General features: G+C 43.4%; 58 protein-coding genes, 1 pseudogene, 2 riboswitches and 1 other annotated feature (2 of these 62 running past the window's edge). Of the genes and pseudogenes, 10 read left to right on the top strand and 49 right to left on the bottom strand.

Annotated elements, in window-relative coordinates; genetic code table 11:
• The 9 genes from B5G11_RS07670 to B5G11_RS07630 form a co-directional block, all read right to left on the bottom strand.
• Positions 1–371: the 5' portion of a HAMP domain-containing sensor histidine kinase gene (locus B5G11_RS07670; RefSeq protein ID WP_087252743.1), read on the bottom strand. 595 nt of this gene lie to the left of the window's left edge; only the first 371 of its 966 coding nucleotides appear in the window; the start codon lies at positions 369–371; its stop codon lies off the left edge, out of view.
• Positions 356–1,027 carry a response regulator transcription factor gene (locus B5G11_RS07665; RefSeq protein WP_087252742.1) on the bottom strand — a complete coding sequence of 224 codons (672 nt, stop codon included), beginning with the start codon at positions 1,025–1,027 and terminating at the stop codon, positions 356–358. The genes B5G11_RS07670 and B5G11_RS07665 overlap by 16 nt, the downstream gene beginning before the upstream one ends.
• Positions 1,028–1,124: 97 nt before the next feature.
• Positions 1,125–1,919 (bottom strand): hypothetical protein, encoded by a 795-nt coding sequence (locus B5G11_RS07660; RefSeq protein ID WP_087252741.1) that lies wholly within the window; start codon positions 1,917–1,919, stop codon positions 1,125–1,127.
• A gap of 566 nt (positions 1,920–2,485) precedes the next feature.
• The gene (locus B5G11_RS16315) at positions 2,486–2,662 is read right to left on the bottom strand and encodes a hypothetical protein (RefSeq protein WP_158099234.1); all 177 of its coding nucleotides are present in this window, start codon (positions 2,660–2,662) and stop codon (positions 2,486–2,488) included.
• Positions 2,663–2,684: 22 nt separating this feature from the next.
• On the bottom strand, positions 2,685–3,008 hold the full coding sequence (locus B5G11_RS16705; RefSeq protein ID WP_087252739.1) for a Sec23/Sec24 zinc finger-containing protein: 324 nt from the start codon (positions 3,006–3,008) through the stop codon (positions 2,685–2,687).
• Positions 3,009–3,066: 58 nt separating this feature from the next.
• Positions 3,067–3,270: a hypothetical protein gene (locus B5G11_RS07645; protein ID WP_087252738.1), complete on the bottom strand. Its 204-nt coding sequence runs from the start codon at positions 3,268–3,270 to the stop codon at positions 3,067–3,069.
• 86 nt (positions 3,271–3,356) lie between these two features.
• Positions 3,357–4,214 carry a hypothetical protein gene (locus tag B5G11_RS07640; protein ID WP_087252737.1) on the bottom strand — a complete coding sequence of 286 codons (858 nt, stop codon included), beginning with the start codon at positions 4,212–4,214 and terminating at the stop codon, positions 3,357–3,359.
• Positions 4,215–4,229: 15 nt separating this feature from the next.
• Positions 4,230–5,057, bottom strand: a complete 828-nt coding sequence (locus tag B5G11_RS07635; protein ID WP_087252736.1) for a hypothetical protein — start codon at positions 5,055–5,057, stop codon at positions 4,230–4,232.
• 91 nt (positions 5,058–5,148) lie between these two features.
• The gene (locus B5G11_RS07630; protein ID WP_087252735.1) at positions 5,149–5,460 is read right to left on the bottom strand and encodes a hypothetical protein; all 312 of its coding nucleotides are present in this window, start codon (positions 5,458–5,460) and stop codon (positions 5,149–5,151) included.
• A 118-nt stretch (positions 5,461–5,578) separates the two neighbouring features.
• Between B5G11_RS07630 and B5G11_RS07625 the strand changes: the two genes are divergently transcribed.
• Positions 5,579–5,815: a helix-turn-helix transcriptional regulator gene (locus B5G11_RS07625; RefSeq protein WP_076779142.1), complete on the top strand. Its 237-nt coding sequence runs from the start codon at positions 5,579–5,581 to the stop codon at positions 5,813–5,815.
• Positions 5,816–6,187: 372 nt separating this feature from the next.
• On the opposite strand, the gene B5G11_RS07620 is transcribed toward B5G11_RS07625, so the two are convergent.
• From B5G11_RS07620 to B5G11_RS07605, 4 genes are all read right to left on the bottom strand, one after another.
• The gene (locus B5G11_RS07620) at positions 6,188–7,729 is read right to left on the bottom strand and encodes a MobA/MobL family protein (protein ID WP_087252734.1); all 1,542 of its coding nucleotides are present in this window, start codon (positions 7,727–7,729) and stop codon (positions 6,188–6,190) included.
• A 335-nt stretch (positions 7,730–8,064) separates the two neighbouring features.
• Positions 8,065–9,360 (bottom strand): virulence-associated E family protein, encoded by a 1,296-nt coding sequence (locus B5G11_RS07615; RefSeq protein ID WP_087252757.1) that lies wholly within the window; start codon positions 9,358–9,360, stop codon positions 8,065–8,067.
• A gap of 1 nt (position 9,361) precedes the next feature.
• Positions 9,362–9,985, bottom strand: coding sequence for a CHC2 zinc finger domain-containing protein (locus B5G11_RS07610; protein ID WP_087252733.1), 624 nt, complete (start codon positions 9,983–9,985; stop codon positions 9,362–9,364).
• 109 nt (positions 9,986–10,094) lie between these two features.
• Positions 10,095–10,343 (bottom strand): hypothetical protein, encoded by a 249-nt coding sequence (locus B5G11_RS07605; RefSeq protein WP_070087366.1) that lies wholly within the window; start codon positions 10,341–10,343, stop codon positions 10,095–10,097.
• Positions 10,344–10,551: 208 nt separating this feature from the next.
• On the opposite strand from B5G11_RS07605, the gene B5G11_RS07600 reads away from it, so the two are divergent.
• Together B5G11_RS07600 and B5G11_RS07595 are read left to right on the top strand one after the other, a co-directional pair.
• Positions 10,552–11,142, top strand: a complete 591-nt coding sequence (locus B5G11_RS07600) for a helix-turn-helix transcriptional regulator (RefSeq protein WP_242958975.1) — start codon at positions 10,552–10,554, stop codon at positions 11,140–11,142.
• A 29-nt stretch (positions 11,143–11,171) separates the two neighbouring features.
• Entirely contained in the window at positions 11,172–12,233 is a 1,062-nt protein-coding gene (locus B5G11_RS07595; RefSeq protein WP_070087364.1) for a site-specific integrase, read from the top strand.
• 185 nt (positions 12,234–12,418) lie between these two features.
• Here B5G11_RS07595 and rpsI read toward each other — a convergent pair whose 3' ends face one another.
• The gene (gene rpsI, locus B5G11_RS07590; protein ID WP_087168484.1) at positions 12,419–12,811 is read right to left on the bottom strand and encodes a 30S ribosomal protein S9; all 393 of its coding nucleotides are present in this window, start codon (positions 12,809–12,811) and stop codon (positions 12,419–12,421) included.
• 26 nt (positions 12,812–12,837) lie between these two features.
• The gene (rplM, locus tag B5G11_RS07585; protein ID WP_087168485.1) at positions 12,838–13,266 is read right to left on the bottom strand and encodes a 50S ribosomal protein L13; all 429 of its coding nucleotides are present in this window, start codon (positions 13,264–13,266) and stop codon (positions 12,838–12,840) included.
• A 303-nt stretch (positions 13,267–13,569) separates the two neighbouring features.
• On the opposite strand from rplM, the pseudogene B5G11_RS16700 reads away from it, so the two are divergent.
• Positions 13,570–14,769, top strand: a pseudogene (locus B5G11_RS16700) (alpha-amylase family glycosyl hydrolase); the annotation flags it as partial.
• 54 nt (positions 14,770–14,823) lie between these two features.
• Positions 14,824–15,609 (top strand): Maf family protein, encoded by a 786-nt coding sequence (locus B5G11_RS16695; protein ID WP_343215486.1) that lies wholly within the window; start codon positions 14,824–14,826, stop codon positions 15,607–15,609.
• Between the two features lie 132 nt (positions 15,610–15,741).
• Here the strand turns inward: B5G11_RS16695 and treC are convergent, their stop codons facing one another.
• A complete protein-coding gene (gene treC / locus B5G11_RS07575) occupies positions 15,742–17,409 on the bottom strand; it encodes an alpha,alpha-phosphotrehalase (RefSeq protein ID WP_242958973.1) in 1,668 nt (555 codons plus the stop codon).
• A 15-nt stretch (positions 17,410–17,424) separates the two neighbouring features.
• On the bottom strand, positions 17,425–19,404 hold the full coding sequence (treP, locus tag B5G11_RS07570) for a PTS system trehalose-specific EIIBC component (protein WP_087168486.1): 1,980 nt from the start codon (positions 19,402–19,404) through the stop codon (positions 17,425–17,427).
• A 164-nt stretch (positions 19,405–19,568) separates the two neighbouring features.
• Between treP and treR the strand changes: the two genes are divergently transcribed.
• Positions 19,569–20,294, top strand: coding sequence for a trehalose operon repressor (gene treR / locus B5G11_RS07565; RefSeq protein ID WP_087168487.1), 726 nt, complete (start codon positions 19,569–19,571; stop codon positions 20,292–20,294).
• Positions 20,295–20,367: 73 nt separating this feature from the next.
• On the opposite strand, the gene B5G11_RS16690 is transcribed toward treR, so the two are convergent.
• From B5G11_RS16690 to nadA, 10 genes are all read right to left on the bottom strand, one after another.
• Complete coding sequence (locus B5G11_RS16690) at positions 20,368–21,810, bottom strand: polysaccharide deacetylase family protein (RefSeq protein ID WP_087168488.1); 1,443 nt, start codon at positions 21,808–21,810, stop codon at positions 20,368–20,370.
• A 434-nt stretch (positions 21,811–22,244) separates the two neighbouring features.
• Positions 22,245–22,994: an ABC transporter ATP-binding protein gene (locus B5G11_RS07555; protein WP_087168489.1), complete on the bottom strand. Its 750-nt coding sequence runs from the start codon at positions 22,992–22,994 to the stop codon at positions 22,245–22,247.
• Between the two features lie 12 nt (positions 22,995–23,006).
• The gene (locus B5G11_RS07550; protein ID WP_087252730.1) at positions 23,007–24,008 is read right to left on the bottom strand and encodes an ABC transporter substrate-binding protein; all 1,002 of its coding nucleotides are present in this window, start codon (positions 24,006–24,008) and stop codon (positions 23,007–23,009) included.
• Positions 24,009–24,782 carry an ABC transporter permease gene (locus tag B5G11_RS07545; protein WP_087252729.1) on the bottom strand — a complete coding sequence of 258 codons (774 nt, stop codon included), beginning with the start codon at positions 24,780–24,782 and terminating at the stop codon, positions 24,009–24,011.
• Positions 24,751–25,047: a thiamine-binding protein gene (locus B5G11_RS07540; RefSeq protein ID WP_087168492.1), complete on the bottom strand. Its 297-nt coding sequence runs from the start codon at positions 25,045–25,047 to the stop codon at positions 24,751–24,753. Before B5G11_RS07540 ends, B5G11_RS07545 begins: the two co-directional genes overlap by 32 nt.
• Positions 25,048–25,182: 135 nt before the next feature.
• A riboswitch (TPP riboswitch) is annotated at positions 25,183–25,296 on the bottom strand.
• A gap of 104 nt (positions 25,297–25,400) precedes the next feature.
• Positions 25,401–25,907, bottom strand: coding sequence for a flavin reductase family protein (locus B5G11_RS07535; protein WP_087252728.1), 507 nt, complete (start codon positions 25,905–25,907; stop codon positions 25,401–25,403).
• Between the two features lie 46 nt (positions 25,908–25,953).
• Complete coding sequence (locus B5G11_RS07530) at positions 25,954–26,496, bottom strand: transcription repressor NadR (protein WP_087252727.1); 543 nt, start codon at positions 26,494–26,496, stop codon at positions 25,954–25,956.
• A gap of 30 nt (positions 26,497–26,526) precedes the next feature.
• On the bottom strand, positions 26,527–27,381 hold the full coding sequence (gene nadC / locus B5G11_RS07525) for a carboxylating nicotinate-nucleotide diphosphorylase (RefSeq protein WP_087252726.1): 855 nt from the start codon (positions 27,379–27,381) through the stop codon (positions 26,527–26,529).
• Positions 27,378–28,685 carry an L-aspartate oxidase gene (locus B5G11_RS07520; RefSeq protein ID WP_087252725.1) on the bottom strand — a complete coding sequence of 436 codons (1,308 nt, stop codon included), beginning with the start codon at positions 28,683–28,685 and terminating at the stop codon, positions 27,378–27,380. Before B5G11_RS07520 ends, nadC begins: the two co-directional genes overlap by 4 nt.
• Positions 28,686–28,701: 16 nt before the next feature.
• The gene (nadA, locus tag B5G11_RS07515; protein WP_087252724.1) at positions 28,702–29,610 is read right to left on the bottom strand and encodes a quinolinate synthase NadA; all 909 of its coding nucleotides are present in this window, start codon (positions 29,608–29,610) and stop codon (positions 28,702–28,704) included.
• 265 nt (positions 29,611–29,875) lie between these two features.
• On the opposite strand from nadA, the gene B5G11_RS07510 reads away from it, so the two are divergent.
• The gene (locus B5G11_RS07510) at positions 29,876–30,388 is read left to right on the top strand and encodes a GrpB family protein (protein WP_087168498.1); all 513 of its coding nucleotides are present in this window, start codon (positions 29,876–29,878) and stop codon (positions 30,386–30,388) included.
• Between the two features lie 62 nt (positions 30,389–30,450).
• On the opposite strand, the gene B5G11_RS07505 is transcribed toward B5G11_RS07510, so the two are convergent.
• From B5G11_RS07505 to B5G11_RS07480, 6 genes are all read right to left on the bottom strand, one after another.
• On the bottom strand, positions 30,451–31,206 hold the full coding sequence (locus B5G11_RS07505) for a ZIP family metal transporter (protein ID WP_087252723.1): 756 nt from the start codon (positions 31,204–31,206) through the stop codon (positions 30,451–30,453).
• A gap of 1 nt (position 31,207) precedes the next feature.
• Entirely contained in the window at positions 31,208–32,428 is a 1,221-nt protein-coding gene (tyrS, locus tag B5G11_RS07500) for a tyrosine--tRNA ligase (RefSeq protein ID WP_087252722.1), read from the bottom strand.
• 65 nt (positions 32,429–32,493) lie between these two features.
• A complete protein-coding gene (locus tag B5G11_RS07495; protein ID WP_087252721.1) occupies positions 32,494–33,600 on the bottom strand; it encodes an NUDIX domain-containing protein in 1,107 nt (368 codons plus the stop codon).
• A gap of 69 nt (positions 33,601–33,669) precedes the next feature.
• Positions 33,670–33,931, bottom strand: a binding site (T-box leader).
• A gap of 62 nt (positions 33,932–33,993) precedes the next feature.
• The gene (locus B5G11_RS07490) at positions 33,994–34,788 is read right to left on the bottom strand and encodes a creatininase family protein (protein ID WP_087168502.1); all 795 of its coding nucleotides are present in this window, start codon (positions 34,786–34,788) and stop codon (positions 33,994–33,996) included.
• Entirely contained in the window at positions 34,778–35,401 is a 624-nt protein-coding gene (locus tag B5G11_RS07485; RefSeq protein WP_087252720.1) for an ECF transporter S component, read from the bottom strand. The genes B5G11_RS07490 and B5G11_RS07485 overlap by 11 nt, the downstream gene beginning before the upstream one ends.
• Before the next feature lie 92 nt (positions 35,402–35,493).
• Positions 35,494–35,612, bottom strand: a riboswitch (FMN riboswitch).
• 59 nt (positions 35,613–35,671) lie between these two features.
• Positions 35,672–36,490: a MurR/RpiR family transcriptional regulator gene (locus B5G11_RS07480; RefSeq protein WP_087168504.1), complete on the bottom strand. Its 819-nt coding sequence runs from the start codon at positions 36,488–36,490 to the stop codon at positions 35,672–35,674.
• 154 nt (positions 36,491–36,644) lie between these two features.
• On the opposite strand from B5G11_RS07480, the gene B5G11_RS07475 reads away from it, so the two are divergent.
• The 3 genes from B5G11_RS07475 to B5G11_RS07465 all read left to right on the top strand — a co-directional run bounded on the left by B5G11_RS07475 (position 36,645) and on the right by B5G11_RS07465 (position 40,638).
• Positions 36,645–38,432: an aminopeptidase P family N-terminal domain-containing protein gene (locus B5G11_RS07475; RefSeq protein ID WP_087252719.1), complete on the top strand. Its 1,788-nt coding sequence runs from the start codon at positions 36,645–36,647 to the stop codon at positions 38,430–38,432.
• Between the two features lie 92 nt (positions 38,433–38,524).
• Entirely contained in the window at positions 38,525–39,409 is an 885-nt protein-coding gene (locus B5G11_RS07470; protein ID WP_087168506.1) for a zinc dependent phospholipase C family protein, read from the top strand.
• The gene (locus B5G11_RS07465; RefSeq protein WP_087252718.1) at positions 39,406–40,638 is read left to right on the top strand and encodes an MFS transporter; all 1,233 of its coding nucleotides are present in this window, start codon (positions 39,406–39,408) and stop codon (positions 40,636–40,638) included. Before B5G11_RS07470 ends, B5G11_RS07465 begins: the two co-directional genes overlap by 4 nt.
• Positions 40,639–40,718: 80 nt before the next feature.
• On the opposite strand, the gene B5G11_RS07460 is transcribed toward B5G11_RS07465, so the two are convergent.
• The 16 genes from B5G11_RS07460 to B5G11_RS07390 form a co-directional block, all read right to left on the bottom strand.
• Positions 40,719–42,338 carry a phosphotransferase gene (locus B5G11_RS07460; RefSeq protein ID WP_087252717.1) on the bottom strand — a complete coding sequence of 540 codons (1,620 nt, stop codon included), beginning with the start codon at positions 42,336–42,338 and terminating at the stop codon, positions 40,719–40,721.
• A gap of 412 nt (positions 42,339–42,750) precedes the next feature.
• Positions 42,751–43,908, bottom strand: coding sequence for an ATP-binding protein (locus B5G11_RS07455; protein ID WP_242958971.1), 1,158 nt, complete (start codon positions 43,906–43,908; stop codon positions 42,751–42,753).
• Between the two features lie 459 nt (positions 43,909–44,367).
• Positions 44,368–45,546: a UDP-N-acetylglucosamine 2-epimerase (non-hydrolyzing) gene (wecB, locus tag B5G11_RS07450; protein ID WP_087252715.1), complete on the bottom strand. Its 1,179-nt coding sequence runs from the start codon at positions 45,544–45,546 to the stop codon at positions 44,368–44,370.
• A 13-nt stretch (positions 45,547–45,559) separates the two neighbouring features.
• Positions 45,560–45,829, bottom strand: coding sequence for a hypothetical protein (locus B5G11_RS07445; protein ID WP_087252714.1), 270 nt, complete (start codon positions 45,827–45,829; stop codon positions 45,560–45,562).
• A 1-nt stretch (position 45,830) separates the two neighbouring features.
• A complete protein-coding gene (locus B5G11_RS16305; RefSeq protein ID WP_158099232.1) occupies positions 45,831–46,004 on the bottom strand; it encodes a hypothetical protein in 174 nt (57 codons plus the stop codon).
• Positions 46,005–46,107: 103 nt separating this feature from the next.
• Entirely contained in the window at positions 46,108–47,304 is a 1,197-nt protein-coding gene (locus B5G11_RS07440) for a capsular polysaccharide biosynthesis protein CapF (RefSeq protein WP_087252713.1), read from the bottom strand.
• Positions 47,304–48,350, bottom strand: a complete 1,047-nt coding sequence (locus B5G11_RS07435; RefSeq protein ID WP_087252712.1) for a polysaccharide biosynthesis protein — start codon at positions 48,348–48,350, stop codon at positions 47,304–47,306. Before B5G11_RS07435 ends, B5G11_RS07440 begins: the two co-directional genes overlap by 1 nt.
• 23 nt (positions 48,351–48,373) lie before the next feature.
• Complete coding sequence (locus B5G11_RS07430) at positions 48,374–49,678, bottom strand: flippase (protein ID WP_087252711.1); 1,305 nt, start codon at positions 49,676–49,678, stop codon at positions 48,374–48,376.
• Between the two features lie 20 nt (positions 49,679–49,698).
• The gene (locus B5G11_RS07425; RefSeq protein ID WP_087252710.1) at positions 49,699–50,895 is read right to left on the bottom strand and encodes a glycosyltransferase; all 1,197 of its coding nucleotides are present in this window, start codon (positions 50,893–50,895) and stop codon (positions 49,699–49,701) included.
• 9 nt (positions 50,896–50,904) lie between these two features.
• A complete protein-coding gene (locus B5G11_RS07420) occupies positions 50,905–52,110 on the bottom strand; it encodes a hypothetical protein (protein ID WP_087252709.1) in 1,206 nt (401 codons plus the stop codon).
• On the bottom strand, positions 52,091–53,335 hold the full coding sequence (locus B5G11_RS07415; RefSeq protein ID WP_087252708.1) for a glycosyltransferase: 1,245 nt from the start codon (positions 53,333–53,335) through the stop codon (positions 52,091–52,093). Before B5G11_RS07415 ends, B5G11_RS07420 begins: the two co-directional genes overlap by 20 nt.
• Before the next feature lie 16 nt (positions 53,336–53,351).
• Positions 53,352–54,542: a glycosyltransferase gene (locus B5G11_RS07410; protein WP_087252755.1), complete on the bottom strand. Its 1,191-nt coding sequence runs from the start codon at positions 54,540–54,542 to the stop codon at positions 53,352–53,354.
• Positions 54,543–54,667: 125 nt separating this feature from the next.
• Positions 54,668–55,882: a glycosyltransferase family 4 protein gene (locus B5G11_RS07405; RefSeq protein ID WP_087252707.1), complete on the bottom strand. Its 1,215-nt coding sequence runs from the start codon at positions 55,880–55,882 to the stop codon at positions 54,668–54,670.
• A gap of 1 nt (position 55,883) precedes the next feature.
• On the bottom strand, positions 55,884–56,777 hold the full coding sequence (locus tag B5G11_RS07400; RefSeq protein WP_087252706.1) for an NAD-dependent epimerase/dehydratase family protein: 894 nt from the start codon (positions 56,775–56,777) through the stop codon (positions 55,884–55,886).
• Positions 56,778–57,401: a sugar transferase gene (locus B5G11_RS07395; RefSeq protein WP_087252705.1), complete on the bottom strand. Its 624-nt coding sequence runs from the start codon at positions 57,399–57,401 to the stop codon at positions 56,778–56,780.
• Between the two features lie 40 nt (positions 57,402–57,441).
• Positions 57,442–57,671, bottom strand: partial view of a hypothetical protein gene (locus B5G11_RS07390; protein WP_087252704.1) — the 3' portion only. Its footprint extends 334 nt past the window's final position; only the last 230 of its 564 coding nucleotides appear in the window; the start codon falls outside the window, past its right edge; it ends in the stop codon at positions 57,442–57,444.

Below are 57,671 nucleotides of genomic sequence, written 5' to 3'. Positions count from 1 at the left end.
TCTTCCTGACGGTCCGGCTGCGTCTCTTCCCGCAGAAGCGAAAGGTATGCCTTCATATTAGAAAGCGGGGTTCGCGTCTGATGGGAAATATCGGAAATCAGGCTTTTCAGTTCTTCCCTGCTTGCCCGGTTTTCTTCCTCTTTCTGCTTCCAGATCCGCCCAATCTGGTTCATTCTGACACTGCATTTTCCAAACAAGGTATCTTCCACTTCTTCTGTCGTATCCGGCTCTCTCCCCGACAGAAGGGCATCCATATTTAGTTCCAGCTTCCCTTCAAAAGTCAGTACGACCTTCGTTAATTTGACATATTTAAGCCCAAGAACAAGCGAAACCGCTATCATCAGGCCTGCCAGTATTATGCTCCAATCCATTGATATCCCATCCCGTATACATTTGAAATATATTTGTGCTCTTCATCTTCGATTTTCCCTCGCAGCCTGTTAATGTTGACTGCCAGCGCATGCTTGTCGACAAACTGATTTCCACCGTCCCACAACCGTTCCAGCAGCACATCATAGGTGAGCAGCTGCTTTCGGTTCATCAAAAACTGGCGCAAAAGCCGGAATTCTGTCGGTGTCAGAAGACATTCCGCCTCTCCCGTTAAGACTTTTGCCCCGTCGATATCCACTTTCAGCCATCCATCATCATACTCTTTCGAATCAGCCGGAGTCATATGTTTCAGAATAATATCAATTTTTTTCAACAGAATTTTCATGGAAAACGGCTTCGTCACATAATCCACGGCTCCCATGTCATATCCGGCCAGGGCGTCCTCCTCCAGATCTCTGGCAGTCAGAAACATCACCGGAGTTTTTTTCTCATTATTTACCCAGTCGCAGAAAGAAAATCCGTCCCCGTCCGGCAGATTGACATCCAGAATGATCAGCTGGAGTTCTTCCTTCCGGCAGATCTCTTTGGCACTTTCCACGGATGACGCTGAAAAAACGCGATATCCCTCTTTTTCCAACACCAGGCAGATGGCATGATTCAAATCAAAATCATCTTCTACAATCAATAATGTCTGCATCCTTTTCCCTCCCATCTTTCTTGTTCCATCGTATCATATTTTGGTAGTTTTGGCTTTCTTCAAGGGAAAAATCACAGGATTGTGATTGTTTTGTAGTTTAGATGAGATATCTGGCGACGAGCTCTTCGATTCGTTTTGTATTCAGGATTGTTTTCCCCGTCTCAAATGTGAGGATCAGTCTTTCGCCCGGGAAAATGTCATTTTCTTCGTATGCGTTGATTTTTCTGACCGCATTTTCAGCGTATTCCGGGCTGTCCATTTTCCCATCATGCTCCCAGTAAATTTCCTTTCCGGTCTTTTTAGACAGGAATGTAAAATCGGGATAAACAGTGCCAAAACCATTGAGATAGAGCGGACACTCATATTTATACGGAATTCCTTTTCTGTAGAAATAATCGGCCAGAATCTTCTCTGATTTCGACCGCACCCTCTCCCCTTTGTCAGTCATGATTACAGGTGTACCCTCACGGAATTCTTTCCGCTTATATTCTCCGGATTCCCATTCTTGTATCTGCTGATCCCATGATGGCTCCACCGGACAAATCAATTTTCTTCTTTCAGGATGTTCCTTCATGAATAGGTTTTCTATTTCATCATCCTCATAATCTTTTGTGATCCTTTTTAGCTGGCCCAGTCTCTTCTCGGCAAGTTTCAACACTTTTTCATCATATGCTTTCTGAGCAAGTTTTTGCGGCAGTTCCTCATCGGCTTTCGGAATATATGCTCCATTTCTCTTTTCTCCCGGCATGCAGTGATAATATTGAATCCACCCCCTGCTTTTAGACAGGCGTAAGGATCCCGGCGGAGCATCTTTTACCTGTTTCCTCGTTTTGGAAAGAATCTTTTCTAATCTGTCCTGTTCCTTCAGCAGCATTTCTTTGATACCTGTCATATCATTTCCCCTTCCATTTCTGCATAGTATCGTTTGAATCACGACAATGCTGTCTTATTTTAGAAACCGTACGGTTAATACAAACTATTTTGCTGAACTAGCTGTAGTCCAAATCGCGCCATACGGTTGTAATTTCATTTTTGTCAAATACAACTGTAGCTTTTTACTCTAAATCATACGGTTAAAAATAGATATTTATCTCATGGAGCCGAATTCGTTTCCGATTGCCACGGACAAGATAAAAAATTTCATATATATAACCGTACAAGCAGTTTCATTTGGAATTGTTTTGGCTGATTTTTGCCTTTGAATATGTTCGAATACTAAGATTTGCTTTGTGATTTGTTTTAGAAAAATCCCGGAAGCCGAGACTTCCGGGATAAAAATTCTTCTGATATTCTTCGTAAACGTGAGATTAACGTTTGGGTAACCGAAAATGGCGGAAATACGGGGATTCATCCGGGATTTGTTGCAGATGCGTTGCAAACCGTAGAAGACTGAATGCGATTGAGGACACCTCTCTTATTAGTTTCTTTCAACCCGTTTCATTCTTCACAAATCCCTTGTTACCGGTTTAACACTTTAGAAATAATATCTCCAAAAATTCCTATTGATGCTTTCCTATCAGCCAATGCCTCTGCTAGAGTGTATTCTCCATAAACTCGCTCAACATCTTCTTCCTGCCACACGTCACCTATTTCTTCCATCTCTTCAATAAATTCTTCAACATCTCTTTTATCCATATATAATTATCGCTCCTATTCTTTACCAAACATTATCCTTGGTAATGTCATTAACATATCCACATTCTGTACATGTCCATTCATTATCATATGGATTAAAATTCAATTGATCGTTTAAATATGCACCGCACTCATCACAGTACCAGTCAATCTCTAATGTTTTTTCAACATTCCCATGTTTATCTAACTGCAACTGGTCGCCATGAATTTCGTATCCACACGAAGAACAAACCCAAAGCGCTTCATCTTCATCCCAGTAGGCGCATGCATTACATACCGGGCATTTAACTCCATCAGAATAATCCTTATTAGACAAAGCATCCAATAAACTTTCAAAAAAGCTCATTTTTCACCCCTACGCTTTCTCTTTTATTTTCTAAATACAACGATAATCACATAACCTATTAATCATCAAATATTTTGCAACTTGTTTTACACTGAGGATATGGACCTCCACATGCCGCACAACCTTCTGGAACATAATTTTCATCAATATCATATGCATATTCTGAATAGTCACAATCTGTACATTCATAATAGCATACACCTTCATCCCAATCTTCAGTTATAATGATATCTCCACCGCATTCTGGACACACATCTGGCATACCACTTTCCTCCTTATACTTAGAACATATCTTTCCAAAGCAACATGTAATCTTTGGATTTTATAAAAATAATATTGATTATAAAGCTAATACCCAATTTCCTTTAATGCTTTAGCAATTTGATCCTGATTAAAACCGTAATACTGCATCATCTCTGTTATTTGGTTTTCCGATTCTCCAACGCCATTCTCTTTTGCGTAAAGAATAGCCTGATAGTCCCAATCAACATCTATATGATCCACAGCAAACGTGGCATCTTCTATCGAATATCCATCAAATCCAACCAACACATCATTGATTAAAAAATCACGTCCGCAATGCCAATTTTGTATTTCTTGATACGCTTTTAGAACCGCATTTCTCTGACTGGTTGAAAGTTCTACCGTATATTCTTTCGATTCTAATTCTTTGTTGCAAACAGTACATTTTTTAATCTGCTTTCCAGGAGTTATAATTGCTTGTGCTGAAATACTATAATCTTCTTTTACTTCCCATTCTCCCGGAGTATGTTCTACTTTATCAATAGTTTCCACTATAGTCTTCTGGCATCGTGAACAAACAGCTTCTTTTTCTCCTTGTTCACTACATGTGGCTTCTTTTACTACTGTATACTCTTCTAAAACATGTCCTAAAGCTTCCCCTTGCGTTTTACCACATACGCTACATATTTTAGGCATTTCACAAGTAGCTTCTTCCCATTTGTGTCCTAAGGCTGTCCCTTTCGCCTCCTCGCAAGCACTACATATTTGCGGTTCTTCACATGTCGCTTCTGTCCATTTATGCCCTAATGGTTCGCCTTCCGTTTTGCCACATATACTACACGTTTTAGCCGTAGTACAAGTGGCATTGTCCCATCTATGATAACACATATAAAACAGAATGCCTGAGATGCCAGCTACTATTATTACTAAAACAACAGCGATGGTTATTTTCTTTTTATTCATTTCATCTCCCAGTCCTTATTGTGCAGGAACATCAATCATATAATTTGTAAACATCAAATCATAATTATCACTATATGCATCCGGTAATATAAACTGGAAAGCAACTCCCTGTTCGATTGCCGGGAAAATGAGCGTTCCTGAAGAACTTGTTCCAGCCATAACTTCATAAGACAACTCTGAAAGTTCAGGGCTGTTATAAAGTGTCTGACTCATAGTATCCTGATCCATTTGTTTTCCATCTATAAGTAACTTGGCCGAATATGTTCCACATGAAAAATTGTAATCTGTTCCATTATTAATCGTAACATACACTCTTGTTTCATCTTCAGCATATTCCACTTTATCTACCGTTACTACTATTCCATTTTGATCTTGACTAACCGCAGGACTTATTTCCGCTATTGTAGGAACAACAATCTCCATATAAGATCCTTTTGTTACTGTTGCATCAACAATAAGCGGACACTCAACACTGCCACCAAAAGTATTTTCTCCAGAAAATGTTCCATCAATCTTACCGTCAACCCAAACATAATCCTGATTCTGAATTCCATCTGCTGCATCAGTATGAGCAATAAAATTTTGTGTATAATTTTCAACGTCATGCCATGCTTGAATTGCCGTGGTCTCACCGTCTGTTTCCGGTGCATCCAGTAATTGCCCGCTTAATTTTACATATTTGCCGGCATATTCTTCTGGATTTGTAAAAAGACTATCGATTTCTGATTCCTCAAGATAAACAATTTCTTCAGGTTCTTCTTGTTTTTCTCCTCCGCCACATCCAGTCAATACACTAGCCCCCATCGCAAACAAAAGTGCCGAAACTAATAATTTCTTTTTCATATACTTACATCCTCCTTCTATATTTGCCTTTTTGCAAATTCTAATTCTTATTATTATCTTATCATATCAGATAGCCAATTTATAGTAACACTTATACTATTTTCTTTTCCGGTGTTATCTTTCTTTCTATATTCCTAACCATATCCACCATCAGCAATATTCCTGCTTGCAGTCCAATCTCCATATACACGCTGGCCGTCTCGCTGCTGAGTTCATTACACAGATCCAGCAATTCTGAAGTCGGGTTTTCATCATACTTTCCCACAGTCTTTTCAAATCTCATATAAATCTCATCCAGCCGTTCCTCATAACTCCTGTCATCTTCATCCGGTCCCAGGCCAAACAGAAGATAATCCGCAACTCCCCTGATTGTTGCTCTCTCAAATATTTTATCTACATGCATGTTCTGCCCATCCTTTCTCTATTACGAAACATTTCTCTATTACGAAACATTATAATCTCAATACTGCATACAATCAATATATATTTCTTTATTACGAATTTTCAGGAGTTATACAGATATGCAGAAACTCAGACCGGATATGGATATCGGCCATAATATCCAACGATTAAGAAAAGCTTCAAATATGACGCAGGATCAGGTAATCGCCCGCCTTCAGCTCATGGGAATTGAAATATCCAAAAGCACCTATGCCAAAATTGAAACCAACCGAATGAATATCAAAATCAGCGAGCTTGTTGCGCTCAGCAAAATTTTTGACTCGGAAATTTCTGAATTTTTCAGCGGACTGATTTAAACGATTTGACATCCTCATCTTACTTTGCTAATATAAGTATAGAAATAGGCACTACCGATAAGCGGTTAGTCCAAAAATGAATTAGTTACAAAAAAGTAACCGCACACTTTGGCTGAGGGGCGGTTACTTTTTTGTGTGATCTATATACGCTATCAAGATCGTAACGACAATACCAAGTATCATCAAAACGATGGAGAGCATTTCGAAATCACTCATAAGTTCGCCCTCCTTTCCAAGATTTCTCTTTGCAGAGATTTCTATGTAATCAGAGGGTTCAGTCCCTCTGTCGAAGGACTAACCGCCTACCGTTCTCTGGCAGTGCCTGATTTGATTTTATCAGAACATCCGTTCTATTTCAACTGCTATTTTTCTTTACAGACAATCTCTGTCATATCCCCGTTTCTTTGTTCGCTGTCTCCTTTCCATCTCTCTTTTCTTTTTATCCAGCTGCTCCAATACACTTTGCCGCTCTGCCCTCTGTTCCGGCTTATTACTTCGGATCACCAGATACTGTTTTTCCGGAACACTTTTCTGATCCCATTCTTTCTGCCTGTTACGGATTTTATCCAGTTCCTTCGTTGCAGATGTATATGCTTTTTTCACTGCCAGTGCATTTTCATATCCATGCAGTCCAGGTATTCCGGCGAGTGTAGCCTTCGCTTTTTTCAGTTCCTGCTGTTTTCCAGCAATCTTCTGATCCAGCTCCTTCTTTTCTTTTCCGTGAAACCATTTCCCGTCAATATCCTGCCGTTCTTTCTCCAGCCGGATCAGAACTTTCTCGACAGCATAGATCCTCTGCTCTGCTTTCTTCATCTTCTGCAGAATGTTATCCAGCCTCATTACTTCTGCTTCCTGCGCTGCTGAAGATGGTCTTTTCCCTTTTGCAATCTCCGGCAGCGGCGCCGGCGTCACATCAAATTTCAGGTCACGGTGAAATATTGGCTGTCCATTCTCGTCATATTCTGCATTCCGGAGTTCTTTGATATACTGGATAAAGCCCCGTAGCTTTCCAATCGCCTTTTGCAGGATCGTCCGGAAAATCTCCGGTTTCCACCCTGACCTTCGGATGGATTCTGCCGCCGGATCTGTGAGCTCTTTTTTCTTTGCAAAGCGCAGTTCCTCTTCGGTCACGCCTTCCACTACTGCCCGGTCTACCATGTTGTTCCACTCTTGCCGGAGATAATTATCGATCCGTATCTCCTCTGCTTTCGGATTGTTCTTCCCGATTTTTCTGGTTGGCAGATACGGACTGTTCTTATCAAACACCTTCAGTTTCTCCGCCGGATCCTGCACCAGTCCATTGATCAGATCCGTATAGAAATATTTCATATCCTCTGTAAATTTTTTCGACTTAAATTCCGGATTCTTCGGCTGGAAGAAATGCTTTTCGTAAACCTCTCCTTTTTTGATGATCCTGCAGCCGGAACGGATTTCTCCATTTTCATCCAGGATTTCTTTCTTCGTCCGGACATGTTTCCCTGTTTCATCGTAAAACATATTCCTTAAAGCGATCTTCTCCACCGGCTCATCATAAGCTTTTCTCTCTGAAAAAATAAGATGGATATGAAGATTGGTTTTCCGTTTATTGTGGTGAAGGGCGCTTGCCACAGCCACGCCGTACCGTTCCACAAATTTCGCAGTAAAATATTTCAGCAGCGTGTCATGATCATAATGGATCAGGCCAGGCGGCAGCATGATGATCAGTTCCCTGGCCTCAATACATTTTCCTTCCGTTCCGCTTCTGGCAAAATCCGCCTGATTCTCCTTTGACAGATACTGCCAGAATTTCGGATCCGCACTGGTATAGGCAGCATACAGATTTTCCTGCCGCTTTGGATCCGAGATATAACGTACCCTGCCCCGGACGTGAGGCAGTTTGACCGTCTGGATAAAACAATTCTTTCCATTTGCCATACATCTCCTTTCCGGCGGTGGTACGTCAGAAATGAACCGGTCTTTCGGTTCTGAGCCGCCCTGCGGGGCGTCCCGGCCCGACGCAGTCGCGAAATACACAGAGTGCAGATCTTCAGATCTGCGCGATGGGTGTATTTCGCTCTCAAGCGCCGAGGGCTTGGTTTCCGGCGTATCCGCCTGTTATTTTATGCCCGTATCCGGGCTGTTTCCTTTTCTCTGGTTTTTAACTTTCAAAGTTTTTTTCATCCTGTTTACAGGTTCTTGTTTACAGATTTCTCATTTTTGTGTAAACAAACTTTTGTAAACAAGGCTCAAAACATTTTAAAAGTTATCTTTTATTCAAAGGGCAGCTCTGTATTTTCATCTATATTTATAAAGCCGTCCCCGTCTTTTTTCGGATGGATCCGTTTCCAGGAACGCTGAGTTCCAAGGCTTCCCGGGAACCGGTGTGTCCCGTGTTTTTCCCATCCAATGATCTCATTATCCATCAGGTCGCCAATCTCTTTGGACTGCCATTTCGGCACCATCCCTTCATGGTGGAACACTTCCTGATAAATGATGGTAGAACATACATAGTCTTCCTCATACCGGTCCAGGAACGCCTGGATCATGCCCGTCTGGGTATCTTCCGGCATAAACTCTTTCTGGAGTGCTTTCACATAATCTTCCATATCCGGCGAGAATGTGAGAGAAAAATCTCCTCTTCGATAGATCTCCATAGCTTCCGCCCATGCCTGCAGGATGTATTCCCTGGACTCTTTCTCATTACTGTAAATGGTCGTTTCCGCTTTTTCCGGGCATACTCTGACCGGTCCGAACCGGCGGTTTCCTGTCCTGTCAAAGGGCAGGAATGCAAGATCATTGGAAGTTCCGCAGAATACACACTGCCGGTACCGGTCTTCTGCCCGCCTCTCATAAGGGATCCGATAGGTGTCCTTCTGCCTGCTCAGGAATGATTTTGTTTCCTCAATACTCCTGGCATTGGCCACCGCATTCATTTCTGACATTTCCACGATCCAGTGTCCCTGTAGATATTCATAAACCCGCTTATCATCCAGCCGTTTCACATCATCGGTAAACCACTCATCCCGGATCGCCAGATATTTGAAAAATGTAGATTTCCCGGTTCCCTGTCCACCTACCAGACAGAGCATGATATCATATTTCTTCCCCGGGTCATACAGACGGCTGATGGCCGCAAGCATATGCATTTTCATGATCTCACCGGAATACTCCGGATCAGACGCCCCGAAGAAATGGGTAAGCATGTTGCGGATCCTCGGCGTTCCGTCCCAGGTCAGACTTTCCAGCAGATCAATAATGGGATGGAAGCTGTTATCGTTTGCCACGATATCCACCGCCTTGGCAATCACCCTGTCACTGGTCAGTCCGTAATTCTTTTCCAGATAAAGGGACAGATTGTTCATATCCGTATCCGTCATCTGGACGCCCCGGCGTTTCCAGGGAACCTTTTTCATAATATCGATCTGACAGGTCATTTCATTTCTGCAAATTGCTCCCTGCAGATACGGATCATGTTCCAGCGCATATTTACAGTTCTGGATGGACTGACGGATCTTTCCTTTCTCTGTCACGTCCAGGTTCTCCCGTATCTCCCCCTGGGTCAGCATTTCATCCTCTGCAATACGCTCTAATTTCCGCATAGACTCTTCGCTGATATCGTTCCACATGCTGCTCAATCTCCGCCACCTCCTTCCGTTTACAGATAAAGAATTCTACAATTTCTTCTCCGCTTCCGGTCAGAAGAATATCCAGATAATCATTGATCTTCCTCTCGTTTTCCAACGCCTCCAGAAATTGTTCCTGCTCAAAGGCGTCCGGTTCCGATCCGTAGAACCGTTTCCAGAACCGGATCCATGACAGATAGTCGGTCAGGACTTTTACCGCATGCCGGTGCCAGTCTGTCATCTTCTTTTTAACAGAAACCGGATTCCTGTCTCTGTATTTTTTTCGTCCTTCCCGACACTTCTCTGCTGTTACCGGCAGCTGAAAATCTGCGATCAGTTTGCTGGCCGCTTCGTAAGGCGACAGACCGAACAGGCCGGCAGTCAGCCCGATCACATCCCCTTTTGCTCCGCAGGCAAAACAGTAATAATTAGTATCAATTTTCATGCTGGGATGATGATCGTCATGAAACGGACAGCATGCCATCTGGTTCCTGCCGACCCGGATCCCGTACTGCTCCGCCGCCTGCCTTGCGGTAACGTATGATTTTACTTCCTGAAATATATTCACTTATAACCTCCTCTGCTGAAATTTTTCATTGTATCTCGCAGAGGTATTTGCTATACTTGAGTTGCTAGGTCAGAGTGTAGCAATACCTCTGGAGAATTTGCCCGTGTGATCATGCATGGGCTTTTTCTTTTGTCACATCCCGGAAGTATCCGGTTTCTTCCCAGACTTTACGGTCCGGACAGTAATAACTGAATTCGCTGGCGTCTCCCACCTTCATGGCCACTCCAAACTTGACGACACCCTGCTGGATGGCAAGTCGGACGTAATGGGGATCTTTTCCCATTGCCCGGGCGATCTCTTTGATCGGAACATTTCTTCCTGTAAACGGCGGCAGCTCCACATACATTTTCTTTTCCATTCTCTTCACCTCCTTCCGGATTCCATACCCGTATTTTTAGTGCATTTTTCATTTCATTATTTCCTTTCTATACACATGAACCGCACTATCAGTTCGCATTTTATTATACGCATTAAAATTGCGTGCGTCAAGATATATTTCTAAAAATCCGCACTTGTAATTCGCATTTTAATGTGATAAGATGGACGAAAGAGAGGTGAATTCAATCATGAAACATGATACGAAACAGATCGGACTGAGAATCCGGACTGCCCGAAAGCAAAAAGGTATGAATCAGACGCAGCTGGCAGCCGCACTTGGCAAATCCCTCCGCACAATCCAGAAATACGAAAGCGGAGAGATTGAAGTGTCGCTCGCCATGATCAACGAGCTTGCCGGGGTACTGGACACCACTTCTACTTATCTGACCGGCTATGACACGCAGGAGAAGCCGCTGACCAATATGGCAGACGTCATGCAGTTTCTCTTCCAGCTGGATCAGATCCGGGAGCTTGGCTTCCGGATTGATGTGAAGCGTCCGCCGGAACACGACTGCTGGGAGTGCTCCATTACCTTCAACGGCAAAGACCTGTCGTCCTCTGAAAATGCAGATATGTGTTTATTCCTGGAAGAATTCAGGGAAAACAGAGAGGAATATGCTGCATATGGCCATTCTGCCAGTTCCTATCAGGACTGGAAAGACAAGACACTGGCCTACTATGCAGCTGTCTCGTTATCCGAAGCGGAAACGGAAGAACTGACAGAGGAAGAGCGCATCAGCCGCCGGAATGCCTTTTTAAAGGAGCAGTTCAGATCATAAGTCCTTCAAAAGAAAGGAGCAATGACTGAATGAAATTACCAAACGGCTACGGAAGTGTAGTGAAATTATCCGGAAAACGGAGAAAACCATATATGGTCCGCAAGACAACAGGATATCGGATCGATCCCGTAAAAGAAAAGAAGATTGCAGAATATATTATCATCGGCTATGCCCGGACGAAATCCGAAGGGCTGGAGATGCTGGCTGATTATAATCATAATCCTTATGATACGAAAGCCGCGAAAATGACTTTTTCCGAGGTGTACGAGGAATGGTCGAAGAAGAAATATCCGACCGTATCTGAAAGCAATGTAAAAGGATACACAGCCTCCTACAAGGCCTGTACCCTCCTTTACCACCGGGTTTTCAAAGACCTGAAACTGGCAGATCTTCAGCAGGTGATCGATACCTGCGGCAAAAATTATCCGACACTGAAGAAAGTAAAGATCCTGTTTAACCAGCTGTACGGATTTGCCCTGAAGAATGATATCTGCAACAAAGATTATTCCACCTACGTGGATATCGCACAGTACAAAGACCGGAACCCGAACAAACACAGCAGGAACAAATTTCCCAGGGAAGAGATCGACAGGATCTGGACCATGCAGGATGATAAATATTACCAGATTGTCCTCATGCTGCTCTATAACGGCACCCGGATTTCCGAATTCCTGTCCCTGAAAAAAGTAAATGTGCACCTGGATGAACAGTATTTTGATGTGATCGACAGCAAAACAGAAAACGGTATCCGGAAAGTGCCCATTGCCGACAAGCTGCTCCCGTTCTACCGGAACTGGTACAACTCCTGCCCGGAATGTGAATATCTTCTCCATACAGAAGACGGAAAACCGTTCAAGTACCGCAACTACTTCGACAGTTACTGGACACCCCTGATGGAGCAGATCGGTATCCAGCGGACACCGCACTGCACCCGCCACACCTGTATCTCCATGCTGTCCGAAGCCGGTGTGCAGGAAACGGTCATCAAGAAAATTGTGGGGCATTCCGGAGCCATGACACTGACTGAAAAGGTCTACACCCATCTGGATGTACGGATCCTGATTGACGCCATAAACAGGACTCTTGAGTAAAGATATTTTTGTTGCAAACGTGTTACAAACGCGCTGCTAATCCGGTGATTTTCACCCGGTTTTCCCCCGTTCCACCGCGTTTCCAGGGCGAAAAGAAAAACCCCGGAAACGTGATGTTTCCAGGGTTTGCCTGCAATTTCAATAACTCTTCGGTTATCTCTTGGGTAATCCCGATTAACGCTTGCTTAACGTTTGGAGAACTGTGGTGCTCTACGAGCTGCTTTGAGACCGTATTTCTTACGTTCTTTCATACGTGGATCACGTGTAAGGAATCCGTTTGCTTTTAATACTGGTCTGTATTCAGCGTCTGCCTCAAGTAATGCTCTTGAGATACCATGACGGATTGCACCAGCCTGTCCTGTATATCCGCCTCCGTGTACGTTTACTAAAACGTCAAATTTATCTGCTGTTTCTGTAGCAACGAGCGGCTGACGAACTACTACTTTTAATGTTTCAAGTCCGAAATACTCGTCGATATCTCTTTTATTGATTGTGATTTTACCTGTTCCCGGTACTAAATATACTCTTGCGATGGATTTTTTTCTTCTTCCTGTTCCATAGAATTTTGCACTAGCCACTGTAATTTCCTCCTCTCAACCTTTCCTTAAAATGTCAGCACTTCTGGTTTCTGAGCTGCATGAGCATGTTCTGGTCCAGCGTACACGTGAAGTTTCTTGATCATTGCTCTTCCTAAAGGTCCCTTCGGAAGCATTCCCTTAACAGCAAGCTCAATTACCTTTTCCGGTTTCTTTGCCATCATTTCTTTCAGAGTAGTCTCTTTCATTCCGCCAACATATTCGGAGTGGTTGTAGTAGATCTTCTGATCCATCTTCTTACCTGTTACTTTAACTTTGTCAGCGTTGATTACGATAACGTAATCTCCTGTATCTACGTGCGGTGTATAAACCGGTTTGTTTTTTCCTCTTAAAACATTTGCAATTCCAGAGCAAAGACGACCTAATGTCTGTCCTTCTGCATCAACTACATACCATTTTCTTTCAATCTTATCTGGATTAGCCATATAAGTCTTCATTGGTTGACCTCCTGTTTACAATCTCTATTTTCTTCTATAAACTCATGTATCTATTGGGAAATCAGTCCGCTCCGGGGCTTTGGTGCAAACTGTTTTCTTCTCACGCCATACTGCTTTATTATATTATGCTGCCTCTTCTGTGTCAACCTTTTTTTCACTTTTTTTCTTGATTTTTCGGCAGTTTCAGGTCCCGTTTTCTTTTCTGCGCAGGGACCCGTTGAATCTTATTTTTTGTCGTGCTAAACTGATACTATTCTTTTTCAAATAGAATAGCACAAACTAACAGAAATGAGGAGGCTTTTTATGTGGGCTTATCATAGTATTTTTTATCAGATCTATCCAATCGGGTTCTGCGGTGCACCGGTGCACAACGATGGCCAGACCGTTCCCCGTATCCGCAAACTGCTCGACTGGACAGATTATCTTTCGGATCTTGGAGTGGACTCTATTCTTCTGAATCCGATTTTTGAGTCCGATAATCATGGATATGATACAAGAGATTTCCGTAAACTTGACTGCCGGCTTGGCACCAACGATGATTTTGTCGAAGTCTGCCAGGCGCTCCACAGCCACGGAATCCGTGTGGTACTGGACGGAGTATTCAACCATGTCGGCCGCGGTTTCTGGGCATTTCGCGATGTTCAGGAAAAGAAATGGGATTCTCCTTATAAAGACTGGTTCTATATTAATTTTGACGGGGACAGCGGATATCATGACGGCTTCTGGTACGAAGGCTGGGAAGGGCACTACGAACTGGTCAAACTGAATCTTCAAAATCCTGCCGTTGTGGACTATCTTCTGGACTGCATCAAATACTGGATTGACACCTTCGACATCGATGGGCTGCGCCTGGACGTGGCTTACAGCCTGGATCACAATTTTATGCGGCGGCTCCGGAGCTTTGTTTCCGGCATCAAACCGGATTTTGCCTTGATCGGCGAAGTTTTATTCGGAGACTACAATCAGATCGTCAACGATGACATGCTGCACAGCTGCACCAATTATGAATGTTACAAAGGACTTTTTTCCAGTTTCAATGATATGAATCTGTTTGAGATTGCCCATTCTCTGAATCGGCAGTTCGGCCCGGAACAATGGTGTATTTACCGAGGCAAGCATCTCATGACCTTTGTGGACAACCACGATGTCACGCGAATTGCCAGCATTTTGAAACAGAAAGAACATCTGTATCCGGTCTACGGCACGCTGATGACTATGCCGGGAATTCCATGTATCTATTATGGAAGTGAGTGGGGCGAGGAAGGCGTGAAAGCGCCGGACAATGATTACGCACTCCGTCCTTGCTTTGACGCTCCAAAACCAAACGAACTGACTTCCTATATTAAAAAGCTGATTTCGTTCCGCCAGAAAAGCGATGCACTCTGCAACGGTTCCTATCGAAATGTAATGATTACCAACCGCCAGCTTATTTTCGAGCGCAGGACTGACCGGGAACAGATTTTTGTTGCCATCAATGCTGAAGGAACCGAATTTACAGCAAATCACGGCGAACTGCAGGGCGAGGTCCGCGATCTTGCAGCAGACACACGCTTTACAATGAACGGACAGCTGACCATGAAGCCATACAGCGTACAGATTCTCGTATTTGATCCGGATTCCCACCCGGAATACGATACAGTAACTCAGAAAGAAGCGGAACAAAAAGGGGAAGAAAGAAACATCGAATGTAAAACCGCTGAATCTTATGCTTCTTCCGATTGCACAGCGCAAAACACAACGCTGTCCCTTGCCGACCTTACCGTCGTCCTCGGATCCGCATCCCCAAGACGCACCGAGCTTCTGACCCAGGCCGGAATCCCGCATGTGGTCTGTCCTTCCTCCTGCGAAGAGCACATCACCAGCTCCCGCCCGGAAGACGTTGTGCAGGAACTTGCAGAACAAAAAGCCCAGAACGTCTACACAGACCGGCTTGCCTCCCATCCAGGAGAACCATTTCTTGTGATCGGCTCCGATACGGTCGTATCAAACAACGGAAAGATTCTCGGAAAACCATCCGGCGAAGAAGAAGCACGACACATGATCCAGTCTCTGCAGGATCATACCCATCAAGTCTACACCGGCGTCAGCCTTATCTTCCATGACGGTGCAGACACAAAGACAAATACCTTCTTTGAAAAAAGCGATGTGGACGTCTATCCAATGACAAACACTGAAATTGCTTCCTATCTCGCCACCGGCGAACCATACGATAAAGCCGGCGCATACGGAATCCAGGGCGCATTCGCCATCTACGTCCGCGGCATACACGGAGACTACAACACCATCGTCGGCCTCCCGATCGCACGGATCTATCAAGAACTCAAAAAATGGATACGGTTTTAAATTTTGACTATTATCGGGGACGTGTTCCGGTGCACCGGAACACGTCCCCGATGAACGTAAAACCTCCGCCAGCCCAGTAATTCCAAGGGCTGGCGGAGGTTTGTTGATTTTTTCACAGGTACACGACGTGGGCTATTTTTTGTACCAGATCATGCTTTCGTACGGGCGTAGTGTCCATTTTCCTGTTTCCGGCATGGCTGCATCTTTGTAGTTTCCGAGGATGCACTGGTATCCTGTGAGATCCATATCTGTCTTCCATTCGGTTTCTTTTCCGTAGAAGTTATTAACGACGATCATATTTTCGTTCTGATAGTGTCGTTTATAGGCGAATACTGACGGATGTTCCTGGGCGAGTGGTGTAATGTCGCCATAAGCTACTACGTCCAGTTCTTTCCGAATCCGGATCAGTTTCTGGTAGTAGTGGAAGATGGAGTCTTCATCTTCCAGCTGCTGTTTTGCATTAATTTCTGTGTAATTTGGTGTGACGCCGATCCATGGTTCTGTGGTTCCGTCAGTAAATCCGGCGTTTGGTGTATCATCCCACTGCATCGGTGTGCGTCCGTTATCCCTGGAATGAACCTGTATGATGCGGAATGCATCGGATGCCGAAAGGCCTTTATCCTGCAGGATGCGGTAGTGGTTGATGCTTTCTACGTCCCGGTATTGGGTGATATCGGTGAATTTGGCGTTGGTCATTCCGATTTCTTCTCCCTGGTACACGTATGGGGTTCCGCGGAGCATATGGATGATGGTTCCGAGCATTTTGGCGGATTCTTTCCAGTACCGGCCTTCGTCTCCGAAGCGGGATACGACTCTTGGCTGATCGTGATTACACCAGAAGACCGCATTCCATGCGTTATGCTGTTCCATTCCGGTCTGCCAGTCGAAGAGGATCTGTTTTAACTTTCCGAAATCGGCCGGTACGAGAACCCATTTTTCATTTCCCATAAAATCAACTTTTAGATGGTGGAAGCTGAATACCATGGAGAGTTCTCCGGTATCGGCCCCTGCGTACCGGAAGCAGTTTTCCATGGAAGTGCTGGACATTTCCCCAACAGTGATGATCTCCGTATCGGTTCCGAAAGTCATGTCATGGAGTTCTTTCAGGTATTTATGGATGTTTGGTCCATCTGTGTAAAATCTTCTTCCGTCTCCTTCGTAATCATCCTCAAAACGGTCTTTGCTGATCAGATTGACCACGTCAAAGCGGAATCCTTTGACTCCTTTTCTCATCCAGAAGAGGACTACCTTCTGGACTTCTTTTCGTACATTTTCGTTGTCCCAGTTGAGATCAGGCTGTGTTACATCGAACAGATGCAGGTAGTATTCATCAAACTTTTCTACATATTCCCATGCGCTTCCGCCGAATTTACTTTCCCAGTTGGTCGGTGGTTCCCCGTTTTCTTTCCCTTTTTTGAAGAAGAAGAAGTCTTTGTAATACGGATCTCCCTCCATTGCTTTTTGGAACCATTCATGGCGGCTGGATACGTGGTTGAATACCATATCAAACATCAGACGGATCCCTCGCTTGTCCGCTTTGCGGATCAGTTCTTCTACATCTTCCATCGTGCCGTAACGTGGATCGATATTGTAGTAATCTTCCACATCGTATCCATTATCGTTCTGCGGTGATACGAAGAACGGTGTCATCCAGATGTAATCGACTCCAAGTTCCTGAATGTAGTCCAGCTTCCGGATGACTCCTCTCAAATCCCCGAGGCCGTCTCCGTTGCTGTCATAAAATGATTTCGGATAAATCTGATATACCGTACTTTTCCTGAAATCTGTCGTTTTCATCATACTTTCCCTTCCTTTTTATTCAAACGAGATCACTGTTGTCTTTCCTGCCTCTGCCGTCTGTCCCGGCTTCATCTGAATATTCTTTGCACTTCCTTCTCCTGTCACAATCAGCATGGTGGTTGTTGGATGTCCTGCCGCCTTGATCTTCTCCGGATCAAACTGGATCAGCGGTGTGCCGCATTTGACATGATCTCCCTGAGCTACAAGAAGTTTGAATCCGTCTCCTCCCATGTCTACCGTATCGATGCCTACATGGATCAGAATCTCCATACCATTTGCAAGTGTCAGGCCGCATGCGTGTCCGGTCTCGGCCATTACGATGCTGACTTCCGCATCTGCCGGAGCTACCACTGTCGTGTCGGTCGGTTCAATAGCAACACCGTCTCCCATGATTTTCTGTGAAAACACATTGTCATCTACTTCTTCAATCGGAATCACGTTTCCGCTTAAAATTGCTTTGATTTCTGTAACCGGTTCTGACGGTGTTTCTTCTTTTGCTTCTGTTTCCAGAACCGCTTCTGCTTCCGGGGCTTCTGCCAAAACTTTTTCCCGAGCTTCTTTTTCCACGAGACCTCTGTCTTCTGCTGAAAGTTTCTTCATTCCTACGAAGAATGTCAGCAGGAACGGTACTACGATTGCTTCTGCCATGGCAAGCAGGAAAATCAGATAGAATTCCGGCTTGATGGAGATAATGCCCGGAAGTCCGCCGACACCGATACTCAGCGCCTGAACTCCGCATCCTACGGAGATCATAGCCGCAATTGCGGAACCGATCATACCGCAGATCAGCGGGAATCCGTATTTTAAGTTGACACCGAAGAGGGCCGGTTCTGTAACTCCGAGATAACAGGAGATACATGCCGGAACATTGACCTGCTGTGCCCTTTCATTTTTCTTCTGAATAATGGACATGGCCAGTACACTGGATCCCTGGGCGATGTTGGAAAGTGCGATCATCGGCCAGAGAATCGTGCCGTCATACGTGTTGACAAGCTGTGTATCGATAGCGTTTGTCATGTGGTGAAGTCCCGTCATGACAATCGGTGCGTACAGCAGTCCGAACAGCCCTGCAAACAGCCATCCGAAATTGGACATCAGGCCGCCGTAAACGACATCTGCGATGGCATTCCCGATTGTCCAGCCGATCGGTCCTACTACAGTGTGGGCAATAATTACTGCCGGAACGAGAGAACAGAACGGTACAACAATCATACTGATGACTTCCGGACAATGTTTCTTAAAAAACTTTTCCAGATAAACAAGTACAAAGCCTGCCATCATGGCCGCAATGACCTGTCCCTGGTAACCAATCATCTCTACCTTTGCGAATCCGAAATCCCATACCGGAATCTCACTTGCCGGAGTGTCCGCTACGCTGAATCCATTTAACAGCTGGGAAGATACCAGAGTAAGTCCAAGGATAATACCAAGGATCTGTGTCGTACCCATCTTCTTTGTGATGGACCACACAATACCAACCGGCAGCAGATGGAAAACGGCTTCGCCGATCAGCCACAGAAAGTTGTAAGTTCCTTCCCAGAACTGATACATATCCGCAAGACTCTTTGTTCCATTTTCAAAAAAATTGATCTCTCCGATAATATTCCGGAATCCGAGAATCAAACCTCCGCAGATCAGGGCCGGGATCAGCGGGGCAAAGATCTCGCCAAGCGCTCCCATAATCTTCTGCACCACATTCTGATTTGTCTTGGCCGCCGCTTTTGCCGCTTCCTTGCTGACTCCTTCGATGCCTGCGTAGGAAGTGAACTCGTTGTAAAATACGGACACATCATTTCCTATAATTACCTGATACTGCCCTGCCTGTGTGAATGTTCCTTTTACTGCCGGAATCTCTTCAATGGCCTTCTCATCCGCTTTCTTCGGATCCACGAGTACGAAACGCATTCTCGTCATACAATGGGAAACAGCCTGGATGTTTTCTTTGCCGCCGATCAGCTTTAAGAGCTGCTTCACGTCATTTTCGTATTTCGCCATGGTTCTCTCTCCTTTTCTTTTTATTACGAACTTGTTTGAACAACTTGAATGTAGCATACTTGTTTAAACATGTCAATCGTTTTTTTATAACTCTCTCTTGATTTCTGCATCTCTTCTCTTTATACTGTAACTAAGATGTTTAAACAAGAAAGGAAGTGCTCCATTTGCCAAAAGCGAAATACGATATGATTTACCATGACCTGAAACAGAAAATTGAAGACGAGACCTATCCTTATCAGGAGCTTCTCCCTTCTGAGCACATTCTTGTCAAAACATACGGCTGTTCCCGCAACACTGTCCGCCGTGCCCTGGCCGAACTGACTTCTGACGGATATGTTCAACCCATGCACGGGAAAGGTGTCCGCAACATTTTTCAGCCTGTGGAACAGGCTGCCTTTACAGTGGGCGGGATTGAATCCTTTCAGGAATCCGCTCTCCGGAACAACAAAGTTCCTTTCACACGGATTCTTCAGTTTTCCGAGCTTTCCGCCGATAAAAAAATCGCCAAAAAAACAGGATTTGCTTTCGGGACACCGCTTTACTACATACAGAGGCTGCGTTATCTGGATGGAATTCCTCTGATCCTTGACCACAATTATTTCAATGCCGAACAAATAAAAGGTCTGACCCCGGAGATTGCCCGTCATTCCGTCTATGCTTATCTGGAAAATGAACTTGGAATGACCATCGCAACAAGCAAGCGTACCATGACTGTGGAACATATGACTCAGGTGGATGAAACCTATCTGGATCTGAAAGACTATAACTGTCTTGCCGTTATTACCAATCAGACCTATGATGACAACGGTATTCAGTTTGAATACACGCAGTCGCGGCACCGCCCGGATTATTTCCAGTTCCAGGATGTTGCGGCAAGAAAGAAAAAATAAAGCCATCCGGATTTCCTTGTTTCCGGATGGCTTTGTCCTCTGGCTTTGCTTTTGATACATTTCTTACTTTTATTCAGTTATTCACATGATGATGCGGAGCATAGGAATCTATCGTCAGACCCTTGAACGCATATCCAAGTTTACGGTAATGTTCAATAATTTTCGGGAGCGCTTTTACTGTCGTATCCTTTGCATCAGTATCATGCATCAGGATATTGATATGCTTTGCGCAGGATGATGTTGCTTCCGCGACAAGCTTTTCTTCCGGGACATTATTTCCGCTGGCATCCGTAGAATCACAGTTCCAGTCAAAATACTGATATCCTTTTTCCTGAACCGCTTTTGTCAGTCTCGTCATCAGCCCCGGTACATACTTTTTACTGATGGTATTACTTGAACCTCCCGGGAACCGGATCAGGCAGGACTTCTCTCCGGTGACATTTTCCACCATATCGGATATTTCCTGAAGATCTTTAAAATAATTTTCTTCCGATGCGTAGACTGAAGCATAGTCATGCGTATATGTATGAAGACCGATGGAATGTCCCTTCTCATAAGCAAGACGGATCAGATCATTCTTTTTCTGATTATTTCCGGTAACAAAGAAAGTTCCTTTTACTTTATACTGTTCAAGAATATCAAGAATTTTCTTCGTATTATCCGATGGTCCGTCATCAAATGTAAGATAAACGATCTTCTCATCCCACTCCGGATTTGCTTCCACCGTAATATTCTGCACGATTTCCTCCTGATTTCCGGAACGGTCTTTTGCAGTATAAACCGCCTGATAAGATCCAGGCACGGCAAGATCTACATTTTCAGAATGAATCTCCAGGGATGGTGACGGATCCATATCATCTGTCACAGTTACCCCCTGAGAGAAATCCAGTACCTTTCCCTGCTTCACCGTCAAATCCTGTACTCCCTGTATTTCCGGCTTTTGCGTATCTTTTTTTCTTGTCAGCACCGCGTCTTTGACCGTCTGATTGCCGCTCGCATCTTCTGCCAGGATCTCCACCGTGTAATTTCCTTCTTCATTCCAGCTTCCTTCCTCCGCAAAACGGACCGTTACATCAGAAAGGTCTTCCGTCTTTTCCACAAACATCTCCGGTTTGATTTCTTCTGTCATGTCAGTGGTATAATCCTTTACTTCCAGATCCGGCGGAGTCGTATCTCTCACCTTTACTACCGCTTTTTCACTGTGGTTTCGCCAGGTATAAACAATCGGATAATCTCCTTCTTTCGATATATCAACACTGGATTTTACAGAAACCTCCTCCGGTTTTCCAAACCATACCTTTTTTATCTGGTCCATCGGATCAAATGCCTCTCCCATCTCATGTTCGATCACACCGCCTTTCAGCTTCAGTGGATGTGTGAAGGTATATAAAAATCCTCCTGCGCCGGCTAACACAAGCAGTATCAGAACCGTCAGGCCTATTCTTATAAATAACTGCCGTTTTCTTTCTTCTTTTACGTTGCTTCTCTTTCTGTGTTCTTTCATAACTTTTCTCATGCTTTTTGTATCCTTATCTTATGTTGTCGCTTTTTGTAGTCATCAGAATAGCACCCCCTCCCACCATAGTCAATGAATCATTTTTTAAGATTTCTTAAAATTTATTTATTATATTCATATTTGTATTTAATTTAATAAACTTTCTCTCTATATTACTTGTTTGTTACATAATTATTAATATTTATCTTCAATTTAAGAACATAAAAGGCTGTATCTGCCTGACAGACACAGCCTTTCTGCTCCTCATGATTCTAATGCCTTTATCCTTTGATATGGAATGCGTCAAATCCCGGATATACCGCATAACGGGACGGATCCTTGTCACGAAGTGCCAGAGCTTCAAATTCACCAGTGGAAGCCCCGCCTTGGTCACTGTATGAAATTCTTCGTTTACTTATCTTTTTCTGTCCTATACAAAAAAAGAACCAGAGGAACTACTCCTCTGATTCTTCAATCTTTTCCAGTATTCGTTTTTTATAGGAAAGAAACTCTTCTGTCAGCTGAAAATCGTTTCTTCTTGGTTTTGGTTCTTCAATGCGGATCTCATCGATGATATGTCCCGGTTTCCCGCCGAGGATATAAATCCGGTCCGACAGAAGCACCGCCTCATCAATATCATGGGTGATAAATACGGTAGACAGATGAATCTGCTCCATCACATCCAGATACCACCGGTGCATGGACCGTTTTGTCAGCGTATCCAGCGCGGAAAACGGTTCATCCAAAAGAGCCAGTCTGTCTGAAAACAGATAAGTCCGAAGAAGCGCCGCCCGCTGCCTCATTCCTCCGGAAAGCTGTGCTGGATATTTTTTCTCAGTCCCGGCAAGTCCGAATTCTTCAAAATACGGGGCCGCTTTCTTTCTTGCTTCTTTCTTCTTCATGCCGCCAATCACAAGGGGAAGGGCAACATTATCCTCCACCGTGCGGTACGGCAGAAGCAGATCTTTCTGAAGCATGTAGCTGACATTGCCCGGCTTTCCCGTGATCTCCTCCCCGTCCAGAAACACCTGTCCCCGGTCCGGCTTCAGCAGTCCGGAAATCACATTAAACAGCGTCGTTTTTCCGCCTCCGCTGACACCAAGAAGGCTCACCAGCTCCCTGTCATGGATCTCGATGGAGATATCCTCAATAATTGTCCTTCCATCAAAGGATTTTGTCACACCTGACACTACTAAATCTGCCATCTTTCCTCCTTGCTACTCCGGAAGATATTCGTTGGAAAATCCGGTATTTTCCGGAATTTCGTTCTCGGTAAGTCCATTCTCATTCAGCCAGTTGTAAAACAGATTCCAGCGGTCCGGATCGATATAGCCCCATCTGTCCGCATCTGCGATATACTGATCTTTCAGATATTCCTGGCTTGCCTTTACAAACTCCTGATCAAGTTCCGGTGCTGCCTCGCACAGAATCTCCGCCGCTCCATCCGGATCTTCGATCGCATCTTCATATCCTTTCTTCACCGCACTCAGGAATTTCTTCGCGGTCTCCGGCTCTTTTTCCAGAAACTCGTTATTTCCAATAATTACCGGCGTATAATAGTCAAATGCCGGGTTGATATCCTTAAAAGCGAAATAATCGGTTTCCAGTCCTGCAACTTCCGTTGCCACACCTGCCCAGGCATAGAAAATCCAGATGGCATCCACGGATTTGGATTCCAGAGCGGACACTTCGTCCGTCACGGTACTTGGAATCAGCTCAACTTTACTGAAATCACCGCCGTCTGCCTCCACAACATTTTCCATCATTGCTTTCTCGATCGGAGCGTCCCAGGTGGCATATTTCTTTCCCTCCAGGCCTTTCGGAGTATCCATCCCTTCGCCCTTTCTGGAAATAATGCCTGATGTATTGTGCTGGACAACCGCTGCCACCGCTGTCGTCGGAAGTGCATCTTCCCCTACAACACCCGGCGCCATCGTATCCTGGAAGGAAATCCCGAACTGAGCCTTTCCCGAAGCAACCAGCGCATCCGCGCCATCCTCCGGCGGCTGTACAATTTCCACTTCCAGACCTTCATCCTCAAAATATCCTTTTTCCTGCGCCACATAAAGGCCGGTATGGTTGGTATTCGGCGTCCAGTCGAGCACGAACGTAATCTTTTCTTTCTCATTTTCCCCCTGCGAGGTTTCACCAGAACCACAGGCAGCCAGGGAGAGCGCCATACATCCTGCGGTTAATACTGCAACAATTTTCTTTTTCATCTAATGTTTCTCCTCCGTCTGTTCCCAGGCCATGCACTTTTTCTGCAGCAAATCTACCAGCTTCATCAAAACAAGGCTGATTACCGAGATCAGCAGGATAACCGCAAACATTTTATCAAATGCAAATGCCTTTTTTACCCTTGTCATATACACGCCAAGACCGTTAAATCCTCCGAGCCACTCGGAAATCACTGCTCCTACCACTGAATAGGACGCCGAAATCCTTAGGCTTGAAAAAAACTGGCCCATGGCTCCCGGAAGCTTGATATACCGGAAAATCTGAACTCTTCCCGCTCCCATGGAACGCAGAAGATTGATCATGTCCCGGTCCGCCGACCGGAATCCGTTCAGAAGTCCCACCGTCACCGGGAAAAAGGTCACAATGACAATCAGAATCACCTTTGGAAGCATCTCATATCCAAACCACAGCACAAGAAGCGGGGCAATAGCTACCGTTGGAATCGTCTGGGTAACGACAATCAGCGGGTAGAGAGCCTGATACAGCCGGTCAAACCGGTCCATGATGACTGCCATCACAAAGCCCAGAACCACCCCGCAGAACAGACCGAGAAATGCCTCTGCAAGCGTCACTTTCGCATGTTCCATCAAAAGTGGAAAGTCAGTGATTAAAGCCTGTACCACCTCCACCGGCGACGGCAGCATATATCCCGGCACCAGGCCGGTCGAAGCTGCCACCTGCCATATGCCGATGATGACCACAAGGGCCGCAGCGGACCAGAGCCTACTCGTGATGCTTTGAAACTTTCTTTTCAATGGACAGAACGTCTCCTTCCGGTCTGTAGCTGACTTTGATATACGCTGCTACATGCGGCGCACCTGCACGCACAGCAATGTGCTGACATTCTTTTACAATGTCCATCAGCTCATCATAATCACCCTCGATTGTTGTCTCGAAAGGTCCCACGTAACAGTTCAGGCCTGTACTTTTAATATAGGCAATTACCTCGTCTACAATACGGATCAGTTCCTCATCGTTTGCCGCGTCCGGTAAGGACTGGATTGCTACACTTGCATTCATTTTCTCTTTCCTCCTGTAAATTTATCATAATAAAACAAAGTGGGTAAATCACAAAAAAACTCTGCCGGAACGCCTCCGGCAGAGATATCTTATCGTCCATGGGTACGAGACTGGTCTTTTCGTCCATGCAGTACTCCACTTCTGCAATATGCTCCCTACGCCGGTATGATCCGGATCAGGTATGAGGGTAAAAGACGCATGCCGGTCCTACTCTCAGCCGGACTGTCTCCGGCTCCCCTTTGTCCTGTATTAGTCTACGACACCTTTCTGCCTGTTGTCAAGAATTTCCTTTTTTGGGGACGTGTTCCGATGCATCGGAACACGTCCCCAATGATATGATTAATAAACACTTTTTATTCTTTTATATAAATCTTTTCTATTGATCCGATGTACATGGTATGGTAATCGCGGTCGGAGTACCATTTGGTGTCATTTTCTTTGACATCGAATCCTTCCGGACTCATGAATTGATGGTACTGTTTTTTGCAGAGGATGATGAGTTTTGCCTCTTCGAATGCTGCGGTTCCTTCTACGTTCACTGGTGTGAGTCCGGCTTCTTTGATTTTGTCCCGGTCTCTTCCGGATACGGTTCCGCATAAATTCAGGGCTTTCCGGTATGTTTCATCAAAAAATGTGATGGTGAAGTATTCTCCCTGATCGACAAATTCTTTTGTGTACCGGGTCTGGCGGATGTAGGCTGTAACTGATGGTTTTCCCCAGATTACACCCATGCCTCCCCAGCTTGCTGTCATTGTATTGCAGTGTGTTTCATCTCCTGCTGTAATCAGCATCCATTCTTTTCCGATGGCGGTAAATGGATTCACATTCAGTTCTTCCGGTTTGATTTCTTTCCATCCCATGGCAGTGTTCCCCTTTCTTTTCTTTCAATATTTCTATGATACGCTATCATACCATTTCTTCTTTTCGTCCGTCTACAGTCTCCTGCTCATCCAGGAAATGTTTCTTTCTCAGTTCTTCTTCGATGGCATCGAGGATTTCTTCGCTTTCGGCGCTGATGGTGTGAAAATGACTTCCGCTTGTAATGTTTTTCAGCGGACTGGACTGCCCGGCTTTGATGTCTTCTACAAAATCCATCACCTGTTTTCTTGTCCGGATGCCAAGTTCGGCCCGCAGGGTTCCGTACACGTTATGGCTGATAAATACATCTTCCGCAGTCCCGCCGAAATCCACAATCGTATTCAGTTCTTCCATGATCTCATCGTCTGTATGTTTCACCCGGATGACTCTGCTGTCTCTGTGGCTTCCCTGGCAGATGTATCCCCGGCAGGTGGAAACGATCTCATTTCCGGCAGCCCGAAGTACCGCGATATCCTGCACAATCACCTGACGGCTTACTTCAAAGTTTCTGGCAAGCTGAGTTCCGGATACCGGGCTTTCACTTCCCTGAATCTCTTTTAAAATCTTCTGTCTGCGAACTTCTCCGTCCATGGCTTTTCATCCTTTCTCATCATCCTTCGCCTAGTCAACCGGATGCAGGTTTTTCAGCGAAATGTCCAGAATCGGAGCGGAATGGGTCAATGCTCCGCTGGAAATATAGTCTACACCTGCTGCCGCAAGCTGTGCAGCATTTTCTTTTGTCACGTTACCGGAACATTCTGTGCTTGCTCTGCCGTCAATATAATCAACTGCCTCTTTCATCATTTCCAGAGACATGTTGTCAAGCATGATAATATCAGCACCCGCTTCCACCGCTTCTTTTACCATCTCCAGAGTTTCCGTCTCCACCTCGATCTTCCGTACAAACGGTGCGTACTCCCTGGCCAGTTCCACTGCCTTTTTAACGCTGCCTGCCGCCCCGATATGATTATCTTTTAACAGTACGCCGTCGGAAAGATTGTACCGGTGATTATAGCCGCCTCCTGTGCGGACGGCGTATTTTTCAAAAATCCGCATGTTCGGCGTTGTCTTTCTTGTGTCAAGCAGTTTGGTCTTCGTTCCTTCCAGAAGTTTTGCCACACTTCTTGTATAGGTCGCGATTCCGCTCATTCTCTGAAGATAGTTTAAGGCCGTGCGCTCCCCGGAGAGCAGTACACGAATGTCTCCTGTCACAACTCCCATCTTCTGACCTTTTTTGACTTCATCTCCATCTTTTACAAACAGGGTGACCGTCGTAGATGGATCCAGCAGAGTAAATACTCTTTCAAACACCCAGAGCCCTGCAATGATACCGTCTTCTTTGCAGATCAGTTCTACTTCTCCTTCACGCCGTTCTCTCATCACCGCATTGGTAGTGATGTCCTCGCTTGTAATATCTTCCTCCAGTGCCTGCATGATCAGTTTATCTGCCACCAGTTTCATCGTAATCTCATTCATCTTGCTTTCCTTACCCTTTCTATCTCATCCAGCACTTCCTCCCGGTATATCTGTGGAAGTCTGTCTTTTTCCTTTTGAATCTGCGCCTCTGCCGCTTCTGCAAGTCCTGCCGTCTCTTCCCGGCTTGCATCGTTCTCCTCCCAGGTCTCCGTCAGATGTCTGGCTGCTCTCGCCCCGAACACCAGGCTTTCCAGAAGGGAATTGCTGGCAAGACGGTTTGCTCCGTGCACACCGTTACAGCTTGTCTCCCCTACTGCGTACAGATGCTCCATTGATGTCTTACTGTGTTTGTCGACATGAATTCCTCCCATGAAATAGTGTTGTGCCGGGACAACCGGAATCCAGTCTTTTGTCACATCGTATCCTTCTTCCAGACAGCGCTCATATATATGCGGGAAATGGCTTTTGATGACTTCTTCTCCCAGAACGGTCATATCCAGCCATACATACGGCGTCTGGTCTTTTTCCATCTGCTTTCTGATTTCCGCCGTAAGCAGATCCCTTGGAAGCACCTCATTTGCAAACCGTTTTCCATCCGCACCATAGAGCTTTGCTCCCTCTCCCCGCACGGATTCGGAAATCAAAAACCGCCGTCCCGGCTTTTTGGAATAAAGCGTCGTCGGATGAATCTGGATATAGTCAATGTGCTCCAGTTCGATATGATGACGCAGGGCAAGCGCCAGCGCGTCCCCGGTCAAATGCGGATAATTGGTCGAATGCTTATAAAGCCCTCCGATTCCGCCTGTTGCCAGAATCGTATACTCCGCCTCCAGGAAACAGTCTTCCCCGTCTTCCTTCGAAGCCACGACACCATAACACCGATTGTCCTTTTCCACCAGATCCAGCATCGTCACATGTTCCAGAATAGTCACATTACTTCTTGTCCGGACTGCTTTCAGAAGTTTGCTCGTAATCTCCTCCCCGGTAATATCCTCGTGAAACAGAATTCTCGGTTTGGAGTGGCATCCTTCCCTTGTATAATCGAATTCTCCGTCTTTTTTCGCAAAATCCACGCCGTAATCAACCAGTTCCCGGATCACGTCTCTGGAAGACCGGATCATAATATCCACGGATTCTACCCGGTTCTCATAATGCCCTGCTTTCAGTGTATCTTCCATGAAACTGTCGTAGTCCGTATCGTCTCTTAACACACAGATTCCGCCCTGTGCAAGAAAGGAATCGCTGTGCTCCACCTCATCCTTCGTGATCATCAGGACCTGTCTGTCTTCCGGCACATGGAGGGCAGCAAACAGTCCGCTCGCTCCGGTTCCTACGATCAAAATATCTGTCTGTATCGTTTTCATTTTACACACCCCTCTGTTATTTCGCAAGCTTCAGCATCTGCTCCATGGCATGTTTTGCCTTTTCACTGACTTCGGCATCCACCTGCACCTCATTACTCTCGTCCCGCAGACAATCCCTGATCTTCTCCAACGTCACTTTCTTCATATCATGGCAGCACTGCTCCTTCTGAATCGGGTAAAACTTCTTGTCCGGATTCTGTTTCTTCAGTTCGTACATCACTCCGGTCTCCGTTCCAATCAGAAATTCTCCGGCATCGCTTTCTGCCGCCGCCTTGATAATGCCGGAGGTACTTCCTGCATAATCTGCAAGATCCACCACTTCTTTCGGACATTCCGGATGAACAAACACCAGGGCATCCGGATGTGCTTCTTTGGCGCTTAACACTTCTTCGGCAGTCATCTGATGATGTACCGGACAGTACCCGTCTCCGAGAATAATCTCCTTTTCCGGTACCTGAGCTGCCACAAAACTTCCCAGATGCTGGTCCGGTATAAAATAAATCCTCTGGTTTGGCAGTGCCTTTACCACCTTCACCGCATTCGCCGATGTCACGCAGACATCGGAATACCGCTTAAGCTCCGCAGTCGAATTAATGTAACATACCACCGCCAGTTCCGGATCACTCTCCTTCATCGCTTTGATTTTTTCCACATCGGCCATATGCGCCATGGCACAGTCTGCCGTCGGATCCGGAAGCAGCACTTTTTTCTCCGGATTTAAAATCTTGGCACTTTCTCCCATAAAAGAAACTCCTGCAAAAACAAGAATCTTTGCATCCGTCTCCTTTGCCACCTTGCTCAGATAAAACGAATCCCCGGTATAATCTGCAATCTCCTGTACCTCATCCGGTACATAATAGTGTGCCAGTATCACGGCCTGTTTCTCTTTTTTCAGTATCTCAATCTCTTCTCTCAAAGAACTCATTGCGGTTTCCTCCCGTATCTTTACTCATTTACACCGCATTATACACCTGATTTTTACAGGTGACAAGACACCTGTTTCAGAATTGTAAATTCTGCTGGCAGAACAAAGAAAAATAAGGACGATTTCAATCGAAATGACAATACAGGAAAGAGAATCTGTGGTACAATAAATTTTCAGGAAATGCGAAAACCTTACGGACAGAAAGTACAATATCTGCGAAGTAAAAGAGACATAAATAATCTACTATAAATAGGAGGTGCAACGAATGGAAGGTGTAAAGCGCTATTGCGTTCGTCTTCTCACTCATAACGAACAGTGGAAGGAAGAATTTCAAAAAGTAAAGCAGTCTATTCAGGAGCAGTGGGCTGATAATGTTCTCGATATCCAGCACGTTGGAAGTACCGCCGTCCCTCTCATCTGTGCCAAACCGATTCTCGATGTGGCTGTCCGGCTCCGGTCGGTTCGGCAGTTGGATCCGTCTTTTCTCGAAGCACTCGGTTATGACTACTGTGGAATCCAGCACGGAAATCCTCTTCACCACTTATTTGTCCTGCGTGGTCCCGGTGAGATTTCTCTTCAGCATATCCACTGTTACGATCAGACCGCCCCGGAATTTGACCGGATTGTCGGTTTCCGGGACTATTTAAACGCCCACCCGGATGCTGCAAGGCTGTATGAAGCATTAAAAAAGGATCTTGCCGAAAAATATCCGGACAACCGTCCGGCCTACACAAAAGGAAAAGAGGATTTCATCCAAAATATCTGTGAAAAATTTTGAGTATAAAAACAGCCGGCACGTTTTCGTACCGGCTGCTTTTTACGCGCTTATTTTGTTTATCGTTAATGTGCATGCATAAACATCATGCCGAGAAGGATTCCAAGAACCGTGAAAAATGCAGGCATTTTCCCTCTGTAGAGAGCGTTTGCCTCCGGCAGGATCTCGCCAAAATTGACGTAGAGCATGGCTCCGGAAGCAAAGCTTAAGCTGATGGCAAGTCCCATCTGCCCCATGTCGCCGATCCAGTACCCAAGGACGCCTCCGACAATGATCGCCGCCCCGCTCAATGCGGTCAGCAGGACTGCTCTGCCTTTGGACATTCCCGCTGCCAGAAGAGGTGCGCAGATCGCCATTCCTTCCGGCACATTGTGGATCCCGATAAAGATGGCGAGAGTCAGGGCCGGGCTTCCGATCAGGCTTCCGTGGCTTACCAAAGATGCACCGATCGTCATACCCACCGGAATATTGTGACACGCCACTGCAACCATCATTGCGACTCCGGCAGTCATCATCTTCCGGCTCATACGGCTTTTTGCCTGCTCTGCCTTCTGATCCATCACCCGTTCCAGAAGATAGACGGTCAGGAAACCAATGATCACAAAGACGGCAATCCCACATTTGGACATTCCGGTTTCCAGTGCGTCGTGAAACAGATCCAGACAGACAATGCTGATCATGGTTCCGGACGCAAAGCTCAACAAAAGACTCATCGCCTTATCCGAGCCCTTCCTTACCGTCGTGCTGAGCGCCGCTCCGATTCCGGTTCCTCCGATTCCCGACAATGCTGTCAATACAATAATCGTAATAAGCATTTTCATATTATTTCACCACTATTTTACGGAAATTTTTCTTTCCTCTCCTTAAAACAAAGTCTTCTTCAAAATCTTCCTTCGTGTATGCGGTGTAGGTATCCGTTACCTTTTCGCCGTTGACTGCGGCTCCTCCCTGCTGTACTGCACGTCTTGCCTCAGACCTGGACGGTACCAGACCGCTCTTATGGAGCAGAGTCAGGATATCGATTTTTCCCTCTGTAAAGTCTTCGTCAGTAAGCTCACAGGTCGGCATCTCAGCTGCGCTTCCGCTGGAGAACAGTGCACGGGCGCTGTCCTGTGCCTTCTTCGCCTCTTCCTCGCCGTGAACCAGCTTGGTCAGCTCGTATGCAAGAATCTCTTTTGCCTGATTTAACTGGCTGCCTTCCCAGGAATCCATCTTGTCAATTTCTTCCAGCGGAAGGAAGGTCAGCATACGGATGCATTTTAATACATCGGCATCTGCCACATTTCTCCAGTACTGGTAGAATTCAAACGGAGATGTCTTGTTCGGATCCAGCCATACCGCTCCGGACTGTGTCTTGCCCATCTTCTTTCCTTCAGAGTTCAGAAGCAGTGTGATTGTCATGGCACACGCATTCTTTCCTAATTTCCGGCGGATCAACTCGGTACCGCCAAGCATGTTGGACCACTGATCGTCCCCGCCGAACTGCATATTGCAGCCGTATTTCTGGTACAGCATGTAGAAGTCGTAGCTCTGCATGATCATGTAGTTAAATTCCAGGAAACTAAGTCCCTTTTCCATTCTCTGCTTGTAGCACTCCGCACGCAGCATGTTGTTGACACTGAAATGCGGTCCCACTTCACGGAGAAAATCAATGTAGTTCAGATCAAGAAGCCAGTCAGCATTATTTACCATGAGTGCTTTCCCGTCTGAGAAATCAATAAATTTACTCATCTGCTTTTTAAAGCATTCACAGTTGTGCTGAATCTGCTCCGGCGTCATCATGGAACGCATATCTGTTCTTCCGGACGGATCCCCGATATATCCGGTTCCGCCTCCTACCAGGGCGATCGGCTTGTTCCCTGCCATCTGAAGACGTTTCATCAGGCAGAGCGCCATGAAATGCCCTACATGAAGGCTGTCCGCTGTCGGGTCAAACCCGATGTAAAAAGTCGCCTTTCCGTTGTTGATCAGCTCTCTGATCTCTTCTTCGTCTGTAACCTGAGCAATCAGGCCTCTTGCTTGTAATTCCTCGTAAATCTGCATCTTCCTTACCTCTTCTTTCCTTATATTATATGAACATGATCTGTGAAATTCGTCCGCTTTCGCGTCTATTTCGGCCCTGCCGGGAAATTTCCCCGGACAAAGCGCCCCTCTTTTTCCACCTGTTTCACAAAACGGTTCACTTCTTTTCTTGTCTTTAAGACAATCAGCTTGGTGCCGGATAGTTTCTTCATATATCCATAGTAATGCGCCTTGCTTCTCCGGTCAAAATTCCAGATCCGTTTTAGAAATCCCGGATCAAACTTCTCCGGACATCCCGGATTCATGCTCGGCCTTGGCTTCCCGTAATTTGTGAGCACCCGCCTGAGCACGCTCAGAATGCAAAACCACCGTTTAAAATCCAGATAAATCACGGTGTCGCACACATCCATCCGATGCTCCACTGTCCGTGGAAAATTCCCGTCCATGATCCATTCCGGCTTGCGGATCTCGCTTTGGGTGAGCCGGTCAAACTCATCGAAAGGCTTCCGCTTCCACCCGTTGTCCCATGACAGCGCATCCAGGTAGACAACCGGGAGATCCATGATCTTCCCAAGTTGCCCGGCCAGCGTAGACTTTCCACTTCCGCTGCACCCGAGAATAACGATCTTCTTTGATTCCTGTCTGTTCTTTCCCCGGCAAGCCGAGTATCGCTCTTTTCTCCGGTCTTCCTTCAAAAAAACTTCCATCTTTTCCCTGAGTCGGCAAAACCGCTGATAGATCGGAGGGGCAATCTTTCCTTCTTCTCCCATCCGGACAAACTCCGAAAGACTCACCCACCTGGCATCTGCGGTCTCTCCTTTCTGAAGACGGATTTCTTCAACAGGAACAGTTTTTCTGACAATGTAGAAATCGATAAACGCATACTCTTCCATCTGGGAATCCAGAAGATGAAGCTCGTTTTCCCTCACCCGGATCCCGGTCTCCTCAAACAGCTCCCTTACCGCTGCCGCCCTGCTTTCCTCGCCGGCCTCCAGAGCTCCGCCTGTATTCTCCCATGTTCCCGGATACTTCTCCTTATCCGGAGAACGCAGCGTCAGCAGGATCTCATTTTGGTCATTGACGACACACGCAACCACAACAATATGAAATTCTCCCTTTACCATCGGATCTTTCCTGCCCGCCTGCTTCCCAAGCGGCTGCCGGTTTTCATCAAATAAATCCCATACCTCCATGGCCTGTAACCTTTCAGAACAAAGTTTCCTGGAACAAAGTTTCCTGTTAAATAAAAATCCCCCGTCCTTAGAAAGGACGAGGGTTATGCTCGTGGTACCACCTTTTTTCCCGGAATCAATCCGGCTCAGTAAGACATCTCCTTCCTCCACTCACCATGGAATCCCGGAAATATCCCGGCACTTTAACGTGTGCCCTGACGTCACAGCCTACTTACTTTCGGTGTGAAGCTCCAAGATGTATTCACAACAAACTTTTCCTGCACCTCTCATCAACCGGTAACTTTCTGTCTGAACCTGATCTGCTGCTACTTCTTCTTTTCTCAGCCTTTTTCCTATACGCTTATGTCAAATACTAACCGATTCCCGTGCGCTTGTCAAGCCTCTTTTTCGTGTTTACGCTTTCCATTTCCGTATTTCCATAAGCCCTGGAACCAGAACTTTCGCACTCGTCTCCAGAATAATCCGGCCTTTTTCGGCCGTAGCTCCGCCCGGATCGCCTCCGATACCGATCGGTTTCCCTTCCGCTGTCTTCCAGTCTTCTGAAACCCATCCGATTGTAACATTTCCTCCGGTCTTCAGCGTCTGATTGCCTACAAACGCACTTGGTATTCCCGCCTCGGAAGTCTCCAGCTTCACCAGTGTCTCGTCGACCGCCATCACCATGGATGTCTCCATTTCTCCTCCATGAAAATCGTAATGATTGCCTTCTGATATTGTTGCCTGTACATCCGGATGTCCAAATGCTCCCGATGACAGAATAAACGGCGACATTCCAAGTTCACTCCGAAGCTCACGGCTTAAGATCTGAATCACCGGCAAATTTCCTCCGTGACATACAAGAAATGCGATCTTCCGAAAACCATGGCGGTAAAGGCTCTCACTGATATCATAGAGCAGATGATAGTACGTATCCGGCTTTAAAGTAATGGATCCGCAGAAATTCTTGTGCTCTGTGCTCAGACCAACCGGAATAACCGGAAACGCAAGAATCGGGAAGTCTGCTTCTCCGGCTTCCTCCAGCGCTTTTCCAAGGTATTCCACCATTGCTTCCGCAATGATGTCATCTGTCCCAAGCGGCGCCTGATTTCCATGCTGCTCCAGTGCTCCCACCGGAATCAGTACGATCGTCTCCTCCTTATCCACCTGTTCCATTTCCAGACGCGTCAGTTCTCTGTACTTACGAATCATACCGTTCCCTCCATCCTTTGACAACTCCCACTTCTTTCAGCCTGTCATACAGAAGATATCCCACAATATAATTCAGCAAAAGCTTGATCAGATTGAACGGGATTGTCGCCAGTATGAGAAACAGCGGAAGATTTCGAATCAGAGGATTGACTGCTCCCACGGTGCGGACCACTTCATCCAGAGAAAGGCCCATCGCCGATGCATAAAGCGGAAGTGTAATGCACGCATTCAGGACACAGGAAAACGCAATCCGGATCGGAAGATTGATCCCAAGCGAAATCACTGCCGCCTTTCTCGTCTGTCCCATCTTTTTGAACACGATCCACAGCGGGAGCACAAACAGCAGCGTCCCTAGAAGATTGGCGAATTCACCGACAAACATTGTCGTTGTCCCAACCGTGATCAGCTTGATCAGAATTTTGATGACCTCCACACAGATTCCGGACACCGGACCCAGCAGAAATGTCGCGATCACAGAAGGAACGTCGCTGAAATCCACCTTATAAAACGGCGGCATCAAAGGAATCGGAAATTCCAGTGACATCAGGATGCCGGCAACAGCCGAAAGCATAGCCGTAATGATGAAGTAGTAGGTTTTGTTTTTTGTTCTCATATAGTTTTCTCCTTTCGAATGATGTTACAAATTTCGTAAATCCTTCGAAAGAAAAAAATCCCAGCACCAGGGGCACTGAGATTCTATGTTCACTGTTTCTTCTCCCATCCAGACTGTCACTGTCGGTTTTGGAATTTCACCAAATCAGCCACATACGTGGGTCACGGACTATACCGTCGGTAGGGAATTACACCCTGCCCCGAAGAATTTATTCATTTGCAGTATTATCGTAGCACACTTATATCCATTGTGCAATACATCTGATGCAATTTATGGATTTGTAAGTGCGCGGGCCGTATCCTGCAAAAACGCATCGATCCGCTCCTGATCCTGTTCGAGGCAGCAGGCATACAGCAGGTCCATCATAACCAGAATCGGAAACTGAGGAGAAATCGCATCTCCATACTCCAGATTGTCCAGTGCCGGGACGAGAATCACCTCGTCACAATACTCCATAAAATCCGGGTTGTTCCGCGCTGTCACAAGGACGCATCCGGCCCCCCTCCGCTTCGCCTCCTGAAGCATATACTGAACCTCTTCCGTCTGCCCTTTCATGCTGAATCCGATGACCAGAGAGGTTTCATTTTGAAAGACCGCCCGCATCCGGATCATGTCCCGGTCCACGAGAGAATTGATATTCAGCCCGATCCGCATAAACCGAAGCTCGGTCTCTCTGGCGGCAATCCCGGAGCTTCCAACGCCGCAGACAAAAATTCTCTCCGCCTGAAACAGCATCCCGGCAATCTTTTTGAATTTCTTTTCATCAGCCAGATTATACGCCTTATTCAAAAGCTCCTGATAAGTATCCAGCACCCGTCTTGTATTATCTGCAAAGGGTCTGCTTTTCTTCTCCCGAAATGTATCCTCGTACTGATAGATAAACTCCCTGTATCCCCGGAATCCGCATTTTTTTGCAAACCGGGAGAGAGATGCCTCGGAAACATAAAGCCGTTCAGAAACCGCCTTTGCGGAAAAATCCCGCTTCTTTTTATTCTGGATAAAGAAATCCGCGATGGTCCGCTCCAAAGCTGTAAAATTCTCATAGTTGTACTCAATCACCGGTATGATCGACCTTGCGTAGTGCTCCATGTTCTTTTCCTTTCTTCTGTCTGTATTTTACATAACACTACCGAGAGTATAACACAGGTTTCACAAAAATAATACTAACTCTCCCATAGTTTTTGTGTTATAATGAGATTGTTTGATAATGGCATGTTTGCCGGAAAAATAGGAGGTTTTTATTATGAACGTACCTGAAAGAATCGCAAAATTGCGTACTCTTATGGAAGAAAAGGGAATTGACATCTATGTTGTTCCGACAGCTGACTTCCATCAGAGCGAGTATGTTGGAGAACATTTTAAAGCGAGAAAATTTATTACCGGATTCTCCGGATCTGCAGGAACCGCTGTCATCACAAAAACAGGCGCTTACCTCTGGACAGACGGAAGATATTTCATCCAGGCTGCAAAGCAGCTCGAGGGCTCTACAGTTGAACTGATGAAAATGGGCGAGCCGGGTGTCCCGACTATCCATGAGTTCCTTGCCGATACATTACCGGAAAACGGCACACTCGGATTTGACGGACGTGTAGTTTCCATGGGGGAAGGACAGGATTACGAGTCCATCGCTACCGAGAAACACGGAAAAATCGTTTACGAATATGACCTCATCGACCAGATCTGGGAAGACCGCCCGGCCCTTTCCGAGGAACCGGTCTTCGCACTGAATCTGAAATATACAGGTGAGACAGTTGCATCCAAGCTGTCCCGTATCCGTGAAGACATGAAAAATGCCGGAGCAACTGCTCATGTCCTCACAACACTGGATGATATCTGCTGGACACTCAACATCCGCGGAAATGACATCGAGTTCTTCCCGCTTGTGCTGTCCTACGCAGTGATCACCATGGATAAAGTAGACCTCTACATCAACGAGGCAAAATTAAGCAGCGAAATCAAGGCGGATCTGGAAAAAGACGGTGTTGTCTTCCATCCGTACAATGACATTTACGAAGACATCAAGAAAATCGGAACTGACGAAGTGCTTCTGATCGACCCGGCAAGACTGAACTACGCACTTTACAACAACATCCCGGAAGGTGTTGCAAAAGTCGAAGAGCGTAACCCGGAGATCCTCTTCAAGGCAATCAAAAACGAAGTAGAGATCGAAAACATCCGTCAGGCTCAGATCAAGGACAGCGTCGCACATGTGAAATTCATGAAATGGCTCAAGGAAAATGTGGGCAAGATGACGATCACAGAGATGAGCGCATCTGACAAACTGGACGAGTTCCGTGCAGAGCAGGGCAACTTCATCCGCCCAAGCTTCGAGCCTATCAGCTCCTATGGTGAGCACGGTGCCATCGTACACTACACATCCTCACCGGAGACAGACGTTGAGCTCAAAGAAGGCGGACTGTTCCTGACTGATACCGGTGCCGGATTCTACGAAGGTTCCACAGACGTTACACGTACCTACGCCCTCGGAGAGATCCCGCAGATCATGAAAGATCACTTTACACTGGTTGCAATCAGCAATCTCTCCCTTGCAAACGCACGCTTCTTAAAAGGCTGCACCGGAATGACTCTGGACATGCTTGCAAGAAAGCCGTTCTGGGACAGAAACTTAAACTTCAACCATGGAACAGGACACGGCGTTGGATACCTTCTGAACATTCACGAAGGCCCGGCAGGATTCAGATGGCAGTTCCGCGCAGGCGAGATTCAGCCGTTTGAGAAAGGTATGATCATCACAGACGAACCTGGTATCTACATCGAAGGAAGCCACGGTATCCGTCTGGAGAACGAGCTTCTCACATGCGAAGGTGAGAAAAACGAATACGGACAGTTCATGTACTTTGAACCGATCACTTACATCCCGATGGACCTTGACGCCATCAATCCGGAAATCATGACAGCAGAAGAAAAGAAAATGCTCAATGATTACCACAAGACTGTTTATGAGAAAATTTCTCCATACCTTGACAATGAGGAGAAAGAATGGCTCAGAACATACACAAGAGAGATCTAAACCGAAAACTGATTTCAGATGCAGCGATACGGCTCCGGTGCCTTCAGGTGCCGGAGCCGTATCTGTTACTACCATGAACAGGAGATGATATTATGCCATCCATCTATGCACACTACACCTTCGGAGAAATGATGAAAAAAGCATTTCCGGCCGATATCCGCAAGCTGATTTCCCTCCATGAGGATCTGTTTGAAATCGGACTGCACGGCCCGGATCTGTTCTTTTATTACCATGCACTTCTCAAAAACCGTGTCAACCGGACCGGCTACCACATGCACGATGTAAGCGCTGCACCATTCTTCCGGCGCTCCAGAGATGTGATTTTATCCGCAGCCTCCATATCCGAGAAACATGCCCGGTTAGCCTACATTCTTGGCTTTCTCTGTCACTTCACACTGGACAGCGTCTGCCACAGCTATATTGAGAAAAAACTCACGGAGGATCCGGTTACCCACTCCGATATTGAAACCGAGTTTGACCGCTATCTTCTGTTGAAACAGAATAAACGCCCGCTTCACGCAAAGGTGACTTCACACCTCCACGCTTCAACGGCAGGAGCAAAAGCAATCCAGGCGTTTTTCCCGACACTGAGCGTCCGGCAGGTAGAGTCCTCCATTTCTTCCATGATCTGGTACAATGACCTGTTTACAACCTCTGACCGGCTCACACGCAGTCTCGTAACATTCTTTATGCACGCCACCTTTACCTACAAAAGCCTCGGCGGACTGCTGATGAAGGAAAAAGCCAATCCGCACTGCGCGGACAGCAACCTCAGGCTTCACAAACTGATGGAGGCATGCGTGCCGCTTGGCCTCTCACTTACGAAAAATTATGTTGCATTTTTCAATCACGGAGAACCGCTCTCGCCTTATTTCCGCCATACTTTCGGACCAAAACCAGGCTGGGAACATATCCCGGTCTTATCCTTAAAAGAAGAGCGCCGTTACAAACCTGACACGGAGGAACTTTCACAATGAAATGGAAGACAACATCACTGGAAAAGAAATGGATTTTTTACGACGTAGGAAACTCAGCTTTTACTCTCCTGGTTTCCACCATTATGCCGATTTATTTTAACTACCTTGCATCGAGCGCCAACGTCTCGGAAGTCGATTACCTCGCTTTCTGGGGATATGCCACTTCGGCTGCAACGATTATCACCGCCATCCTCGGACCGGTTCTCGGAACAGTCTCGGATTTCAGAGGATGGAAAAAGCGGCTTTTTCTCTTCTCTCTTCTGATAGGGGCCTGCGGCTGCGTGGTGCTTGGGTTCTTAAGCTCCTGGATCTGGTTTCTGCTGATTTTTGTACTTGCAAAGGCAGCGTACTCTCTGAGCCTGATCTTTTATGATTCCATGCTCACCGACGTCACTACCGAAGAGCGGATGGACGAAGTCTCCTCCCGCGGCTACGCCTGGGGATATATCGGAAGCTGTGTTCCATTTTTAATCAGCCTGGCTCTGGTTCTCTTTTACGAAACACTGGGAATCTCGATGAACCTGGCCATGAGCATTGCATTTCTGCTCATCGCTGTCTGGTGGGTCTGCTTTGCGGTACCGCTTCTTCGAAGCTATAAACAGCTTCACTGTATCGAAAATCACGATCACGCGGTCTCCTCCGGACTTCGCCGGCTCGGCCATGTGTTTGGAGAATTGAAGAAAAACAAGAAGATTCTCTTCTTCCTGATTGCCTTTTTCTTCTACATCGACGGCGTGTACACCATCATTGACATGGCAACCGCCTACGGAACAGCTCTGGGTCTGGATACGACCGGACTGCTTCTGGCACTTCTGGTAACGCAGATCGTTGCCTTCCCGGCCGCACTGATTTTCGGGCGCTTGAGTGGAAAATACAAAAACGCAAGCCTGATCAATATCTGTATCGCAGCATATTTTCTGATCGCCCTTTACGGCATCACTTTAAAAGAACAGTATCAGTTCTGGATTCTGGCTGTCTGTGTCGGAATCTTCCAGGGCGCGATCCAGTCCCTCTCCCGGTCCTATTTTGCCCGGATCATTCCGGCTGAACGCTCCGGAGAATACTTTGGCATCTACGATATCTGCGGAAAGGGTGCATCCTTCCTCGGAACCACTCTGGTCTCCGCAATGAGCCAGCTCACAGGAAACATGAATCTTGGCGTCGGTTCTCTCGCCGTCATGTTCCTGATCGGATTTTTCTTCTTTCTTCGTACCGAAAAATTATCCTAAAACAAAAAAGGATCTCTTCCGGCACGCCTCATTTAAAGGCTGTCCAGAAAAGATCCTTTTTCTTTTCTGTATGCTATTGTTTATGCGTATTTCCGAACGATCTCCTGCATTTTATCAAAGCACTGCTCCATCTCGTCCACCAGACGGAACTGTGTCCGCGCACGCACCAGATTGTGCTCCGGATACTCTGTCTTAAAGTAGGTATCTCCTTGAAGGTAGTCTGTCAGGAAACGGATACCGCACTCCAGTGTCATCAGTCTGGCCCCCCACGGAAGGCTTTCGATCTCTTCCTTTGTAAGCACATCCTTTGTCTCCTCCAGATATCCTTTTACATAAAGCTCGTACAGAGAAATATCAAAATGGACCAGATCCAGGTTTTTCTCATCCTCTGCCGCTGTCGCCGCGCCGAACCGAATGGAATCACCAAAATCATTCGCTGCAAGGCCCGGCATGATCGTATCCAGATCGATAATGCACAGCCCTTTTCCAGTCCTGGAATCAAAAAGAATATTATTTAACTTCGTATCATTGTGAGTCACACGAAGCGGAAGCGTTCCGTCATCCTGCTGTTTCACAAGCACTGCACAGTCATCCTTGCGTTTCAGGACGAAATCAATCTCCGGACGGCAGCTGCCTTTCCGGTTTTTCAGATCCCGTTTCAGGGCAACCTCAAACGCTTCAAATCTCTTAACCGTATTGTGGAAGTCCGGAATCGTCTCATGCAGTCTGGATGCCGGATAATCGCCAAGCTGTTTCAGGAAATGGCCAAAACTGCTGCCGGACTGATAGAACTGCTCCGGCTTCTCCACCAGCTGGTAGCACTCAGAATCCGGAATAAAGTTGTAGCATCTCCACGGCTCCCCTTCACTGTCCTCAAAATAGTTGGCTCCGCTCTTCGTCTTGATATAGGCAAGAGTCTCCCTGTCCGGATCTCCGCCCTCCTCGCGGATCACATTTCTCAGGTATTCGGTTACGCCAAAGATATTTTCCATGACACCGGCCGGATCCTTGAATACATTGCTGTTGACTCTCTGAAGAACATAGGAAAGCTCATCCCCATTTTCACCCGGTGTATAAACCGCATATGTCTCGTTGATATGGCCTGCGCCAAACGGCTTCACATAGCTGCATCTCGGTCCAAAACCAAACGCATAGATCGCATCCTCCAGATCACGATTGTCCACACCGTCAATCTTCCGGTGGGTAGAGAAGATCACATCTCCAGCCTCTACCTTCTGTTTGATTCCGATATTACAGTTTGCCTTTACCACACTGTTCAGGCTGATATGAGCACCCTTTGCCACATGGGAATCATGATCGACTACCGCACCACTGTTGATCAGAACTCCGTGTTCGATCACCGTATGCGTATTAATCACTGCCTTCTGCATGACAAATGTACCATTTCCAATAACAGCGCTCTGGCTTACAAAGGCTGTCGGATGAATGATCGCCGGCACCTTGTATCCTGCTTCCATCAGCTTTTCCGTCCAGAAAAGCCGCATATTATTGTCTCCAAGTGCAGCTACTGCCGTGTCATATTTTTCAAGAAAACTCTTGTAATCACAGCATTTTCCGATCACGTCCTTATCTTTCAGAGCGTCGTCCAAAAATACAACATCCTCATAGCCTAAAAGCCATGCTGTCTCCTGAATCATGTGCCCAAATCCACCGGCACCTAAAATCAATAAGCTCTTCATTGCATTTCTCTGTAAGAGATATCCTATTCTCTTATCTTCCCTTTCTCCATATTTTACTCTTATCCTCTCCCGCCTTCTTCGGCGGCAAAAGGCTAGGGTCATCATCTGGCACCCCAGCCTTAAGTATATCTATTATATCAGATTTCCAGTAAAAAGTCTTATTTTGCCGAAAATTTCTTTACGACTTTTTCCAGAATCTTTGCAATTTTATTACAAGGTTCTTTACAAATCAAAGAAGTTTTTCCGGTATTACTCCCAGATTTTCAAAGAATACTGCCATATTGGAATACCGTTTGAGTGAATTCCCGTTTTCCATAATAAACTTCCACCAGAAGCAGAATGATCTTCTTAGTCATGCACTCCCACCTTTCCTGCCCGGCGCATGGCCATTTCTATCTCATAAATATTTGTCCTATTCCTCACCATCTTTCCCTGCTTTTTGGAAAAATACGTGATTCAGCATAGGAATTGCTCCATATTTACCAGACACATAACCCTTGGCAAGATTTTCTGATTTCCGTACATCCTTGATCTCTACGAGGGAATATAAATCTGTCGCCCGATCTTTGTTCAATTGTGTAAACCAGACCTGATCTCTGCGAAACAGTTCCCTGTTCAACAGACTCGTATCATGAGTTGAAAAAATCAACTGAGCAAATATATCTTTTTTATAATTCTGAAACAGCTGCACAATTTTATAGATAACAGCCTCATGCAGACTCGCTTCCAGCTCATCGCAAATCAATACTTTACCTGTATTCAATATGTCAATCATCGGGCAAATAATTTCAAAAAGCCGCTTGATTCCGGATGATTCCTCATTTAATAAATCTATCTCGAATTTATCATATATGACTTTCGCTTCTATACGGTTGCCCTCCTGTTCTGGAATCAGGCCCATCAAATTATCAGGAAGTTGTAAATCCCTCTTTAAGTCAGTAAATTTTACCTTTTCTACCTTTAACTTCACATCCTGGATTCCGGTATCCAAAGCGTTCAGCATCTGCAAAAATTCTTCTTTGATAGAAGGATTATCCTGCATAAGACGAATCGAATATTCCGTCCAATTATTCATGGAAGGATTGTAAATCACAATGTCTGTAGTAAAAAAGAGAAATGCTTCTTCCAGTTCTCTCACATTACTATAATTGGCAGCACACGAAAGAAATAAACGGTTTTCTTTTAACACATCTTTAATACTGACATCAAAGGATGATTTATAGCGGTTTCCCGGCTGAATGTTCATTCTGTCCCGCTCAAATATTTTTACCTGTCTGCCATTTGGAAAATAATACAAATATTCTTCAGTAATGGCTCCTCCCTCTATGCTGAAACCATACGCATACCTGACATTTTTACGTATAAACTGAATGTCAAACGTACTTGGCTTCTCTTTTTCAGATAATTTGTGTGTGGCCTGAGGGATCTTCTGGCCCGGCTGATATGAGATACTGGTCTGAACCAGATTGCACATAAACAGCAGGGCGTTGATAAAATTACTTTTGCCAGATCCATTTGCTCCATATATGACAGCCGATCGTAAAACCCGAAAATTGTTATAAACTTTCAAAAGCTCTTCTGATGTGTCGTCTTTTCCCGCGATCATAGAAAATCTGATCTCTTTTTTAATAGACTTAAAGTTTGAACATCTGAATTCTAATAACATTGCGCCACCTCCTTTATATCCTTATGATACCCCTTTTTCTTTGTTTTTGTCAACGAATTTGCATTTTTTATGCAAATCATGTGTTTAAAATATTTTATTTTGAGTTTTATTTTCTCCATAAGGATTCCATTTATTCAGGTGATGCAACTAATATGAATATTCCAAAATAGTTTCCTGCATACTCTCCCCTGACAAATGTCTCTGCCGTATTCTGTTTGTAAATAAGTTGAATCGTTCGGCGAACACCGTTGAAACTCGAAAGGCAGAATGCCGTTCGGATAATGATAAAGTAACATAAAGAATCGGCAGAGACAAGATGCCGGGAAATGAAAATTTTCTAAAGTCTGCTGGATGGTCTGGAGTTTAGAACTTTCTCCAGACCATTTTGTTTACAACACCGGTATAGCTTTGGATGATCTTGACAACTTTGGTGCTGACATTTTCTTCAATGTAATCCGGAACCGGAATTCCATAATCCCCGTTCTGGTTCATTTCAACTGCTGTGTCCACAGCCTGAAGGAGAGAATTCTCATCAATACCAGCCAGAATAAAGCACGCCTTATCAAGAGCCTCCGGACGTTCTGTAGATGTACGGATGCAGACTGCCGGGAACGGATTTCCAATGGAGGTAAAGAAAGAACTCTCCTCCGGCAGAGTTCCGGAATCTGATACAACCGCAAATGCATTCATCTGAAGGTGGTTATAATCGTGGAATCCAAGCGGCTCATGCTGTACTACCCGCGGATCCAGTTCAAACCCTGATTCTTCCAGACGCTTTCTGGAGCGCGGATGACAGGAGTACAGAATCGGCATGTCGTACTTTTCTGCCAGTTTGTTAATTGCTGTAAATAATGAACGGAAGTTTTTCTCCGTATCGATATTTTCCTCTCTGTGGGCAGAAAGCAGCATATATTTCCCCGGTTCCAGTCCAAGCCGTTCCAGAATGTCCGAGTTCTGAATTGCTTCCAGATTCTGATGCAGCACCTCTGCCATCGGGCTTCCCGTTACATAAACACGCTCTTTTGGCAGCCCGCATTCATGCAGATATTTTCTTGCATGCTCACTGTAGGCCAGATTTACATCGGAAATAATATCCACGATCCGGCGGTTTGTCTCTTCCGGCAGACACTCGTCCTTGCAGCGGTTTCCTGCTTCCATATGGAAAATCGGGATATGCAGCCGTTTCGCCGCAATCGCAGACAGACAGGAATTGGTATCTCCAAGGATCAGAAGCGCATCCGGCTTGATCTGGTTCATCAGCTTGTAGGAGCAGTTGATGATATTTCCAACTGTCGCTCCCAGATCATCCCCCACTGCGTCCATATAAACTTCCGGGTCATCCAGTTTCAGATCACGGAAAAAGACGCCGTTCAGGTTGTAATCATAGTTCTGTCCCGTATGGGCCAGAATACAGTCAAAATAGCTCCTGCACTTGTTGATCACCGCGCCAAGCCTGATAATCTCCGGGCGGGTTCCAACGATAATTAATAATTTTAATTTTCCATTTTCTTTAAAATGAATATCTGAATAATCTGTTCTCATATTTTCTCCTATTCTACATCAATCGCATAATACATGGGAATACAGCCCTCTTCCACCTTATCCCATATTCAGTCTGCTCGATATAGCCAACACCTAAATTATAGTATCCAACAATTTTTTTATTATCATCTGTTAAAAGTACATAAGTTTTTCCAAAATTATTATCTAATGAAATGGAATCTTTTAAGAATTGATCGAGATATTCATTACCAGAATGGAAAGATGATGCCAGCTTCTGATAGCTGGCATCGTAAAGAACAACATTGATCTGATTATATGCCATACTACTCCTTTGTAATAATTGCTTCCGGCCTCTGAGTCAAAGGATTAACACCAAAAGAGATTTTATGAGTCTTAAAATACTCTCTTCTCGCTTTTGCCTCTTTTGACAATGGCTTTCTGACAGTTAAATCCTTTGATGTAACAAAAGGCTGGTCTGAAATGCGAGCATAATTCATGATAATCCCCCTTTCTGTTTTTCCAAGTATAACACCCGTAAAACAGATTGTAAAGATTCCAGATGCTGTTCTTTTTTATTCTTTCCGAGTGATAATGATTTTATTATACCGTCTCGCCAAAGGTATCCGGGTGTTCCGGATCAAACGGCTCATTTGCCCACATAACCGTCACCAGATTCTCTGTTTCTGACAGGTTGATGATATTGTGGGTATACCCTGGAATCATATCCACTACCGTAATATCATCGCCGTTTACTTCATAATTGACAACCGGATACGGATTTCCATTTTCATCTTCACCGATCTTGCGGAGCTGAATCAAGCCTTTTCCCGATACCACTACGAATTTTTCATTCTTTGTATGATGCCAGTGCTGCCCCTTCGTAATCCCCGGTTTACTGATATTGACAGACACCTGTCCACGGTCTGCAGTCCGCAGGATTTCTGTAAAACTTCCTCTGTCATCCTTGTTCATCTTTAACTTATAAGAAAAACCGTCTGTCGGCAGATAGGAAAGATAGTTTGCATACAGGCGTTTTGTAAACCCATCGCTCATATCCGGAACAGACAGATCGTTTCTGCTTTCCTTGAACTGATATAACAGATCCACAATTTCTCCCAGTGTAACATGGAAAGTCACCGGACAGATGCAGAATCCCTGCTCATCCCGATGCTCTTCCCCATTCAGTGCCAGAATCATTTCTTCAATCAGATCATCAATGTACAAAAGCTCCAGTTCCGTGCTTCTGTCATTGACAGTAATCGGAAGACCATTGGCAATGTTGTTGCTGAATGTCGCCACTGCCGAATTATAATTCGGACGGCACCACTTTCCGAACAGGTTCGGGAAACGGTAAATCAGCACTTTCGCGCCCGTCTCCCCGCTGTATTTCTGAAACAGTTCTTCCCCTGCCAGTTTGCTCTTTCCATACTCGCTTCCCGCAAAACGTCCGGTGAGACTTGCCTGAATACTGCTGGAAAGCATGACTGGCGCTTTATTTCCATACTTCTTTAATGTGTCCAGAAGTGTGGAAGCAAATCCAAAATTTCCTTTCATGAAGTCTTCCTGATTTTTCGGACGGTTGACTCCTGCAAGGTTAAAGACGAAATCCGCATCTTTACAGTATGCATCCAGTTCTTCCAATGTAGAATCGATATCGTACTCATAGATAGTCAGATCTTCCGGATGTTCCAGTCCTTTGATCGGATGTACCCGGTCTTTTCCATCACGAATGTTTTTCAGAGAAGCAACCAGATTTTTTCCTACAAACCCTTTTGCTCCGGTAATTAAAATCTTCATTACTGATTCTCCCATTCTTTTAATTCATTTTGAATATAAGAAAGTGAAAGCAGTTTTTCTTTGACCGCTTCCACTCCTAAAAGTTCTGTATTATTGGAATTAAATTCTGTTAATGGATTTCTCTCAATATCTCCGTCTTTAAAATATTTATCGTAATTCAGATCACGCTTGTCTGCCGGAACCCGGTAGAAATTACCCATGTCGATGGCATGTCCACACTCTTCATTGGTCAGCAGTGTCTCATACATCTTCTCACCATGACGGATACCAATGACTTTCAGTTCATTCTTTGCATGGAACAGTTCCTGAACTGCCTTTGCAAGCACTTCGATCGTGCAGGCCGGAGCTTTCTGCACCATGATATCCCCACTCTCCGCATTCTGGAAAGCAAACACAACAAGTTCTACTGCTTCTTCCAGGCTCATGATAAATCTGGTCATGGTCGGCTCTGTCAGTGTCAGGTCCTTGCCTTCTTTGATCTGGCTGATAAACAGCGGAATCACCGAACCTCTGGAACACATAACGTTTCCATATCTGGTACAGCAAATGGATGTCTTAGCCGGATCAACAGTTCTGGATTTGGCTACAATTACTTTTTCCATCATTGCTTTACTTGTACCCATCGCATTTACCGGGTAAGCTGCCTTATCGGTAGAAAGACAGATGACCTTTTTCACACCTTCTTCGATCGCTGCGGTCAGAACATTCTCTGTACCAAGGACATTCGTCTTCACTGCTTCGATCGGGAAGAACTCACAGGACGGAACCTGCTTTAATGCTGCCGCGTGGAAAATGTAGTCTACTCCATGCATCGCATTTCTCACAGAATTGATATCCCGGACATCGCCTATGTAGAATTTCAGCTTATCGCTGTATTCCGGGAACTCCCTCTGATAGAAATGTCTCATGTTGTCCTGTTTTAATTCATCTCTTGAAAAAATGCGGATCTCTTTAATATCCGTCATTAAAAAACGGTCCAGAACTGCGTTTCCAAACGAGCCTGTACCGCCTGTGATTAAAAGTGTTTTGTTGTTGAATTGTGTCATTTTCCTTTCATTCCTCCTAGTATTTATTTTGAAAAAATATTTGTAAGCCTTTTTGCCATTTGAAGTGCATATTTTGGATTAACCGCTGTAAAAACAAAATAGTTGTTCCTTCTTATTGGCTTTAAGAAAAACGTAATACCAACATTGGTAAATGCCTGCGTTAATAATGATGCCCAAGCTGCGCCATTAATTCCTAATACTGTAATTAGTATATAATTCAAAACTAAATTTCCCAGAGCCCCGCAGGAATTAATAATTAGAAGATACCTTTGCTTATTTTCCGCAAGCAGCCAGACATCTCTTATTCCCCCTATATATGAAAAAGCTGAATACCAAATAATTATCTGCAACACTTCTATTGATTGAGCATAATCATTCCCATATATAATAGTGATAATCTGCTTTGCAAACACTGTACATACTATGCCTTGCAATATAGAAAGATAAATAATAATAGAATATAAATTGATAATACTTGTCTCATATTTTTTCTGATTAATTAATTTATTCTCATAAATTAAAGGCCTTACAGAATCAATAATTGCGACAAATATAAATCCACTCATTGTAGCACATGTCACAGCAGCCGAATAAATTCCTGTAGCTTCATTGCCAATCATAATTTTTAGCATTACTTTATCTTGCTGTGCAAAAAGTGTTACCATAAGTGTTGAAATAATATAATATTTACTTTTTGAAATAATTCGCTTCCCGATTTTTTTTGAAAATCTTAGTTTTTGTGTCCCTTTCTTTTGATATAAAAAGATCAGAACACTAGACGTAATAAAATAATCTAATGCATACGACAGTGCAAACGAGTAAATGCTTGCTCCTTTAATTAATAAAAGGATTTTATATCCAGAAACTACGAAATATGCAAACATCATCGTAAGCGATGTATACTTAGATAATAATTTTGCCTGATACCAATACTGAATCATTTCCAAACTTTGGAAAATGAGCATTATGCTATATAAGCCACAAACAATAAAAGTATCCCTTTCTCCTCTATTTGCAATAGATACAAATAGTAAAACGCCAATAATACATAGTAAACTAGAAATTACACTCATAAGCAGGGAGGTTCCCACTATTTTTCCTTCTTCATCCTTATGAGATATAATCTCTTGAACCATCACTGAATTGATACCCAACAAAGCAATTGGAGAAACAAACGATGTTATGGAAATAGCATAGTTCAAAATCCCGTAATTTCCTGGTCCTAAATACCTCGCTGTTAGCATTGTTACTAACAAGCTTAAAATCATTTGCACACATTTACAGATTATTATCCAAGCACCATTTTTTAGTACATGCTTTATTTCCATTTATAATATCCTCTTTCTTTTTATAGGCTATGATATAAATTTATGTATTCGTCATATTTATCATCTTTATTAAAAAGCGATGCTCGCATAATACAATCTGTCTCTGAATAAATATGCTTTTCACATATATCAATTATACTATTAATCAACTTTTCAATATCTTCGTTATGGATAACCATTCCGCATTTATAATCGATGCATTCCGGGCTACCTCCTGTATTAAATGTGATTACTGGTGTTCCACAAGCAAGCGCCTCTATATTAACCATTCCTAAAACTTCTTCTCTTGTAGGATTAACAAAAACATCCGCTGCTGTATAAATTTTAGCTAATTCCTCTTGACTTTGTGTTCTGTGAATTGAAATAATAGATTTTGGTAATAGTTTATCTATTTTTTCATTAGTTCCCACTAATACAATTTTAAACTTCTCATCTAATATCTGAGAAAGTTTAACAAATACATCCAATCCTTTTCTTGGTCCCCAATCAAATGCTACTCCTAGCACTATATACTCATTCTCTTTAATATTATATTTGTGACGAAATGAACTTTTAATAGGTCGAAAAATTTTCGTATCAATTCCATTGTAAATAACTTTTACAGGATAATTTTTTAAATACGATTCCTGCACTAATTTTTTTAACCATATTGATGGAGTTACAATAGTCAATTTTTCAATTTCGCTAAACCATTTTTTCTTTAACTTCCACATCTTATTTGTCCGGTCGAAATATGTAGCTGGATACTTCCTGTATTGAGGGCATTCGTAGCATCCTTTTTTCCATTTTTTGCACTTCACCATAGTGAAATGTGGACATTGACCTGTGAAAGCCCAACAGTCATGAAGTGTCCATACTACTTTTATATTTTTCCTCTTAATAAAACGAAAAAATATCCAGAGATTAAGATTCATTTTATGAATATTATGTAAATGTATAATATCTGGCTTTTGTTTATATATCTTGTGCACTGTCCACATTGTTTTAAATATCGAAAAGCAACCTTGATATCCTGTTATTTTTTCCAAAAAGTGATTAGCTTTTCTTGATAGTGTCCCCTTAATCAAAATATCATCCGAATTTTTCTTTAAATTTATCGGCAACTCTGGATATACTAATATGGATTTATCTCCATTCTCTTCCAATCTCTTTTTGATTGCTAGCATAATCTGTCCAGTACTACCGTATAACCCTAAATTTATTTGAACAATTTTCATAATCCCCTCCTAATTTTTAACTTTTTTTGCTCGTAAACCATATATAAATAAAACAGAACATAATAATGAATAGGTAAGTGGCTCTGAAGAAGTTTCAATAATAATAAGAAGAATTAGAATTACTTTTGAAAGAACATTATCTCTCATTACTTTGATACCTCTCCAAATACAATAAAGAAAGAATATTCCAACAGTTAGTCCAAACATTGCAAAATATAATAAAAGAGTATTGGTATTGCAAATAAATCCATAATATCCATTATAGTCAATAGAATCCAAATAAAGGGTAGTAAAATTATCAATATTCTTAGGACCTACCCCAAAAAACAGATTGTTCTTAAATGCCATTAAATTTATGAAAACAGAGATGGTTCTACTATCTAAAGACATACTATATGAATTATTTTGAAATTTTTCCAAAATAACTCTTTGTGCAATTGGTGATAACAAAAATATTATTCCTGCAAATGCTCCTACCAAAATCAATAAATATTTCTTTTTCTTTTTTTTAGAAATGTCCTTTTTTAAAGTATACAAACAAAATACCAAAATGAGCGAAATATATCCAGTTGTAGAAAAAGTTGTCAGTATTGCCATGGCTAGTACAATTTTATGCCATAAAATCTCATCAAAATACACCGAAAATAGTAATGCTACAATTAAATATATTTGATATACTCCTGGCTCCCAAAATGGTCCCATATTCCTCATTAATCCGCTACTATAAATTGTAGTAAAAAATAAATTTTTATACTCTAATCCATTGTGATTTGTAATCGTTGGTAATATTGATAGATTACATAAAAATGGTGTTAGCAAAAAACATAGCAGCGAAAAAATAGAAAGGAATAGCATGATCTTTATATATCTACGTGCAAATTCAGTAAATGAAACTCTTTTTGAAAAAAAATATCCAAAGAGCAGATTTATGATTAATATAAAATATCCACCTGTAAAATCTCGATTTATTATCATAGATAAAACAAGCATAATAGTTGTAATAAAAATTAATATACTTTCTCTCGAAATAACTACTCTTCTAAAATCACTTTTAATTATCCAATATAATACAATAATTATTGTTATTATTTGAGCTATTCTCAAATAATAAAAATTACTATTTTGTGCAGTTATGAGAGTGTCTGTTGAAAGAATCACAAATATTACCAATAAAATTGGTGTAATACGTTTAAAATTATTTATTCCCTTTGTCATCACAATTCAATAGCTCCATTATCTTTTTTGCTTGTACATTATAATTCTTATTTTCTATAATGAATCTCCTGTTTCTTTCTCCTTCTTTATTTATCTCACCTATACTTTTATTACATACTTCTAATATTGCTTCTTTTATAGCATCTGCTGAATTATCTTTTATATAATGTAAAAAAGAATCGTACTCTTCAGGTATTCCATCTAGCTTATATGCGATTACAGGTCTTCCAGCTAACATATTTTCCATTATTTTCGATGGAAAAGAATATTTGGTATATATTCCATTATTAGGACGTGGATTGATATATACAGTTACTTTTTTTTCAAGTTCATATATTGTTTCTTTAGTTACATACCCGTAATAGTGAATTCTTTCATCCTTTCTTTCATAATTACGAATATAGTCCTCCAATTCTCCCCTTCCGCAAATCCATAACTGAAATTTTGGATCAACAATTTTTTCGAATGCTTGAATTAATTGTTTAATTCCATATTGTTCGCTTAATCCACCGGCATACATAATTACCCTATTCTGCTCTGTTTCACAAAGATAAGAAATTTTTCTATCATCTTCCTTTGCAATCCCCTCTAAAACAATATATGGCTTATTTTCAATATTGATTGCTTTAGCCATTTGTTTTGTTATCAAAACATACTTATCTGCAATGGATGCAAGTTTTAACGCTCTTGAATCTCTATACGAATTTATCTTTTTCATAATTCCTTTTAATCCATTATCATAAGCAAATTCTCCTCTGAGATCAGCAATAATAAAACAAATCTCTATTTTTGATTTATATTCCCTTTTTAGTTTTTTCGCTATTTCAAGGAATGGTAAATATATATCATAAAAAATAATTTTTATCTTTTTTTTATCCTGTATTTTCATTTCTATCCAATTTTTTATAAATTTCCAAATAACTATTTTTCTATAGAAATGTTTTACAAAGAAAAAATTAATAAATCCTACCTCAATATTATTTTTCTGTCCCGATTTCCGTTTCCATTTATGTGTTTTAATTAAAAATTTAGAACTTAACTTCGGATAATTTCCTAATGGCAAAGAATTAATAATAGATACTTCCTCTTGCAATTGAGTTTCTATTGCATCTATAAAATTCCATTGAAGAATATTACAAGCATTTGGAACCCCTGCATGACTTATTTTTAATAAATCATTCTGTTTATCTTTTTCAAATAACAAACCAACATAAAGTATCTCCATCTAACATTTACTCTCCTTATAATAATTCCTCATATATTTTTAAATATTTTTGATAACTATAGTTCTTATCCCATTCTTTTCTGAGCTTTATATCAAAATTTCTACTATCTATTGTTTTGATCGCGCTATATAATTGTGAAATATTACCTTTTTCTACAATTAATCCATTATTTTTGTTTATACTTTCCACACTTCCTCCTGTATTATATGTAATTACCGGCGTCCCACAAGCTAGTGCTTCTAAATTTGTTGTAGGAAAATTATCTTCATATGTTGGATTGATAAAAACGTCGGCAGCTGTATAAATTTCTGCTAATTCATTAGGATTATTCGTTTTGTTTATACCTAAAATATTGATAGGTAACTTTTCTTTATCCCTATCGGAAACTCCTACTAATACAATTTTATAGTTATTGTCTATAATCTTTGATAAATGAATAAAGTCTTTAATCCCTTTTCTTCCCTCCCAATTACTAGCAACTCCTAGTAGTATTTTTTTTCTTTCCAATCCGTATTTCTTTCTAAAATTACTTTTTGTAGGAGAAAATATTTCTAAATCTATCCCATTCGGAATAACATGTATTGGATATTCTTTCAAAAAGGACTCTTTTACTAATTCGGCCAGCCAATACGATGGACTAATCAGTTGCATTTTTTCCAAATTACAGAAAATTTTTTTCTTTATTGTATAATTTTTATACGAATTATCCATTAAATAACTTTTGGGATAACGACTTTTCTGTTTGCAATGATTACATCCATCTTTTTTCCATTTTTCACATTTTATATAATCAAAATATGCACAGTGTCCTGTAAACCCCCAACAATCATGCAATGTCCACACCACTGGTATTCTATTGGCCTTTAAATATTCAAACAACTCTACAATATTTAAATAATATCCATGTAAATTGTGCAAATGAATAATATCTGGTTGAAAATCATCTATTTGTTTCAAGAACTTTCTCGTAGATTTTTTTGAGCCTAATCCTGCATTGTCTAATACTCTACTTTCTAAAGCATGCACTTTAACAGACATGCTATTCCCTATTCTTATTGCATATCTTTGATACTTTCTAGGAACTTCTTCCCGTCCATATGCAATTTTGCATTGATGTCCATTTTTCTCTAACACTTCTGCTATATCTGTGCATATTCTTCCTGTACTACGTATTCCACACACACTATTAATTTCTAAAACTTTCATTTTACTCTCTTTTTTACTCCTAGCACCAATATTATTAGTTTTGTTATACAACTTATATCTTTCCTACATTATGCTAATTATTTATTGCTATGAAATTTTGTCTTACTTTAGAACATCATAATTTCTTATTCACCAAAATAGCTTTCTATTTTATCCATCAATAATTTTTTATTAAAATTTTTTTCATAATATTCTTCAGAATTTTTCCTTACAGTACTCGATTTTTTTATATCCTTTTTTGCCATTTTTTTTATCTCATCACTAAGATTGCTATAGTTTCCAATCGGACTGCAAACTCCGCATTTACTCTCTTTTATTATTCTCTCAGTTTCTCCTGAGGCTGATGCAATGATCGGCATTCCACATGCCATATATGACTGCAATTTAGCCGGTATTGTTTTATAAAATAACGGTTCATCTTTAAAAGATATAAATGCCGCGTCACATGCTGCTAGCAAATCGGGGATCCTCTCTGCTGGTTGCCTATCAATCATCTTAAACATATCGTCTACTTTTCTTTGTTTGATTTCCTTTAGCAATTCTGGTTTATATCGTCCATCTCCTACAATGTAGAATTTCACTTTCTCATTGTCATGCTTTAACATTTCTGCGGTTCTCGGTAATATTTCCAAACCTTGAGCATAACCGATATTCCCAGTAAAAATAATTTTAAAACACTCTTCATCCGGTATTTCTACTGTTGGCTTTCTTTTTAACGGTTTATAAAATTCTTCTGCATATTGAGGCCAATAGTGAACTTTCACCTCTTCTACCCCTCGTTTACAAATCTCCTCCACAAAACTTGGGGAAGTTGCAAAAATTTGATCACAATTTCTATAAATGTAATCTACCATTTTCCCTATTGGTTTTAAAATAAACGGGCTATGTATTCCTGTTACAATTTCCACATTTTCAGGCCATAAGTCTTGTACATACAAATAATTAGGTATTTTATGTTTCTTTGAATACCATACTCCCAGTAAGGCCTGTGTCATTGGAGATACTTCAAATGTAAATACATAATCAGCTTTTACTTTTGTAAATCTCACCCACAGAAACGACGATATTACAAATGACAAATAATTTGCTACCATTCCAATGGGTGTTTTCCCTCTTGCTATAAGCGGAATTCTGATAATACGAACTCCATTCCATTTCTCAGTTCTTCTTTTAAAAAAACCATATCCCGGATAAAATTTTCCTTCTGGATAATTAGGAATACCTGTTACTACAGTAACCTGATATCCTCTTTTTACCCATTCTTGACAAATATCATTAATTCTAAATTGCTCTGGATAAAAATATTGGCTTACTACTAAGATGTGTTTTTTCTTCTGCACCTTATTCTCCCTCAGTCCTTTTTATCGTTTCTTTCAGATTCCAAATCTGATATTTCCTGTCAAAGCAGTCACTCATACTTTTCTCATACACCATATTTCCAAATGCTTTGTTTGCCAATCCGGATACTTTCCCCGGTATTTTCCCTGCAATCCATACTGTCGGGTTTAAAAGTTTTGTGACCTGTACTTTATGTCCACTGACTTTGCCAATCAGTTTTACCATTTGGCTTGTCCGTACATATTCTCTGTTCTGCGGGAAATAGATTCCTCCATCTCCACTTTCCATCAACAGACTTAAAAACTCGCACAGATTTTCGATGTGCAGCATACTTCTGGCGTTTTTTACATCTGGAAAAACAGGAAGCTTCTTTGCCAGCTTAGCCAGTACCGGATAATTTCCTTTACTTCCTTTTCCATAGATCATCGGCGGTCGTACTACTGCTACATGAAACTCTTCATCCTGAAGTTTTCTTACGCCTTTATCTGCCTGCCATTTGCTGTCCCCATAAAAGTTTGCCGGATGTGGTTTTGTTTCTCTGGTAATTACTTTCCGCTTTCCTACTCCTGCGCTCTCTCCGTAAATAATCATGCTGCTCATAAAGACAAACTGTTTGACTCCGTCTGTCTTTGCTTTCTTTGCCGTTTCAATCGCCAGATCCCGGTTGATCTTGTAGTAAAATGCCTTTGTCTCTGCAGATACATGCCCTACATCCGCATGGGCCAGTCCTGCTACATGAAAAACGGCATCATATCCGGAAAAATCCTTTTCCTTCCATGTACCATCGATCATATCCAGTTCTTCTGTTTCAAATTCTCCCGGATGCATTTCCTTCACCCAGTTGATGAAAGAAGTTCCGATATAGCTGCCTTTTCCTGTAATCAATACTCGCTTCATCTATTTCTTACCTCTCCTCTTCATCTCTCCGGTTCCGCCTTCTACCACGCCGTCTGACCGCAGCACAGACAGAATTGTACCAAAGAAGCATTTCACATCCAGACCGAAGCTTAAGTTCTCCACATAATAGCCGTCCAACTTTGCTTTCTCCGGAATTTCCAGCTCGTCTCTTCCGTGGATTTGTGCCCATCCGGTCAGTCCCGGAAGAATATCGTTTGCTCCGTACTTATCACGTTCTTCGATCAGATCGTACTGATTCCAGAGTGCCGGTCTCGGTCCGATAATCGCCATATCCCCTTTCAGAATGTTGATAATCTGCGGCAGCTCATCCAGAGATGTTTTTCTCAGGAACTTTCCGACTTTTGTAATATACTGATCCGGATCTTTTAAAAGATGGGTCGGCATATCTTTCGGTGTATCTGTCCGCATGGTGCGGAACTTCAAAATATAAAAATGTTTTTTGTGAATTCCAACGCGCTTCTGTTTAAAAAAGACCGGCCCTGGTGAATCCAGTTTGATTGCGATCATCAGCGCAAGAAAGAATGGCGACAGGAACACCAGCGCCATCAAAGATAAATAGATGTCCAGATATTGCTTTTTCTTCAGATAGTTTTTCTTCCTCATGACTACACTCCCATTTCCAAAGAGGATATCTCCCCCTTGTTTATCCCTTTCTCATTTCTTTTTGATTTTCTATCGCCATCCCGCAGGGTATCCTCTCTCCCTCCGGAATTCTGCTTCCTTTTATAATTGCTCCACAGTCCAGATGGACTCCGTCTTCCAGCACGCAGTCATGATCCGTCAGACTTCCGATCGAAAGAATACATGCTTTCCCGATGTGTGCTCCTGTATGTACAACGACTTTTGGCAGAATCACTGTTCCCTCACCAATCG

The sequence above is a fragment of the Drancourtella sp. An57 genome (assembly GCF_002161525.1).
In the GTDB taxonomy this organism is placed as follows: domain Bacteria; phylum Bacillota; class Clostridia; order Lachnospirales; family Lachnospiraceae; genus Sellimonas; species Sellimonas catena.
The sequence above is the reverse complement of the archived record's forward strand: the minus strand, read 5'-3'. Positions and strand labels throughout refer to the sequence as shown.

Coding starts and splice junctions, on each gene's coding strand:
- B5G11_RS07665 (WP_087252742.1), bottom strand. CDS start 1,027: ATGCAGACATTATTGATTGTAGAAGATGATTTTGATTTGAATCATGCC.
- B5G11_RS07660 (WP_087252741.1), bottom strand. CDS start 1,919: ATGACAGGTATCAAAGAAATGCTGCTGAAGGAACAGGACAGATTAGAA.
- B5G11_RS16315 (WP_158099234.1), bottom strand. CDS start 2,662: ATGGATAAAAGAGATGTTGAAGAATTTATTGAAGAGATGGAAGAAATA.
- B5G11_RS16705 (WP_087252739.1), bottom strand. CDS start 3,008: ATGAGCTTTTTTGAAAGTTTATTGGATGCTTTGTCTAATAAGGATTAT.
- B5G11_RS07645 (WP_087252738.1), bottom strand. CDS start 3,270: ATGCCAGATGTGTGTCCAGAATGCGGTGGAGATATCATTATAACTGAA.
- B5G11_RS07640 (WP_087252737.1), bottom strand. CDS start 4,214: ATGAATAAAAAGAAAATAACCATCGCTGTTGTTTTAGTAATAATAGTA.
- B5G11_RS07635 (WP_087252736.1), bottom strand. CDS start 5,057: ATGAAAAAGAAATTATTAGTTTCGGCACTTTTGTTTGCGATGGGGGCT.
- B5G11_RS07630 (WP_087252735.1), bottom strand. CDS start 5,460: ATGCATGTAGATAAAATATTTGAGAGAGCAACAATCAGGGGAGTTGCG.
- B5G11_RS07625 (WP_076779142.1), top strand. CDS start 5,579: ATGCAGAAACTCAGACCGGATATGGATATCGGCCATAATATCCAACGA.
- B5G11_RS07620 (WP_087252734.1), bottom strand. CDS start 7,729: ATGGCAAATGGAAAGAATTGTTTTATCCAGACGGTCAAACTGCCTCAC.
- B5G11_RS07615 (WP_087252757.1), bottom strand. CDS start 9,360: ATGCTGACCCAGGGGGAGATACGGGAGAACCTGGACGTGACAGAGAAA.
- B5G11_RS07605 (WP_070087366.1), bottom strand. CDS start 10,343: ATGGAAAAGAAAATGTATGTGGAGCTGCCGCCGTTTACAGGAAGAAAT.
- B5G11_RS07600 (WP_242958975.1), top strand. CDS start 10,552: ATGAAACATGATACGAAACAGATCGGACTGAGAATCCGGACTGCCCGA.
- B5G11_RS07595 (WP_070087364.1), top strand. CDS start 11,172: ATGAAATTACCAAACGGCTACGGAAGTGTAGTGAAATTATCCGGAAAA.
- rplM (WP_087168485.1), bottom strand. CDS start 13,266: ATGAAGACTTATATGGCTAATCCAGATAAGATTGAAAGAAAATGGTAT.
- B5G11_RS16695 (WP_343215486.1), top strand. CDS start 14,824: ATGAACGGACAGCTGACCATGAAGCCATACAGCGTACAGATTCTCGTA.
- treC (WP_242958973.1), bottom strand. CDS start 17,409: ATGATGAAAACGACAGATTTCAGGAAAAGTACGGTATATCAGATTTAT.
- treP (WP_087168486.1), bottom strand. CDS start 19,404: ATGGCGAAATACGAAAATGACGTGAAGCAGCTCTTAAAGCTGATCGGC.
- B5G11_RS16690 (WP_087168488.1), bottom strand. CDS start 21,810: ATGAGAAAAGTTATGAAAGAACACAGAAAGAGAAGCAACGTAAAAGAA.
- B5G11_RS07555 (WP_087168489.1), bottom strand. CDS start 22,994: ATGGCAGATTTAGTAGTGTCAGGTGTGACAAAATCCTTTGATGGAAGG.
- B5G11_RS07550 (WP_087252730.1), bottom strand. CDS start 24,008: ATGAAAAAGAAAATTGTTGCAGTATTAACCGCAGGATGTATGGCGCTC.
- B5G11_RS07540 (WP_087168492.1), bottom strand. CDS start 25,047: ATGAATGCAAGTGTAGCAATCCAGTCCTTACCGGACGCGGCAAACGAT.
- B5G11_RS07535 (WP_087252728.1), bottom strand. CDS start 25,907: ATGGGATGGAAAGAAATCAAACCGGAAGAACTGAATGTGAATCCATTT.
- B5G11_RS07530 (WP_087252727.1), bottom strand. CDS start 26,496: ATGGACGGAGAAGTTCGCAGACAGAAGATTTTAAAAGAGATTCAGGGA.
- nadC (WP_087252726.1), bottom strand. CDS start 27,381: ATGAATGAGATTACGATGAAACTGGTGGCAGATAAACTGATCATGCAG.
- B5G11_RS07520 (WP_087252725.1), bottom strand. CDS start 28,685: ATGAAAACGATACAGACAGATATTTTGATCGTAGGAACCGGAGCGAGC.
- nadA (WP_087252724.1), bottom strand. CDS start 29,610: ATGAGTTCTTTGAGAGAAGAGATTGAGATACTGAAAAAAGAGAAACAG.
- B5G11_RS07510 (WP_087168498.1), top strand. CDS start 29,876: ATGGAAGGTGTAAAGCGCTATTGCGTTCGTCTTCTCACTCATAACGAA.
- B5G11_RS07505 (WP_087252723.1), bottom strand. CDS start 31,206: ATGAAAATGCTTATTACGATTATTGTATTGACAGCATTGTCGGGAATC.
- tyrS (WP_087252722.1), bottom strand. CDS start 32,428: ATGCAGATTTACGAGGAATTACAAGCAAGAGGCCTGATTGCTCAGGTT.
- B5G11_RS07495 (WP_087252721.1), bottom strand. CDS start 33,600: ATGGAGGTATGGGATTTATTTGATGAAAACCGGCAGCCGCTTGGGAAG.
- B5G11_RS07490 (WP_087168502.1), bottom strand. CDS start 34,788: ATGATTCGTAAGTACAGAGAACTGACGCGTCTGGAAATGGAACAGGTG.
- B5G11_RS07485 (WP_087252720.1), bottom strand. CDS start 35,401: ATGAGAACAAAAAACAAAACCTACTACTTCATCATTACGGCTATGCTT.
- B5G11_RS07480 (WP_087168504.1), bottom strand. CDS start 36,490: ATGGAGCACTACGCAAGGTCGATCATACCGGTGATTGAGTACAACTAT.
- B5G11_RS07475 (WP_087252719.1), top strand. CDS start 36,645: ATGAACGTACCTGAAAGAATCGCAAAATTGCGTACTCTTATGGAAGAA.
- B5G11_RS07470 (WP_087168506.1), top strand. CDS start 38,525: ATGCCATCCATCTATGCACACTACACCTTCGGAGAAATGATGAAAAAA.
- B5G11_RS07465 (WP_087252718.1), top strand. CDS start 39,406: ATGAAATGGAAGACAACATCACTGGAAAAGAAATGGATTTTTTACGAC.
- B5G11_RS07460 (WP_087252717.1), bottom strand. CDS start 42,338: ATGAAGAGCTTATTGATTTTAGGTGCCGGTGGATTTGGGCACATGATT.
- wecB (WP_087252715.1), bottom strand. CDS start 45,546: ATGAGAACAGATTATTCAGATATTCATTTTAAAGAAAATGGAAAATTA.
- B5G11_RS07445 (WP_087252714.1), bottom strand. CDS start 45,829: ATGGCATATAATCAGATCAATGTTGTTCTTTACGATGCCAGCTATCAG.
- B5G11_RS16305 (WP_158099232.1), bottom strand. CDS start 46,004: ATGAATTATGCTCGCATTTCAGACCAGCCTTTTGTTACATCAAAGGAT.
- B5G11_RS07440 (WP_087252713.1), bottom strand. CDS start 47,304: ATGAAGATTTTAATTACCGGAGCAAAAGGGTTTGTAGGAAAAAATCTG.
- B5G11_RS07435 (WP_087252712.1), bottom strand. CDS start 48,350: ATGACACAATTCAACAACAAAACACTTTTAATCACAGGCGGTACAGGC.
- B5G11_RS07430 (WP_087252711.1), bottom strand. CDS start 49,678: ATGGAAATAAAGCATGTACTAAAAAATGGTGCTTGGATAATAATCTGT.
- B5G11_RS07425 (WP_087252710.1), bottom strand. CDS start 50,895: ATGAAAATTGTTCAAATAAATTTAGGGTTATACGGTAGTACTGGACAG.
- B5G11_RS07420 (WP_087252709.1), bottom strand. CDS start 52,110: ATGACAAAGGGAATAAATAATTTTAAACGTATTACACCAATTTTATTG.
- B5G11_RS07415 (WP_087252708.1), bottom strand. CDS start 53,335: ATGGAGATACTTTATGTTGGTTTGTTATTTGAAAAAGATAAACAGAAT.
- B5G11_RS07410 (WP_087252755.1), bottom strand. CDS start 54,542: ATGAAAGTTTTAGAAATTAATAGTGTGTGTGGAATACGTAGTACAGGA.
- B5G11_RS07400 (WP_087252706.1), bottom strand. CDS start 56,777: ATGAAGCGAGTATTGATTACAGGAAAAGGCAGCTATATCGGAACTTCT.
- B5G11_RS07395 (WP_087252705.1), bottom strand. CDS start 57,401: ATGAGGAAGAAAAACTATCTGAAGAAAAAGCAATATCTGGACATCTAT.